Source organism: Pseudomonas sp. BN505 (genome assembly GCF_029873175.1).
In the GTDB taxonomy this organism is placed as follows: domain Bacteria; phylum Pseudomonadota; class Gammaproteobacteria; order Pseudomonadales; family Pseudomonadaceae; genus Aquipseudomonas; species Aquipseudomonas putida.
The window spans coordinates 169,039-226,478 of record NZ_SSOI01000050.1 but is presented as its reverse complement, the minus strand read 5'-3'; the positions used below and the strand labels follow the sequence as shown (position 1 = coordinate 226,478).

Annotated in this window: 50 protein-coding genes and 1 pseudogene (2 of these 51 only partly in view); 28 read left to right on the top strand and 23 right to left on the bottom strand. The window is 63.7% G+C overall.

Going from position 1 to position 57,440, the window contains the following annotated elements; all coding sequences use genetic code 11:
• A protein-coding gene (locus tag E8E78_RS17080; RefSeq protein ID WP_049275468.1) for a NahK/ErcS family hybrid sensor histidine kinase/response regulator crosses the window boundary here: on the top strand, positions 1 to 669 show its 3' end. It extends 1,230 nt beyond the left edge of the window; the window shows 669 of its 1,899 coding nt (coding positions 1,231-1,899); its start codon lies off the left edge, out of view; it ends in the stop codon at positions 667 to 669.
• Positions 670 to 730: 61 nt separating this feature from the next.
• Here E8E78_RS17080 and E8E78_RS17075 read toward each other — a convergent pair whose 3' ends face one another.
• The 6 genes from E8E78_RS17075 to E8E78_RS17050 all read right to left on the bottom strand — a co-directional run bounded on the left by E8E78_RS17075 (position 731) and on the right by E8E78_RS17050 (position 6,005).
• Positions 731 to 1,396 (bottom strand): response regulator transcription factor, encoded by a 666-nt coding sequence (locus E8E78_RS17075; RefSeq protein WP_012272760.1) that lies wholly within the window; start codon positions 1,394 to 1,396, stop codon positions 731 to 733.
• A gap of 52 nt (positions 1,397 to 1,448) precedes the next feature.
• On the bottom strand, positions 1,449 to 1,997 hold the full coding sequence (locus E8E78_RS17070; protein WP_049275469.1) for a PQQ-dependent catabolism-associated CXXCW motif protein: 549 nt from the start codon (positions 1,995 to 1,997) through the stop codon (positions 1,449 to 1,451).
• A gap of 269 nt (positions 1,998 to 2,266) precedes the next feature.
• Positions 2,267 to 3,058 (bottom strand): ABC transporter permease, encoded by a 792-nt coding sequence (locus E8E78_RS17065; protein ID WP_280311683.1) that lies wholly within the window; start codon positions 3,056 to 3,058, stop codon positions 2,267 to 2,269.
• Entirely contained in the window at positions 3,055 to 3,795 is a 741-nt protein-coding gene (locus tag E8E78_RS17060; RefSeq protein WP_016500229.1) for an ABC transporter ATP-binding protein, read from the bottom strand. The genes E8E78_RS17065 and E8E78_RS17060 overlap by 4 nt, the downstream gene beginning before the upstream one ends.
• Positions 3,792 to 4,781, bottom strand: coding sequence for a YVTN family beta-propeller repeat protein (locus E8E78_RS17055; RefSeq protein WP_114942109.1), 990 nt, complete (start codon positions 4,779 to 4,781; stop codon positions 3,792 to 3,794). Before E8E78_RS17055 ends, E8E78_RS17060 begins: the two co-directional genes overlap by 4 nt.
• Before the next feature lie 30 nt (positions 4,782 to 4,811).
• Positions 4,812 to 6,005: an ABC transporter substrate-binding protein gene (locus tag E8E78_RS17050; protein ID WP_061203923.1), complete on the bottom strand. Its 1,194-nt coding sequence runs from the start codon at positions 6,003 to 6,005 to the stop codon at positions 4,812 to 4,814.
• 162 nt (positions 6,006 to 6,167) lie between these two features.
• Between E8E78_RS17050 and E8E78_RS17045 the strand changes: the two genes are divergently transcribed.
• Together E8E78_RS17045 and E8E78_RS17040 are read left to right on the top strand one after the other, a co-directional pair.
• Positions 6,168 to 7,442, top strand: a complete 1,275-nt coding sequence (locus E8E78_RS17045) for a HAMP domain-containing sensor histidine kinase (protein WP_049274380.1) — start codon at positions 6,168 to 6,170, stop codon at positions 7,440 to 7,442.
• Positions 7,442 to 8,080, top strand: coding sequence for a response regulator transcription factor (locus tag E8E78_RS17040; RefSeq protein WP_016500225.1), 639 nt, complete (start codon positions 7,442 to 7,444; stop codon positions 8,078 to 8,080). The genes E8E78_RS17045 and E8E78_RS17040 overlap by 1 nt, the downstream gene beginning before the upstream one ends.
• Before the next feature lie 52 nt (positions 8,081 to 8,132).
• Here the strand turns inward: E8E78_RS17040 and E8E78_RS17035 are convergent, their stop codons facing one another.
• Entirely contained in the window at positions 8,133 to 8,792 is a 660-nt protein-coding gene (locus E8E78_RS17035) for a pentapeptide repeat-containing protein (protein WP_049274381.1), read from the bottom strand.
• Between the two features lie 128 nt (positions 8,793 to 8,920).
• Positions 8,921 to 10,816 carry a quinoprotein ethanol dehydrogenase gene (gene exaA / locus E8E78_RS17030; RefSeq protein ID WP_049274382.1) on the bottom strand — a complete coding sequence of 632 codons (1,896 nt, stop codon included), beginning with the start codon at positions 10,814 to 10,816 and terminating at the stop codon, positions 8,921 to 8,923.
• 254 nt (positions 10,817 to 11,070) lie between these two features.
• Here exaA and pedF point away from each other — a divergent pair, with 254 nt between their 5' ends.
• The 10 genes and pseudogenes from pedF to E8E78_RS16980 form a co-directional block, all read left to right on the top strand.
• Positions 11,071 to 11,532: a cytochrome c-550 PedF gene (gene pedF, locus E8E78_RS17025; protein WP_016500222.1), complete on the top strand. Its 462-nt coding sequence runs from the start codon at positions 11,071 to 11,073 to the stop codon at positions 11,530 to 11,532.
• 5 nt (positions 11,533 to 11,537) lie between these two features.
• On the top strand, positions 11,538 to 12,413 hold the full coding sequence (locus tag E8E78_RS17020; protein ID WP_049274383.1) for a transporter substrate-binding domain-containing protein: 876 nt from the start codon (positions 11,538 to 11,540) through the stop codon (positions 12,411 to 12,413).
• A gap of 178 nt (positions 12,414 to 12,591) precedes the next feature.
• Positions 12,592 to 13,353 (top strand): quinoprotein dehydrogenase-associated SoxYZ-like carrier, encoded by a 762-nt coding sequence (locus tag E8E78_RS17015; protein ID WP_049274384.1) that lies wholly within the window; start codon positions 12,592 to 12,594, stop codon positions 13,351 to 13,353.
• 40 nt (positions 13,354 to 13,393) lie between these two features.
• Complete coding sequence (locus tag E8E78_RS17010; RefSeq protein ID WP_049274385.1) at positions 13,394 to 14,326, top strand: quinoprotein relay system zinc metallohydrolase 1; 933 nt, start codon at positions 13,394 to 13,396, stop codon at positions 14,324 to 14,326.
• A gap of 164 nt (positions 14,327 to 14,490) precedes the next feature.
• On the top strand, positions 14,491 to 16,278 hold the full coding sequence (gene pedH, locus E8E78_RS17005) for a PQQ-dependent alcohol dehydrogenase PedH (RefSeq protein ID WP_016500218.1): 1,788 nt from the start codon (positions 14,491 to 14,493) through the stop codon (positions 16,276 to 16,278).
• Positions 16,279 to 16,418: 140 nt separating this feature from the next.
• Complete coding sequence (locus tag E8E78_RS17000; protein ID WP_049274386.1) at positions 16,419 to 17,939, top strand: aldehyde dehydrogenase family protein; 1,521 nt, start codon at positions 16,419 to 16,421, stop codon at positions 17,937 to 17,939.
• 230 nt (positions 17,940 to 18,169) lie between these two features.
• A complete protein-coding gene (pqqA, locus tag E8E78_RS16995; RefSeq protein ID WP_010455123.1) occupies positions 18,170 to 18,241 on the top strand; it encodes a pyrroloquinoline quinone precursor peptide PqqA in 72 nt (23 codons plus the stop codon).
• Between the two features lie 143 nt (positions 18,242 to 18,384).
• Positions 18,385 to 19,548 carry an alcohol dehydrogenase-like regulatory protein ErcA gene (gene ercA / locus E8E78_RS16990; protein WP_016500216.1) on the top strand — a complete coding sequence of 388 codons (1,164 nt, stop codon included), beginning with the start codon at positions 18,385 to 18,387 and terminating at the stop codon, positions 19,546 to 19,548.
• Positions 19,532 to 21,202 carry a NahK/ErcS family hybrid sensor histidine kinase/response regulator gene (locus E8E78_RS16985; RefSeq protein ID WP_049274387.1) on the top strand — a complete coding sequence of 557 codons (1,671 nt, stop codon included), beginning with the start codon at positions 19,532 to 19,534 and terminating at the stop codon, positions 21,200 to 21,202. The genes ercA and E8E78_RS16985 overlap by 17 nt, the downstream gene beginning before the upstream one ends.
• 172 nt (positions 21,203 to 21,374) lie before the next feature.
• Positions 21,375 to 21,581: pseudogene (locus E8E78_RS16980) on the top strand (hypothetical protein); the annotation flags it as partial.
• A gap of 213 nt (positions 21,582 to 21,794) precedes the next feature.
• Here the strand turns inward: E8E78_RS16980 and dsdC are convergent.
• The 13 genes from dsdC to E8E78_RS16915 form a co-directional block, all read right to left on the bottom strand.
• On the bottom strand, positions 21,795 to 22,709 hold the full coding sequence (gene dsdC, locus E8E78_RS16975; RefSeq protein WP_049274389.1) for a DNA-binding transcriptional regulator DsdC: 915 nt from the start codon (positions 22,707 to 22,709) through the stop codon (positions 21,795 to 21,797).
• Positions 22,706 to 24,055, bottom strand: coding sequence for a D-serine ammonia-lyase (locus tag E8E78_RS16970; RefSeq protein WP_280311682.1), 1,350 nt, complete (start codon positions 24,053 to 24,055; stop codon positions 22,706 to 22,708). Before E8E78_RS16970 ends, dsdC begins: the two co-directional genes overlap by 4 nt.
• 110 nt (positions 24,056 to 24,165) lie before the next feature.
• Complete coding sequence (locus E8E78_RS16965; protein WP_049274391.1) at positions 24,166 to 25,302, bottom strand: MFS transporter; 1,137 nt, start codon at positions 25,300 to 25,302, stop codon at positions 24,166 to 24,168.
• A 247-nt stretch (positions 25,303 to 25,549) separates the two neighbouring features.
• Positions 25,550 to 26,272, bottom strand: coding sequence for a proteasome-type protease (locus E8E78_RS16960; protein WP_049274392.1), 723 nt, complete (start codon positions 26,270 to 26,272; stop codon positions 25,550 to 25,552).
• Between the two features lie 72 nt (positions 26,273 to 26,344).
• A complete protein-coding gene (locus tag E8E78_RS16955) occupies positions 26,345 to 27,124 on the bottom strand; it encodes a transglutaminase family protein (protein WP_049274393.1) in 780 nt (259 codons plus the stop codon).
• Positions 27,121 to 28,071 carry an alpha-E domain-containing protein gene (locus E8E78_RS16950; RefSeq protein ID WP_016500207.1) on the bottom strand — a complete coding sequence of 317 codons (951 nt, stop codon included), beginning with the start codon at positions 28,069 to 28,071 and terminating at the stop codon, positions 27,121 to 27,123. Before E8E78_RS16950 ends, E8E78_RS16955 begins: the two co-directional genes overlap by 4 nt.
• A gap of 3 nt (positions 28,072 to 28,074) precedes the next feature.
• On the bottom strand, positions 28,075 to 29,484 hold the full coding sequence (locus E8E78_RS16945; protein ID WP_016486198.1) for a circularly permuted type 2 ATP-grasp protein: 1,410 nt from the start codon (positions 29,482 to 29,484) through the stop codon (positions 28,075 to 28,077).
• A gap of 435 nt (positions 29,485 to 29,919) precedes the next feature.
• Positions 29,920 to 30,291, bottom strand: a complete 372-nt coding sequence (locus E8E78_RS16940; protein ID WP_028613671.1) for a RidA family protein — start codon at positions 30,289 to 30,291, stop codon at positions 29,920 to 29,922.
• Positions 30,292 to 30,319: 28 nt separating this feature from the next.
• Positions 30,320 to 31,015, bottom strand: coding sequence for a DUF3726 domain-containing protein (locus tag E8E78_RS16935; protein ID WP_280311681.1), 696 nt, complete (start codon positions 31,013 to 31,015; stop codon positions 30,320 to 30,322).
• A 2-nt stretch (positions 31,016 to 31,017) separates the two neighbouring features.
• A complete protein-coding gene (locus E8E78_RS16930; RefSeq protein ID WP_059396062.1) occupies positions 31,018 to 32,712 on the bottom strand; it encodes a hypothetical protein in 1,695 nt (564 codons plus the stop codon).
• A 26-nt stretch (positions 32,713 to 32,738) separates the two neighbouring features.
• Positions 32,739 to 34,289 (bottom strand): BCCT family transporter, encoded by a 1,551-nt coding sequence (locus E8E78_RS16925; RefSeq protein ID WP_049277109.1) that lies wholly within the window; start codon positions 34,287 to 34,289, stop codon positions 32,739 to 32,741.
• Between the two features lie 55 nt (positions 34,290 to 34,344).
• Positions 34,345 to 35,331: a dipeptidase gene (locus E8E78_RS16920; protein WP_016500202.1), complete on the bottom strand. Its 987-nt coding sequence runs from the start codon at positions 35,329 to 35,331 to the stop codon at positions 34,345 to 34,347.
• 13 nt (positions 35,332 to 35,344) lie between these two features.
• A complete protein-coding gene (locus tag E8E78_RS16915; protein ID WP_049277107.1) occupies positions 35,345 to 36,787 on the bottom strand; it encodes an aldehyde dehydrogenase family protein in 1,443 nt (480 codons plus the stop codon).
• 95 nt (positions 36,788 to 36,882) lie between these two features.
• Here E8E78_RS16915 and E8E78_RS16910 point away from each other — a divergent pair, with 95 nt between their 5' ends.
• Entirely contained in the window at positions 36,883 to 37,770 is an 888-nt protein-coding gene (locus E8E78_RS16910; protein ID WP_049277105.1) for a LysR family transcriptional regulator, read from the top strand.
• Between the two features lie 9 nt (positions 37,771 to 37,779).
• Here the strand turns inward: E8E78_RS16910 and E8E78_RS16905 are convergent, their stop codons facing one another.
• Positions 37,780 to 38,694 (bottom strand): LysR family transcriptional regulator, encoded by a 915-nt coding sequence (locus E8E78_RS16905; RefSeq protein WP_049277118.1) that lies wholly within the window; start codon positions 38,692 to 38,694, stop codon positions 37,780 to 37,782.
• Between the two features lie 267 nt (positions 38,695 to 38,961).
• Here E8E78_RS16905 and speB point away from each other — a divergent pair, with 267 nt between their 5' ends.
• The 14 genes from speB to E8E78_RS16835 all read left to right on the top strand — a co-directional run bounded on the left by speB (position 38,962) and on the right by E8E78_RS16835 (position 56,394).
• Positions 38,962 to 39,933, top strand: coding sequence for an agmatinase (speB, locus tag E8E78_RS16900; protein WP_016486208.1), 972 nt, complete (start codon positions 38,962 to 38,964; stop codon positions 39,931 to 39,933).
• A gap of 15 nt (positions 39,934 to 39,948) precedes the next feature.
• Positions 39,949 to 41,457, top strand: coding sequence for an aldehyde dehydrogenase family protein (locus tag E8E78_RS16895; protein WP_049277102.1), 1,509 nt, complete (start codon positions 39,949 to 39,951; stop codon positions 41,455 to 41,457).
• A gap of 96 nt (positions 41,458 to 41,553) precedes the next feature.
• Positions 41,554 to 41,733, top strand: coding sequence for a hypothetical protein (locus E8E78_RS16890; protein ID WP_016500197.1), 180 nt, complete (start codon positions 41,554 to 41,556; stop codon positions 41,731 to 41,733).
• Complete coding sequence (locus tag E8E78_RS16885; RefSeq protein WP_049277100.1) at positions 41,730 to 43,199, top strand: cytosine permease; 1,470 nt, start codon at positions 41,730 to 41,732, stop codon at positions 43,197 to 43,199. Before E8E78_RS16890 ends, E8E78_RS16885 begins: the two co-directional genes overlap by 4 nt.
• Before the next feature lie 4 nt (positions 43,200 to 43,203).
• Complete coding sequence (betA, locus tag E8E78_RS16880) at positions 43,204 to 44,892, top strand: choline dehydrogenase (protein ID WP_016500195.1); 1,689 nt, start codon at positions 43,204 to 43,206, stop codon at positions 44,890 to 44,892.
• Positions 44,893 to 45,270: 378 nt separating this feature from the next.
• Complete coding sequence (cycA, locus tag E8E78_RS16875) at positions 45,271 to 46,695, top strand: D-serine/D-alanine/glycine transporter (RefSeq protein WP_049277098.1); 1,425 nt, start codon at positions 45,271 to 45,273, stop codon at positions 46,693 to 46,695.
• A 93-nt stretch (positions 46,696 to 46,788) separates the two neighbouring features.
• Entirely contained in the window at positions 46,789 to 48,321 is a 1,533-nt protein-coding gene (locus tag E8E78_RS16870; protein WP_016486214.1) for a sigma-54-dependent transcriptional regulator, read from the top strand.
• Between the two features lie 261 nt (positions 48,322 to 48,582).
• Complete coding sequence (gene gcvH / locus E8E78_RS16865) at positions 48,583 to 48,960, top strand: glycine cleavage system protein GcvH (RefSeq protein WP_049277096.1); 378 nt, start codon at positions 48,583 to 48,585, stop codon at positions 48,958 to 48,960.
• Between the two features lie 15 nt (positions 48,961 to 48,975).
• Positions 48,976 to 51,846: an aminomethyl-transferring glycine dehydrogenase gene (gcvP, locus tag E8E78_RS16860; protein ID WP_049277095.1), complete on the top strand. Its 2,871-nt coding sequence runs from the start codon at positions 48,976 to 48,978 to the stop codon at positions 51,844 to 51,846.
• A gap of 63 nt (positions 51,847 to 51,909) precedes the next feature.
• Entirely contained in the window at positions 51,910 to 53,163 is a 1,254-nt protein-coding gene (gene glyA, locus E8E78_RS16855; RefSeq protein WP_049277092.1) for a serine hydroxymethyltransferase, read from the top strand.
• 253 nt (positions 53,164 to 53,416) lie between these two features.
• Positions 53,417 to 54,409 carry a lipoyl synthase gene (gene lipA / locus E8E78_RS16850; protein ID WP_049277090.1) on the top strand — a complete coding sequence of 331 codons (993 nt, stop codon included), beginning with the start codon at positions 53,417 to 53,419 and terminating at the stop codon, positions 54,407 to 54,409.
• A gap of 228 nt (positions 54,410 to 54,637) precedes the next feature.
• Positions 54,638 to 54,778, top strand: a complete 141-nt coding sequence (locus tag E8E78_RS16845) for a hypothetical protein (protein WP_016486219.1) — start codon at positions 54,638 to 54,640, stop codon at positions 54,776 to 54,778.
• Between the two features lie 88 nt (positions 54,779 to 54,866).
• Complete coding sequence (locus E8E78_RS16840; protein WP_061203913.1) at positions 54,867 to 55,373, top strand: peroxiredoxin; 507 nt, start codon at positions 54,867 to 54,869, stop codon at positions 55,371 to 55,373.
• Between the two features lie 82 nt (positions 55,374 to 55,455).
• Complete coding sequence (locus E8E78_RS16835; protein WP_016500186.1) at positions 55,456 to 56,394, top strand: LysR family transcriptional regulator; 939 nt, start codon at positions 55,456 to 55,458, stop codon at positions 56,392 to 56,394.
• Here the strand turns inward: E8E78_RS16835 and E8E78_RS16830 are convergent.
• A protein-coding gene (locus E8E78_RS16830; RefSeq protein ID WP_241800917.1) for a porin crosses the window boundary here: on the bottom strand, positions 56,371 to 57,440 show its 3' portion. Its footprint extends 61 nt past the window's final position; only the last 1,070 of its 1,131 coding nucleotides appear in the window; the start codon falls outside the window, past its right edge; it ends in the stop codon at positions 56,371 to 56,373. The two genes, E8E78_RS16835 and E8E78_RS16830, sit on opposite strands and share 24 nt — an antisense overlap.

The following is a 57,440-nucleotide window of genomic DNA, read 5'->3' as shown; positions in this document are numbered from 1 at the left end:
GGCCTGCGGATCGAAGTGTGGGACAGCGGTATCGGCATTGCCGAAGAGCACCTGGAAGAAATGTTCCAGGAGTTCAAGCGCGGTGATGTCCAGCGCCCGGACCAGGACCGCGGGTTGGGTTTGGGCCTGGCGATCGTGGAAAAGATCGCCGGCATCCTCGGCCACCGGATCCGGGTGCGTTCATGGCTAGGCAAAGGCTCGGTGTTCGCCGTCGAAGTGCCGCTGAGCGCCACCGTGCCCAAGGCCCAGCCAAGCCCGGTGATCTGCGAGCCGATGCTCGAACGCTTGCGTGGGGCGCGGGTGTGGGTGCTGGATAACGATGCGGCGATCTGCGCCGGCATGCGTACCCTGCTGGAGGGCTGGGGCTGCCAGGTGGTCACGGCGCTGTCGGAGGAAGACCTGGCGCGCCAGGTGGACAATTACCACGCCGAGGCCGATCTGCTGATCGCCGACTACCACCTGGACAACGACTGCAACGGTGTCGACGCCGTGGCGCGGATCAATGCCCGCCGCGCTCAGCCGCTACCGGCGCTGATGATCACCGCCAACTACAGTAACGACCTCAAGCAGCAGATCCGCGAGCTGGGCCATACCCTGATGCACAAACCGGTGCGGCCGATGAAGCTCAAGACGGCGATGAGCCACTTGTTGGCCGGCGGCATGACATAGCCGCTGGCCTTTTCGCAGGCTTCTGTGGGAGCGGGCAAGCCCGCGAATAGGCCGTTACAGGTCAACGCCTCAAGTAATCAGCAAAATCGATATCGCCGGCACTCAGGATTGCCTGCACCCGGTTGTGCACATTGAGCTTGCGCAAGATAGCCGAAACATGCGCCTTGACCGTGGTTTCGGCGATATCCAGCGTATAGGCGATCTGCTTGTTCGATTCCCCCTTGGTCATGCGCTCAAGCACCAGCAGCTGCTTGCGGGTCAGCGCCTGGAGCATTTCCGGCGGGAAGCTCGGGGCATCGTTGTGGCGCCGGCTGGTGCTGCTTTTTTGCGCGCGGATGATGTCCGGTGGCAGGTAGACATTGCCATTGAGGATCTGCTCGATCGCTTCGATCATCTGTGAGCGTGGCGAGGACTTGGTGATGAAGCCCACGGCACCGTAGGTGATGGCCTGCAACACGATCTGCTTTTCCTGCTCGGCTGAAACGATCACTACTGGGGTGGTCGGCGCCTCGTTGCGCAGGGTGATCAGGCCATTGAGGCCGTGCATGCCGGGCATGTTCAGGTCAAGCAGGATCAGGTCGAGGTCATCGTGCGCCTGGGTCAATGCCAGGGCGCTGTCCAGGTCGGCCGTCTCCATGACCTCGCTGCCTTGAAAACCATCGCTGATGACGTTGTGGATGGCTTCGCGAAACAGGGGGTGATCGTCGGCAATCAGAATTTTGTACATGGCCTTTTCACCTTGTTTTTATTGGATGGGCACGCGTTCGCAGGCAAGTGTTTCAGGGGAAGGGCACGGGCTGCGCCGGCTGCAGCGGCAGGTTGGCCTGCTGCCAGGCGTCCACGCCGTCGCGGTACCAGTACAGGTTGTCATAGCCCAGGGCTTTTGCGCGTTTTACCGCGTTCCAGCTTAACCAGCAATCGGAGCGGCAGTAGAAGACCAGCGGTTGCTCCGGGTGCCCGGCAGTGGCTTTTTGCAGGTTACGCACGAAGTAGTCCTGCCAGGCCGGGCTCAGTTCGCCGTCGCCGGTGTTGGCCAGCCACACGCTGCCGGGCAGGTTGCTGTGTGGTTCGTCTTCGATGAAGCGGCCTTGCAGCCATTGCCGGCGGTAGACGTCAACCAGCACCGGCCTGGGCGTCTGGGCCAGCAGGCGTTGCAGCGTGGTGGTGTCGATGACCTGGCCACCTTCGACCTGTTGCGGGGTCGGGCTGCGATAGAGGGTGGCGCGGTAGCCTTCGGCGGAGAACAGCGGCGTGGTGTCGGCGTGGGCGACGCTCAGCGACAGGCTCAGCGAAAGGGCAGCCAACAAAGGGCGCAGGGCATGTGGCATGGTTTTATCCTTTTTGTTATAGGCCCATTACATGCCAGTGGCGGTGCGTTGTGAATGCGACGATTAGACAGCAAAGGCAGTACTAAAGTAGTAAATGGCGGACCGACGATATTCCCGATTTGCTAACTTTTTTCATGCTGGAGCAGTCCCTGTGGGAGCGGGTTCACCCGCGAACACCGGCGCAGCCGGTGCCATACACCGAGTCGCCTTCTTCGCGGGTAAACCCGCTCCCACAGGCGCCTCGCTCAGCCAATGGATTGTGCGGCCCGTCAGCGTGGTTTGCGCAGCGCCGCATGCTGGGGGTTGAAGGTGAGTATCGCCAGCAGGGTAAACAAGGCGGTCAACCCCAGGCACACCGCCAGCGCCAGCAGGTTCAGCCGCTCATAAAGCGCAAACCGCACCAGTTCCACGGCATGGGTAAACGGGTTCACAGCACACAGCCAGTACAACCACTGGCTGGCCTCGCGCATCTTCCACAGCGGGTACAACGCCGAAGACAGGAAAAACAGCGGAAAAATCACGAAATTCATCACCCCGGCAAAATTCTCCAGTTGGCGGATCGCGTTCGACAGCAACAGGCCCAGGGCGCTGAGCATGAACGCCACCAGCAGCATTGCCGGCAGCGCCAGCAGCAAGCCCGCAGCCGGTGGCTGCACGCCGTAGAGCCAGGCGATGGCGAGGAAGGCATAGACTTGCAGCAGGGAAATCAACGAAGTCGCCAACAGCTTGCTGCCCAGCAGGAAAGGCCGCGGCAATGGGCTGGTCAAGAGCACGCGCATGCTGCCCATCTCGCGGTCATAGACCATCGACAGCGAGCCCTGCATGCCGTTGAACAGCAGAATCATGCAGGCCAGCCCCGGAATGATATACACCTGGTAAGGGATATAGGTGTCGTAGGGCTCGATGATGGCAATGCCCAGCGCCGCGCGAAACCCGGCGGCGAACACCAGCAACCACAGCAGCGGGCGTACCAGGGCACTGAGCAGGCGCGTGCGCTGCAACACGAAGCGCAGCCATTCGCGCAGCATGATGCCGTTGAAACATTGCCAGTAAGCGTTCATCGGGCGTCGGCTCCTGAGTGGGCGTTGGTCAGCCTGGCAAAGGCGTTGTCGAGGTCGCCGCCGTGCTCCAGGCTCAGCGCATCGGCGGTGCCACTGGCCACCAGGCGGCCCTGATGCAGAATCAGCAAGTCATCGCTGGGCTGCACTTCATCCAGCAGGTGGGTGGTCCACAGCACACTGAGCTGCTGCTCGCGGCACAGCCCGCGCAGGTGCTGGTTGAGCGCCAGTCGGCTGGCAGGGTCAAGGCCGACGCTGGCTTCGTCGAGCAGCAGCAGGCGCGGCTCATGCAGCAGCGCGCGGGCAATTTCCACCCGGCGCCGATGGCCGATGTTCAGCTCGCGAACACGATCGCGCCTGCGTTCGCCAAGGCCCTGGCGGGCCAGTTCGGCTTCGACCCGCCGGTCGCTCTGGCGCCGCGACAGGCCATGCAGCGCGGCGTGGTAGCGCAGGTTCTGTTCAACGCTCAGGTCCAGGTCCAGGGTGCTTTGCTGAAACACCACGCCCAACTGGCGCAACGCCGGGCGTGCAGCGTTGCGCAGTGAGCAGCCGCTCACGCGGATGTCGCCGTGCTGCAGGTCGTAGAGGCGGGTAAGCAGGGCGATCAAGGTCGACTTGCCGGCGCCATTAGGGCCCAGCAGCGCGGCGAAGCGCCCGGGCGCCAGGCTGAAACCCACCTGCTTGAGGGCTTCGCGCTGGCCGTAGGCGAAGCTCACATCACTGACGTCCAGGGCGTTCATGGTGTTACCACCACGCCCCAGGGGTAGCGCCCGACCTTCACCGACTTGAGCACTTTGAGGGAATTCGCGTCGATCACCGAAACGTCGCCGCTGACCCCGTTGGTGGCCAGCAACTGGCGCTGGTCCGGGGTGAATGCCAGCTGCCAGACCCGCCGCCCGACCAGTAGGTAGTCGAGTACCTCGTAAGTCTTGGCATCAATCACCGCCACATGGTTGGCCGGGCCCAGGGCGACGAAGGCGTACTTGCCATCGGCGCTGAGCTTGATGCCCACCGGCTGGACCTTGTCCGGGTGAACGCCCTTGATCTGGAAGTTCAGGGTTTTCAGCACTTGTCGGGTGGCCACGTCGAGGATGGTCACCGTGCCACCGATTTCCGCCGACGCCCACAGCCGCGAACCGTCCTTGTCGAACTCGACGAAACGCGGCCGCTGGTCGACCAGGGTGCTGTCGGCCAGGGTCTGGGTGCTGGTGTCGATCCAGTGCAGCATGTTGGTGGTTTCACTGGTGTTGACGGCCCACTTGCCATCGGGGCTCACCGCCATGCCTTCGGGTTCGATACCGACGTCGATCTGCCCGAGCACCTTGTCGGTGACGGTGTCGATCACCGTCACCAGCGCATCGTCCTCGTTGGACACGTACAGCCAGCGGTCGTTGGGGTGCAGGGCGAACTGCTCGGGGTCTTTACCAGAGGGCAGCTCCTTGATGATCTTGCGGGTGGCCACGTCCATCACCTGCACCCGGTCCGAATCGCTGGCGCAGATGTACAGCAGTTTGTTGTTGTGTGACAGCAGCAGGCCGCGCGGGCGCTGGCCCACCGGCAAGGTTTCGGTGACTTCCAGCGTTTGCATGTCGATCAGGCTGAGGCTGTTGTCCTTCTCGTTGGAGACCCAGGCAGTGGCGGCCATGGCGTGCCCGCAGGCAAGCGCCAAAGCGCCCGACAGCAGGCTGGGGTAAAGCAGGGCCCGGTGGAAGAGGGGGCGGCGCATGGCGAATTCCTTATTGTTGTGGTTATCGGGTCAGGGGTAGCTGCAGGTCACTTCGGGCTTGTCGTAGCCCAGGCTGTCCATTTCGTTGAAAGGGTGCAGGAAGCCCTCCTGCGGCGAAGTGCTGACCAGGGCGCGCGGCTGCACCAGCGGGATTGGCTGGCGCAGTTCGCCATTCCACGGGCGGTAGCTGAGCTTGCGGCCCTTGAAACCATCCAGTGGCAACTGTTCGCTGAGCAGCAGTTGTTGTAGCGCGCGGGGTTCGGCCTGGCGCAGCTTGCTGGCAGCGCTGGCAATGCTGCGCACGGCCATCCAGGCGGCAAAGTCGCGGTCATTCATCCAGCGCCCGGCCTGGGCTTCGAAGCGTTTTTGCAGCTGCGCTGCGCCAAAGGTTTCCACGGTCTTGTGCCAGCCGGTGGGGGTCAGGCCCTGGGTGCCGGCCACGGGGCGGGGGTACCAGGTCTGGTAGGGCAAGTACTCGCCAAAGTCGCCGCGCTCGTCGGCCACCAGCACCACGTCGTATTCGGCGGTTTGGGTGAACAGCGGCATGTCGGCCTGGGCGCTGCGGCGCTGGTCGTTGTCGAAGGTCCAGGTCTTCTCCGCTACCAATTGCACGCCAAAGCGCTTCACCGAACGGCGCAGGGCGGCGGCATAGGCATGGTCGTCTTCGGTCTGGCCCACCACCAGCAGCGCCCGCTGCCACTTGCGCAGCACCAGAAATTGCACCAGCGCATCGGCCAGCATGGCCCGCCCCGGCAGGCTGTGCAGCACATTGCCCAGGCACTGGCTGCTGCGCAGGCTGTCGTCGGGGCTGCCGGCGTTGAACAGCAGGCTGTCGGGCAGCGCGGCAGACAAAGCGCGCAGGCTGGCGGCCGGGGCATTCACCACAAACAGCCGCAGGCCTTGGTCGTGCTGTGCCTTTGCCGCCTGCAGCAGCGCCTCGGGGCTGTCGACCGTGGCGTTGCTCAGCTGGAACTGCTGCTTCAGGAAGCGCCCGGTGCTGTTACTGTCGACAATCGCCAGCTCGGCACCTTGCCGCCCGGCGTCGGCGGGCTCAGAAATGACATTGGACAGCAGCGGGCCGGGGTCGGGCCGATAGCCCAGGTAGCCGATGCGCACTTGCAGTGGTGCTGCGGGTTGGCCCTGAGCGGCGGGCGCCAGTGGCGCAGACAGCGTCGTGGCCAGGGCCAGCAGGCAGGTCAGGGCAAGGTGGGCAGGCTGGCGCATAACACACTCCACGGCAGATGGCGCCAGCATAGGAAGCCCGCCGGGAGGAGGAAATATGCAGAAAGTAGCGCTAGCCCGGTACCAAGGTAGTAATTCGGCGCGGGTGCTGCGGCTTTAGGATGGGGAGCACGATGGGCCACGACGCCCCGAGGAGAATCGCCTGTGCGCCTTGTCAACCTGTCGGCCCTGTGGCGGATCAACCTGTGGGTCACGTTCTGTTTCGCTTTGGTGGCGCTGGCCTGTGCCGGCGTGTTGTTGCACCAGGCGGTGGCTGACGTAGAGCGTGAGTTGCAGTCTGCCGAAGCGGTGGTGGCGTACCTCGGTGACACTGCCGAACACGACCCGGCAAGCCTGCAACCCCGGCTGACCCAGAGCCTGCGCCATGTGCGGGTGCACTGGCTGGCGCCGGGTGAAGCGCCGCGGTTACCGCCGCAAACCGGGCTGGATGCCTGGCTGGGCCACCAGCTGTTTGGCGAGCGCCCCAGCAGCAGTCGGCTGCTGGCGCTGAATGACGGGCGCAGGGTGTTGATTGCGGTCGATCCACGGGATGAGATCGACGAAGTCTGGGACTCTCTGCAGCAACTGCTTGGTCTGTGTGGCCTGGCCTTGCTGTTGAGCTTGCTGACCATTCGCTGGGCGGTACGGCGGGCCATGGGCCTGCTGGATGAGCTGCTGTGCGCCTTGCGCCAGGTTTCGGGCGGGCAGTTGACTGCGCGCTTGCGCGAGGCGGGCCTGCCGGAGGCGCGCCAGTTGGCGGCTTACTTCAACCATATGACCGCGACGCTGGAGCAGGCCCGGGGCGACAATGCGCAGCTGACCCAGGCACTGCTGGCGGCACAGGAGCAAGAGCGTACCCAGCTGGCGCAGGCGCTGCACGACGACCTGGGGCAATACCTGGCAGGTATTCGTGCCCAGCTCTGTCTGTTGCGTATGGTGGCCGAGCAACCTGCGGTGGTGACACAGACGGCGCACGACCTCGAACTTAATTGCGAGCGCCTCCAGCAAGGGTTTCGCGCCCTGGTGCACAACCTGTATCCGGTAGCGCTGCACTACATGCCGCTGGCCGAGGCGTTCGGCCTGCTGGTGAGCCAGTGGCAGGCCAGCCAGGGCATCGAGTGCCGGCTGCGGGTTGGCGAGCACTTGCCGGCGCTGCCCGGGGCGAGCAGAACGCACCTGTACCGCTTGCTGCAAGAGGCACTGACCAACGTCGCCCGGCATGCCGGCGCCAGCCAGGTGCGAGTGCGCCTGCAGCGCAGTGCCAAGGGTTTGCGCCTGTTCATTCGCGACAATGGCCGCGGCGCGCACCCGCCCCAGCGCCCAGGGGTAGGTCTGCATTCGATGGCCGAGCGCGCCCGTAGCCTTGGGGGGGAGCTGCGTATCTTGAGCCGCCCGGGTGGCGGCTGGGCGCTGGCCCTGAACATCCCCAAGGAGGTGTAATGAATATCGTATTGGTCGATGACCATGCCGTGGTTCGCCAGGGCTATGCCAGCCTGCTGCGGACTGTATTACCGACGGTGCAGGTGCGTGAGGCCGCCAGTGGTGAAGAGGCCTTGGCCCGGGTGCAGGAGCAAGTGCCGAACCTGGTGATCATGGACTTTGGCCTGCCGGGTATCAGCGGCCTGGAAACCACCCGCCGCCTGCGCCAGCGCTTGCCGCAGCTGAGGGTGCTGTTTTTCAGCATGCACGACGAGTTGCCGCTGGTGCGTCAGGCACTGGAAGCCGGGGCCTCGGGCTACCTGACCAAGAACTCGGCGCCCGAGGTGTTGATCGAGGCGGTGCAGCGGGTGTTGGCCGGGCATGCCTACATCGAACAACCCTTGGCTACCCAGTTGGCGTGCACGTCACAGCAAAGCACCAGTGACCCGCGCTTGCAGCGCATGACCCAGCGTGAACTGGAGATTTTCACGATGCTGGCCAAAGGTACGCCGATGCGGGTGATTGCCGAGCAGCTGTGCATCAGCGCCAAGACTGTGTCCAATCATTTGACCTTGCTCAAGAGCAAGTTGCAGGTCAGTTCGCATGCCGAGCTGGTGCACCTGGGCATCAACCTGGGGGTGGTGCGGGTGGCGGGGTGAGGTGTGTCAGCTGCGCTTGCTGGGGCCGCAAAGCGGCCCCTGCTAACTGAACTTATTTGTCCCATGTATCCGGGCACCCCTTGCACCCCTCCATGTTCGCCTCCTGGAAATTTCCGTAATGCTGCCGCGCCCCGCGTAAATCGGCACGCGCAAGGTTGCTCTGGCCAAACTTGGCCTCTTGCAGGTTGGCATCGCTCAGGTTGGCCCCTTGCAAATCAGCCTTGCTCAGCCAGGCCATCTCCAGGTCCGCCGCCTGCAAGTTGGCCTGCTGCAGCTTCGCCCCGGACAGCCTGGCGAACTGCAAGTAGGCTGCACTGAGGTCGGCTTTTGCAAACTGTGCCCCTTGGGCGAACAAGCCCCAGCCCTGAATGGCCACCAGCTTGCTGTTGCTCAGGTCAGCCACACGCAGGTTGCTCTGTTGCAGGCTGGCACGGGTCAGGTTGGCGCCCTGCAGGCGGGCTTTTTCCAGGTTGGCCAGGTCCAGCCGGGCATGGCGCAGGTCGGCATCACGCAGGTCGGCGCCGGCCAGGTTCATCTTGCGCAGGTCCTGGTTAGCCAGCTTGGCACCGCGCAGGTTGGCCCCCGGGCACTGGCTGGCTTCGGCAATGACGCAGCCGTTGATGGTCAAGGGGGCATCGTTGCCATCGTCGTCGGCACTCCCGGCCAAGGCAGGGGACAGTATCAACAGCAAGGCAAATGGCAGGTAGTTCATGGTGAAAGGCTCTCAGTTGGAACAGGGCAGTTGTGGGGCGGACCTGAATGCATTCGGGATAAGCGTTATGGGGCCGCGTTGCGGCCCATCGCCGGCAAGCAGCCCCAGTAACGCTTTACCTCAGGCAGTCAGCGCTGCGCAGTCTTGTTGTCCCAGCTCGGGATCTTGAACACCCAGAACGAACCACCCTGAGCCACCGGTTTGGTCAGCTCGGCCATGTCGCCGCCCCACAGCGGCACGGCGCCGCCGTAGCCCACGGTCACGCCGATGTACTGCTCGCCGTCCTGCTCCCAGGTGATAGGCGGCGAGACGATGCCGCTGCCGGTCTGGAACTTCCACAGCTCTTTGCCCGTCTTGGCGTCGAAGGCCTTGAAGAAGCCGTCGCCAGTGCCGGTGAACACCAGGTTGCCCTTGGTTGCCAGTACGCCCGCCCACAGCGGCAGGTGCTCCTTGTGCTCCCACACCAGCTTGCCGGTGGTCGGGTCCATGGCGCGCAACGTGCCGACGTGGTCGTCGTACATGCGCTTGATACGGAAGCCCATGCCCAGATAAGCCGAGCCCTTCTTGTAGTTCACCTCCTCGGTCCAGTATTCCTCTTTCCACTGGTTGCCGGGGATGTAGAACAGCCCGGTGTCCTGGCTGTAGGCCATCGGGTTCCAGTTCTTGCCACCCAGGAACGGTGGCGAGACTTCCACCGGCTTGCCCTTGGTTTCACCCGGCAGCGGCTTGGCCGGGCGTTGGCCTGGGTTTTCTACCGGGCGCCCGGTCTTCAGGTCGATATGGCTGGCCCAGGTGATGTTGTCGACGAAGGGGAAGGCGTTCTGCAGCTTGCCGTTGTTGCGGTCGACCACATAGAAGAAGCCGTTGCGGTCGGCGTGGGCGGTGGCCTTGACCACGTTGCCGTTCTTGTCCTTGTAGTCGAACAGCACCAGCTCGTTGTTGCCGGAGAAGTCCCAGGCATCGTTGGGGGTGTGCTGGTAGAACCACTTGACCTCGCCGGTGCTCGGGTCGACGCCGACCTGGCCGGAGGTGTACAGGCTGTCGAAGTCATGCGGGTTGCCGTCCTTCGACGTGCGCGCCCAGGTATTCCAGGGGCCAGGGTTGCCAGCGCCGACAATGATGGTGTTGGTTTCGGGGTCGAAGCTCGCGCTTTGCCAAGGGGCGCCGCCGCCGTGGCTCCAGGCTTCGACCTTGCCGGTTTCGGTGGTTGGGTCGTCTGGCCAGGATGGCGCCTTGACGTCGCCGGTGGGGGTGCTGTCCTTGCCGTTCAGGCGGCCCATGTGGCCCTCGACGAAGGGCCGCATCCACACTTCTTCACCGGTGTCCGGGTCGCGCGCGAACAACTGGCCGACCACGCCGAATTCATCGCCCGAGCTGCCATGGATCAGCAGCACCTTGCCGCTGGTCTTGTCTTTGATCAGCACCGGGGCGCCGGTCATGGTGTAGCCGGCGCTGTGGTCGCCGAACTTCTTGTTCCACACGACTTTGCCAGTGTGCTTGTCGAGGGCGATGAGCCGCGCGTCCAGGGTGCCGAAGTAGATCTTGTCGCCGAAGATGGCCGCCCCGCGGTTGACCACGTCGCAGCACGGGCGAATGTTGTCGGGCAGGCGGTGGTTGTAGGTCCACAGGCGTTTGCCGGTCTTGGCATCGAGGGCAAACACCCGCGAGTACGAGCCGGTGACGTAGACCACGCCGTCGCTGACGATAGCCTGGGATTCCTGGCCGCGCTGCTTCTCGTCGCCGAAGGAGTACGACCAGGCCGGAGTCAGCTTGAACACGTTCTGGTCATTGACCTGGGCCAGCGGGCTCCAGCGCTGGGCATTGGTGCCCATGCCGTACTGCAGCACGTCCTTGGTGGTCAGGTGGTCGTTGGCGATGTCTTCCCAGGTGACGCTCTTGCCGGCAGGTGCAGCAGGTGCAGTGGCCGCTGTTGCCACATTGCCCAGGGCCAGGCCACCGGCCAGTAGCAGGACGCGCACGCTCAGGGCCAGAGGGGAAAGGGCGGGTAGCGATCTTATTGTCATGGTTGCAGTTCCCAGTGGAGGTTTTGGCCTGCACAGGGTGGGGCGGGGGCGCTGTCGCGGGATACGGAAAAAGTCCCGCCCTTGCCGGGAATAGTTCCCGAACGGCACCTCAATTGGCCCTTCGCCACAAGCCCTACTACCAAGGGAGTAAGGCCCGGCCACCAAAGCAGCATTCGACCATTCGCAAGCTGTTTCTAAGATGGCGGCACGGCCTCTGTGGTTGAGGCTTTGCGTGCAATGGTGAGGGCATAACAATGACAACAAAACGCAATGTGTTGCTTGCTGCAGGGCTGCTGGCTGCGGCGGTGCTGACCAGTACCGCTTTTGCCCATGGCAACGTGGTGCCCCAGGCGGTGGAGACCAAGGGCCTGACCCCGATCAAGGACGCCGGTGTAAGCCTGGACGGCGACGGCTGGGCGGCAGTAAACCCTTACCGCAGCTCGCCCGAGCACGACAAGGCCGTGGAAATCGGCGCCTCGGCCTACAACCAGAATTGCGCTGCCTGCCATGGCCTGGAGGCCAAGTCCGGCGGTATCGCCCCCGACCTGCGCATGCTCGATGCCGGTGACGCCGGGGATGAATGGTTTGTCGAACGGGTACGTCATGGCGCGGTCCGCGATGGCCGTGTGTACATGCCGAAGATGGCCGATTACCTCAGCCAGGAAGCCCTGTGGGCGGTGCGCACCTACCTGGACAGCGTGCACGTCGAGGAGTGACGGCCATGCGTCTGTTTGCGGTGTGGCTTTGTAGCCTGCTGCTGTGGTGCGCGACGGCCCAGGCGCAGGTGCGCAACTACGACGCGATCATCGCCGCTGGCGAACTGAAGGTGGCGGTGTACAAGGATTTCGCGCCCTACAGTTTCGAGGACCACGGCAAGCCCCGGGGTGTCGATGTGGAGCTGGCGCAGGCGTTGGCCACCGCCTTGGGGGTGCGCTTGCAACTGATCTGGGCGCCGGCCGGGGAAAAACTCGACGATGACCTGCGCGATTACATCTGGCGTGGCAGCCCGCTGCGCCACCAGCAGTTGGCCGACCTGATGATGAGGGTGCCCTACGACCACGCCTACGCGCAAAGACGCAACGAACTGGGCGAGCTGGAAAACGCCCAGGTGGTGATGTTCGGCCCTTATCAGCAAGAGCGCTGGCAGGTGGCCTACGACCAGCGTCGTCTGAAGTCGGTGGGCAGTGTGGCGGTGTTCCAGCAGCACCCGATCGGGGTCGAGGTGGACAGCGTGCCATCGTTCTACCTGACTTCGGTGTTCAACGGCATGCTCAGTGCCAAAACCCATCATTACCCCGGTGTACAGCAGGCGTTCAGCGCCATGCAGGCTGGCCAGGTGGACGCGGTGATGGCGATGCGTGGCGAAGTTGACTGGCAGCTGCACCAGGCCGCCGACCCGCAATTGGCCCTGGCGGAAAACGCCTACCCCAACCTGGGCAAGCAGGCCTGGGAAATCGGCATGGCCGTCCATGAAAGCAACCGTCAGCTGGCCTATGCCGTGGAGGAGGCCCTTGAGGCGATGATCCGCGATGGCCGGCTCAAGGCGATGTATGCCGCTTACGGCCTGCGTTACGAGGTACCGGAGATGTATCAGTAACAAATTGCCCAGGCCCGCGGATTCGCGCAGGCAACACAACACCCTGTGGGAGCGGGTTTACCCGCGAACACCGGCGAAGCCGGTGCCATGCACCGCGTCGGATTCTTCGCGGGTGAACCCGCTCCCACAGTGGCCTTGGTACCCCTGAAGATCCTGTGTTGATCCATGGGAGCGGATCATGAACTTGAAAGCGACTTTCCTGCTGGCCTGCTGCATACCCTGGTCAGCCCAGGCTGCCACCCCAGCCCCGCAGACGGACCCGGTGCCCTCGGTGATGTGGGACTTCTACCACAAGCAGTTGCTGGGCCAGGCCGCGTTCGTCTTCGATGACCGGGTCAAGCTGCTGGCGCCGCCCTTTGCCGAGGACGCACGGCAGGTGCCGCTGGAGATCGACGCCCGGGCATTCGCTGGCGAGGTGGTGCGGATAATCGCCTGGGCCGAACTCAACCCATTGCCGCGGATTGTCGACTTTCAGCCCGGCGAGCGCGTGTTGCCCTGGTTGTCGATCCGCATCCGCATCGAACAGGCCACGCCGCTGCGCGCCGCTGTGCTGACACGCGACGGCCTGTGGCACGTCGGCTCAACCCTGATCGATGCCGCCGGCGGCGGCTGTACCGCGCCCAGCGTGGTGCGCACCCAACCCGGCTGGGAAGAACACCTCGGTGAAGTGCTGGGCGGGCGCTACCCGCGTGGCGACAGCAGCCGCTTGCGCCTGCAGGTGGCCCACCCGATGGACAACGGCCTGGTCAGCGGTATTCCCGAGTTCTTCCTCAACCATGCCGAGTTGCAGGACGCGAACGGCCAGCGCCTGGCCAGCCTCGAGCTGTACCCGGCGGTCAGCGAAAACCCCAGCCTGGGCTTCGATATCCAGGGCGCCGGGCCGACCCGGCTGCTGTTGCAGGACAACAGCGGCAACCAGTTCGAAGCGGCAGTGCCCTGAGCCCATTGCCCGATTTCACCCCTGACCAGAGGCGCTCTTCATGCGTTGGATGATGCTGTTGCTGCTGTGCCTGGGGCTGCCGGCCCAGGCAGACCTGGACTATCGGCTTGCGCCCCGGCAGATAGCGGAGGGCACCTGGCTACTGGAGGGCAGCACTGACAACTTCGGCAAGGCCAATGGCGGTAATATCGTCAATACCGCGTTCATTGTCACCGACAGCGGTGTGGTTGTGATCGACAGCGGGCCATCGAAGCGTTACGGCGACGCGTTACGCCAGGCGATTGCCGCCACCACCGACAAGCCGGTGCTGGAGGTGCTGCTGACCCATCATCACCCTGACCATGTACTGGGCAACCAGGCCTTTGCCGATGTGCCTATTGGCGCCTTGGCCGGTACCGGCGACTTGCTGCGCCAGCAGGGCGAGGCCATGGCCGAGAACATGTACCGCCTGGTCGGCGACTGGATGCGCGGCACCGAAGTGGTGCTGCCTACCCAGGTGCTGCAGCCGGGTATCCACGAGGTGGGCGGGCACCGCCTGCGGTTGCTGGAGCTAGGCGGGCATACCGGCGCCGACCTGGCGATTCTGGATGAGAAGACCGGCGTACTGTTCGCTGGCGACCTGGTTTTCTACGAGCGTGCCTTGACCACCCCCAACAGCCCGGGGCTAGAGGTGTGGCAGAAGGACCTGGACACCCTGCAAGCCTTGCCCTGGAAGCTGCTTGTGCCCGGGCACGGGCCGGTGGCCAGCGATGCCCGGCCGTTTGCACAGATGCGTGATTACCTGGGCTGGCTGGATGGCCTGATGCGCGACGGCGCGGCGCGTGGCGACGACATGGCCGAGATGATCCGCAGCCCCATCCCTGAACGCTTTGCCGGGATCACCCTGACCCGTTATGAGCTGATTCGCAGTGTCAGCCATCTGTATCCCCGCTACGAACGCCAACAACTCCAGCGGGTCGACGCCAACCCCTGACGCTATCCCAAAGGGATCGCGCTTGTCTTGGGGACGCAGCCCTGTACCAAGGAACTAGAAAACTCCGCACAGCGGGCAATTGTTGGCGAACTGGCGGCAACCAAGAATTCCCGGCACACCGGGAAATTTTCCCGGGCACAACAAAAAAACCAAAGGTAGCCGTCATGACCCGATCCCCGCGTCGCCCCATGTTCGCCGTGAGCCTGGTGCTCAGCGCCATGCTGCTTGCCGGTGCAGCCCACGCCGCTGTCAGCAATGAAGAAATCCTCCAGGACCCGAAGAACCCGCAGCAGATCGTGACCAATGGCTTGGGTGTGCAGGGCCAGCGCTACAGCCCGCTGGACCTGCTCAATGCCAACAACGTCAAGGAACTGCGGCCGGTCTGGGCGTTCTCCTTCGGTGGTGAAAAACAACGCGGCCAGCAGGCCCAGCCGCTGATCAAGGATGGGGTGATGTACCTGACCGGTTCCTACTCGCGGGTGTTCGCCGTGGATGCGCGCACCGGCAAGAAACTGTGGCAATACGATGCACGCCTGCCGGATGACATCCGCCCCTGCTGCGACGTGATCAACCGCGGCGTGGCGCTGTACGGCGACCTGGTGTTCTTCGGCACCCTGGACGCCAAACTGGTGGCCCTGAACAAGGACACCGGCAAGGTGGTCTGGAGCAAGAAGGTGGCCGACCACAAGGAAGGCTATTCCATCAGCGCCGCGCCCATGATCGTCAACGGCAAGCTGATCACCGGCGTCGCCGGTGGCGAGTTCGGCGTGGTGGGCAAGATCCAGGCCTACAACCCGGAAAACGGCGAGCTGCTGTGGATGCGCCCCACCGTGGAAGGGCACATGGGCTACGTGTACAAGGACGGCAAGGCCATCGAAAACGGTATTTCCGGCGGCGAGGCGGGCAAGACCTGGCCCGGGGACCTTTGGAAGACCGGCGGCGCTGCGCCCTGGCTGGGCGGTTACTACGACCCGGAAACCAACCTGATCCTGTTCGGTACCGGCAACCCGGCACCGTGGAACTCGCACCTGCGCCCCGGAGACAACCTGTATTCCTCGTCGCGCCTGGCGCTGAACCCTGACGACGGCACCATCAAGTGGCACTTCCAGAGCACGCCGCATGACGGCTGGGACTTCGACGGCGTCAACGAACTGATCTCGTTCAACTACAAGGATGGCGGCAAGGAGGTCAAGGCCGCTGCCACGGCCGACCGCAACGGCTTCTTCTACGTGCTGGACCGCACCAACGGCAAGTTCATTCGCGGCTTCCCCTTCGTCGACAAGATCACCTGGGCCACCGGCCTGGACAAGGACGGCCGGCCAATCTACAACGACGCCAGCCGCCCAGGCGCACCCGGCAGCGAAGCCAAGGGCAGTTCGGTGTTCGTCGCCCCGGCGTTCCTCGGCGCCAAGAACTGGATGCCGATGGCCTATAACAAGGACACCGGGCTGTTCTACGTGCCCTCCAACGAGTGGGGCATGGACATCTGGAACGAAGGCATCGCCTACAAGAAAGGCGCGGCGTTCCTCGGCGCCGGCTTCACCATCAAACCGCTCAACGAAGACTACATCGGCGTGCTGCGTGCCATCGACCCGATCAGTGGCAAGGAAGTGTGGCGGCACAAGAACTACGCGCCGCTGTGGGGCGGGGTGCTGACCACCAAGGGCAACCTGGTGTTCACCGGCACGCCGGAAGGCTTCCTGCAGGCCTTCAACGCCAAGACCGGCGACAAGGTCTGGGAATTCCAGACCGGCTCCGGCGTGCTTGGCTCGCCCGTGACCTGGGAAATGGACGGCGAGCAATACGTGTCGGTGGTCTCCGGCTGGGGCGGCGCGGTACCGCTGTGGGGTGGCGAAGTGGCCAAGCGGGTAAAGGACTTCAACCAGGGCGGCATGCTCTGGACCTTCAAGCTACCCAAGCAGCTGCAGCAAACGGCAAGCGCCAAGCCGTAAAGCAGTGGCCTGAGGCAAGCGGCCCTACTACCAAATGACGAGAGCCCCGCTGCCAACGATGGATTCGCCTGGCACGCGGGGCTTCTTACCATCGGTCCATCGCCTGTCGTGGGACAGGCATCGACCCGCAGAGGCTCAGCATGATCTACGCACAACCCGGAACCCCAGGCGCCGTCGTATCCTTCAAGCCACGTTATGGCAACTTCATCAATGGCGAGTTCGTGCAACCGTTGGCTGGCCAGTACTTCACCAACAGCTCGCCGGTCAATGGCCAGCCGATTGCCGAATTCCCGCGTTCCACTGCCCAGGACGTCGACCGCGCCCTGGACGCCGCACACGCAGCCGCCGAAGCCTGGGGCAAGACCTCGGTGCAAGACCGCGCCCTGCTGCTACTGAAGATTGCCGACCGTATCGAACAGAACCTGGAAGTGCTGGCCGTCACCGAAAGCTGGGACAACGGCAAGGCGGTGCGCGAAACGCTCAATGCCGACGTGCCGCTGGCAGCGGACCACTTCCGCTATTTTGCCGGTTGCATCCGTGCCCAGGAGGGCGGCGCGGCCGAAATCAACGAAGGCACCGTGGCTTATCACATCCATGAGCCGCTGGGCGTGGTCGGGCAGATCATCCCCTGGAACTTCCCGTTGCTGATGGCCGCCTGGAAGCTTGCCCCGGCCCTGGCCGCCGGCAACTGTGTAGTGCTCAAGCCGGCCGAGCAGACGCCACTGTCGATCACCATTTTTGCCGAGCTGGTCGCCGACCTGCTGCCGGCGGGCGTGTTGAACATCGTCCAGGGCTTTGGCCGTGAGGCCGGCGAGGCCTTGGCCACCAGCAAGCGCATCGCCAAGATCGCCTTCACCGGCTCCACCCCGGTGGGTTCGCACATCATGAAATGCGCGGCCGAGAACATCATCCCGTCCACCGTCGAACTGGGCGGCAAGTCGCCGAATATCTTCTTCGAAGACATCATGCAGGCCGAGCCCGCGTTCATCGAGAAGGCAGCCGAGGGCCTGGTGCTGGCGTTCTTCAACCAGGGCGAGGTGTGCACCTGTCCGTCACGGGCACTGATCCAGGAATCGATCTACGAGCCATTCATGGCCGAGGTGATGAAGAAGATCGCCAAGATAACGCGGGGCAACCCGCTGGACACCGATACCATGGTTGGCGCCCAGGCTTCGGAGCAGCAATACGACAAGATTCTGTCCTATCTGCAGATTGCCAAGGAGGAGGGCGCGCAGCTGCTCACCGGCGGCGGTGCCGAGCGGCTGCAGGGCGACCTGGGCAGCGGTTACTACATCCAGCCGACCCTGCTCAAAGGCAACAACAAGATGCGTGTGTTCCAGGAAGAAATCTTCGGCCCGGTGGTGGGCGTGACCACCTTCAAGGACGAAGCCGAAGCGCTGGCGATTGCCAACGACACGGAGTTTGGCCTGGGCGCCGGCCTGTGGACCCGCGACATCAACCGCGCCTACCGGATGGGCCGCGGCATCAAGGCCGGCCGCGTGTGGACCAACTGCTACCACCTGTACCCGGCCCATGCAGCGTTTGGCGGCTACAAGAAGTCTGGCGTGGGCCGTGAGACCCACAAGATGATGCTCGACCACTACCAGCAGACCAAGAACCTGTTGGTAAGCTACGACATCAACCCGCTGGGCTTCTTCTAGACCGCAGCGCGGCCTTTTCGCGGGCTCGCCCGCTCCCACAGGGATCGCACAGGGTTTGAATGCTGGGCAATCCCTGTGGGAGCGGGCATGCCCGCGAAGAGGCCGGCACAGGAAACGAAATTCCCTACCAACGCACCCCGCAAGTTCCTTCCAAAGTAGCATTCGGCCCTCGCGCCCCCCGTGCATTAATGCATCTACCGGACTCCCCCGGCACAAGAAGAGGACTGCCCATGTGGAATAAACCTGCCTTTACCGACCTGCGCATCGGCTTTGAAGTGACGATGTATTTCGCCAACCGTTGATGTGCCACCCGGCCATCACTACGGTGGCCGGTTCCTCTGACTGCCCGTGACTGAGCCAGTGCTGCTCATTGGTCTGGTTGCTTTCGCTGCGGGATGCTTTACGCTGGCGGTTACCTTCCAGAACAATAAGAACAGGCTTGCCAATGAGCCAGAGTTTCAGCCCGCTTCGCAAGTTCGTATCGCCTGAAATCATCTTTGGTGCCGGCTGCCGGCATAACGTCGCCAATTACGCGAAAACCTTCGGTGCCCGCAAGGTGCTGGTGGTCAGCGACCCCGGCGTGATCGCCGCCGGCTGGGTGGCGGACGTGGAGGCCAGCTTGCAGGCCCAGGGCATCGATTACTGCCTGTATACGGCCGTGTCGCCCAACCCGCGGGTCGAAGAGGTGATGCTCGGCGCCGAGATCTACCGGCAGAACCACTGCGATGTTATCGTCGCCGTCGGTGGCGGCAGCCCGATGGATTGCGGCAAGGCCATCGGTATCGTGGTGGCCCACGGGCGCAGCATCCTCGAATTCGAAGGCGTGGACATGATCCGCGTGCCCAGCCCCCCGCTGATCCTGATCCCGACCACGGCCGGCACCTCGGCGGACGTTTCGCAGTTCGTGATCATCTCCAACCAGCAGGAGCGCATGAAGTTCTCCATCGTCAGCAAGGCGGTGGTGCCGGACGTGTCGCTGATCGACCCGCAAACTACCCTGAGCATGGACCCGTTCCTGTCGGCCTGCACCGGTATCGATGCGCTGGTGCATGCCATTGAAGCCTTTGTTTCCACCGGCCACGGCCCGCTGACCGACCCCCATGCGCTGGAAGCCATGCGCCTGATCAACGGCAACCTGGTGGAGATGATCGCCAACCCCACCGATATCGCCCTGCGCGAGAAGATCATGCTGGGCAGCATGCAGGCGGGGCTGGCGTTCTCCAACGCGATTCTGGGCGCGGTTCACGCCATGTCCCACAGCCTGGGCGGCTTCCTCGACTTGCCCCATGGCTTGTGCAACGCGGTGCTGGTGGAGCACGTGGTGGCGTTCAACTACAGCTCGGCGCCAGAGCGCTTCAAGGTGATTGCCGAGGTGTTCGGTATTGATTGCCGCGGCCTCAACCACCGGCAGATCTGCGGGCGCCTGGTGGAGCACCTGATTGCCCTGAAGCACGCCATCGGCTTCCATGAAACCCTGGGCCTGCACGGGGTGCGCACCGCAGACATTCCGTTCCTGTCGCAACATGCGATGGATGACCCGTGCATCCTCACCAACCCCCGTGCGTCGAGCCAGCGTGATGTCGAGGTCGTTTATGGCGAGGCCCTCTGACGAGCAGCAGCGGGCACTGGCCGGGCTGTTGGGGCTGGGCGACCACTCGGCACGCAAAAGCCATTACCCGGAGCTTTCCGCCCGCCTGGACGAGCTGGAGGCCGAGCGCAACCGCTACAAGTGGCTGTTCGAAAATGCCGTGCACGGGATTTTCCAGGCTAGCCTGCAGGACGGCATGCGTGCCGCCAATCCGGCGCTGGCGCGCATGCTGGGCTACGGCGACCCGCAAGCGGTGCTGTTTTCCCTGACGGACCTGGCCGCCAACCTGTTCGACGGCGGTGCCGAGGAGTTGCAGGCGATTACCGCGATCCTCGCCCGTGAGCGTAGCCTGCACGGCTATGAAACCCGCTTGCGGCGCAAGGACGGCAGCCACCTCGATGTGCTGATGAACCTGCTGCTCAAGCCCGGGCAGGAGGGGCTGGTGGAGGGTTTTGTCGCCGACATCACCGAACGCAAGCTGGCCCAGCAACGCCTGCAACAGCTCAATGACGAGCTGGAGCAACGGGTTGCTGCGCGTACCGATGAGTTGCTGGAGGCCCGCGATGCTGCAGAAGCTGCCAACCGCAGCAAGGACAAATACCTGGCCGCCGCCAGCCATGACCTGCTGCAACCGCTGAACGCCGCCCGCCTGCTGATCTCCACCTTGCGCGAGCGGCCATTGCCAGAGGCCGAGCACGTGCTGGTGGAGCGTACCCACCAGGCCCTTGAGGGCGCCGAAGACTTGCTGACCGACCTGCTGGACATTTCCCGTCTCGACCAGGCAGCGGTGAAGCCGGACGTGGCCGTGTACCGCCTCGACGAGTTGTTCGCACCACTGGTCTCGGAGTTCCGCTCGGTGGCCGATGCGGAAGGCCTCAAGCTGCATGCGCGCATCCCGGACTGTGCCATCAGCACTGACCTGCGGCTGATGACACGTATCCTGCGCAACTTCCTCAGCAACGCCTGCCGCTACACCGACGACGGCCGGATCTTGCTGGGGGCAAGGCGCCGGGGTGGTCATTTGCGGCTGGAAGTGTGGGATACCGGGCGGGGTATTGCCGAAGACCGGTTACAGGCGATCTTTCTTGAGTTCAACCAACTGGATGTCGGCCGCGCAGCGGATCGCAAGGGCGTGGGGCTGGGGTTGGCCATCGTCGAGCGGATAGCCAAGATTCTCGGCTACCAGATTGAGGTACGTTCGTGGCCGGGGCGTGGCTCGGTGTTCAGCATCGAGGTTCCGCTGGGTAAAGAGGTGCCGCTGGCCGCTCACCAGGCCGTGCCGTTGCCAAGCGTCGGCAACCCGCTACCGGGCCGCCGCCTGTTGGTACTGGACAACGAAGTGAGCATCCTCGAGAGCATGGGCGCGCTGCTTGGGCAGTGGGGCTGCGAAGTGGTGACCGCGACCGACCAGGCAGGTGCCTTGCTGGCCTTGCAGGGGCAGGCCCCGGAACTGATCCTGGCCGACTACCACCTGGACCATGGCGTGGTGGGTTGCGAGGTGGTCAGGTATTTGCGTGAGCATTTTGCGGTTGCCATACCGGCGGTGATCATCACCGCCGACCGCAGCGATCAATGCCGGCGGGGCTTGCAGAAACTGGGGGCGCCGCTACTGAACAAACCGGTCAAGCCTGGGAAATTGCGCGCGGTATTGAGCCAGTTGCTGCAGGAGCATTGATTGTGCGGGGCTCATTGGGGGCGCGGTTACTGCATTTGCTTGAAGCCTGCGCCCGTTGCGAAGTGTGGACCCAGTTATCAGAAAACTTTACCGTTCGGTCAGCCTGCAAGAAGTTAGCAAGCTAACTAATGCTGCTTTAAATGCCGCTGGTCGGTGCTTTTGCTCAGGAAAGACGAACGCCTTGATGTTCTTGTGGCTCACCGGGGCTGCCGTCATCGGTACCGACTACCTTGAAAAAGGCATGAGTTACTTGGCCTATCCCGTCATGATCCTGCTCGGCTTTGCCCTGATGGCCGCACTGACCCAGTGGGCGCGAAAACGCACCATGGCCAAAGCGACGCAAGCACCTGTCTGGCCGCTGGCGGGCATCCCTTGCTGATAGCCTGAGCCACGGCTGTGAACGCGGAACGCTGCGAACCTGTAACGCGGGTTCGCGGCGTTGTTGAGGCTTTGGACATGACACAGGCTGAACTGGCCCCGTTTGTTCCTCATCCAGTCGGTGTGCCACAACCCTACCGGCTCGGATATCTCCCCGCCCGTTTGCCCAGTGTATCCGCGCCTGACCTAGTCCTTGGGCCTGCACTGGCCGCTGCTAAAGGTCAGTGCAGGCTTCTTTCAAGAGCCAGTCGATCAACACCTGCAGGCGTTTGGGCATCGGGTCATGATGCGGGTAGACCAGGTAATAGCCATAGTTGGGGGTGTCGACGAAACCACCGAACGGCAAAACCAGCTCACCTCGTGCAATGCGATCCTTGACCAGCTGTTCGCGGCCAATGGCGATGCCTACGTGATTCAGCGCGGCGAGCGTGCACAGGTCGGAGCGATCGAATGTGAGGAATCGGCGCGGGAGGCTGATACCCGCACCTGTGGTGCTGGCCCAGAGCTGCCATTCTGCATCGAATGCAGCGTTGTCCCAAGCCGCCACGTCATGCAAGGCGGTGCAGTGATCCAGCGGGTGCAGGTCACCGGTCAGTGCATGGGTTTCTGCGTAACGGGGGGAGCACACCGGGGCGATCCGCTCGTCCATCAAGTGGATGCTCTGCAACCCCGGATGATGGCCATCCGAATAACACAGCACCAGGTCGATCTTGCGTGTGCGGTAATCGATGCTCTCGTTGCCCACCCTGATATCCAGCTGGATATCAGGGTAGCGGGCGGTGAACTGCGCCAGCCGCGGCACCAGCCAGCATTGTGCGACTGACGGGCGCACATACAACGTCAACTGGCCGGCGACTTCGGCGTGAGCACGTTCCTGCACGGCCTCGCTTAACTCATCCATGGTCCGTTGCATGACCGCGAACAGGCGCTCGCCGTCTTCGGTGAGGCTGACCTTGCGCGGCATGCGGTGGAACAGCTTGAGCGCCAGCTCATCTTCCAGGCGATTGATGCGATGGCTCACGGCACTGGCGGTCAGGCACAGCTCATCGGCGGCGCGCGAGAAGCTCAAGTGCCGTGCCGCCACCAGAAAGACATGCAGGCTGCCCAGGTGCGAGCCATTGAGTTTCACGGCGTCGCCTGCACGCTACGCCCTTTCGCCAGATAGGCATTGAATTCATCGTTCGGCACCATGCTGCCACCCGTCCCCCAGACGAGGTGGGTAGCCTGCTGCAGCTGGGTTGGGGTGAAGCCCTGGCGAGCCAGGTACTCGCCTGCTTGCAGCACCCGCAGCATACCGGGTACGCCGGCCAGGGCAGAGGGTTCCAGTTTGACCTTGTCTTGCTCATGGGCGATGACCATCAAGCGGTACAGTTCTTCGTCGGTCACGGTGTAGTAACCATCGATCAGGCGCTGCATGGCTTTGCCGACAAACCCTGATGGGCGCCCGACCGCGAGGCCGTCGGCGGCGGTGATGTTGTCGATGCCGAAGTCCTGCACGCTGGTTTCATCGTGCAGGCCGGTATAGACACCCAGCAGCATGCAGGGGGAATGTGTAGGTTCGGCGAAGATGCAGTGCACCGCATCGCCGAATACCAGCTTCAGCCCGAACGCAACACCGCCTGGGCCGCCCCCTACGCCGCACGGCAGGTACACGAACAATGGATGATCTGCGTTTACCTGGATGCCCGCCTGGTCGAATTGCCGCGCCAACCGTTCGGCGGCCACGGCATAGCCGAGAAACAGCTGCGGGGAGTTTTCGTCGTCGACAAAGTAACAGCTGGGGTCTGATGCCGCCTGCTGGCGGCCTTGCTCGACCGCCACGCTGTAGTCGGAGGCGTGTTCGACCACCGTGACGCCGTTGGCCCGCAGCTTGTCCTTCTTCCATTGCCTGGCGTCAGACGACATGTGCACGCTCACCTGGAAGCCCAGCTTGGCGCTCATGATGCCAATCGACAGCCCCAGGTTGCCGGTCGAGCCCACTGCGATCTTGTACTGGCTGAAGAATGCGCGGGCCTGGTCGCTCGCCAGTTTGGTGTAGTCATCCGTGGGCGTGATCAAGCCGGCCGCCAGGGCCAGGTCCTCGGCGTGCTTGAGCACTTCATGGATGCCGCCCCGGGCTTTGATGGAGCCGGAGATAGGCAAGTCGCTGTCCGCCTTGAGCCACAGGCTGCCCACGTTCTGCAGCGATCCCTCCCGGACAAGCAGCTGGCGCAGCTGTGGCAGCGGGGTAATGTGCGACTCGATGACCCCGCCGGCCGCTGCCGTCTCGGGGAACACGGTAGCCAGGTAGGGCGCGAACCGCTGCAGCCGCGCGCTGGTGGCTTGCACGTCGGCCGCCGTCAGGCCCACGTCGCGCAGGGCTTCTGCAGCCTTGGCGATACCAGGGTTGAACCAGCTGGTTGGCTTCAGGGCCACCAGCTCGGCGATGATCGGGTGGCTTTGTTGCCAGGCTTCCAGGGTTTTTCCGTGAATCATGATTTCACCTAATAGCAGTACAGCACCCAATTGAAGTGCAGTAGCCCGTGTGGTTCAAACGATCACTCTTCATCCAACAGGTGAGCCCATGTCATGCATGGCGCCAGCGCTCAATGCCGCGCCGACCAGGCACAGTTCAAGGCTGCCACGGCAACCGCCAGTGCCGCCCCGGCATAGGCCCAGATCGCCGGTACCTGCGGCAGCAATACCCCCGCAAGCATCGGCCCGAGCCCAGCGCCGATGTCGCGCCATATGGCATTGCCGGCCAGGGCCTGGATGCGTTGTTGCGGGTTGCGCAGGGCGACCAGTGTCATCACCAGCGGCAGTTGCAGGGCACGTAGCACCAGCACGAAGAAGGCGCCGATGAACAGCCAGTGGCTGCCAAACAGCAGCAGCGCCATCGACGTGGCCAGTGACAGCACCACCAGCATGCGCAGCGGCCCGAAGCGGTCGGCCAGGCGCCCACCGAAGGGGCTGAAGAGCATTTCGCTGAGGTAGCGCACCGCCATCAGCACACCCGCTGCCAGCACTCCGGACTCACCCAGGTGGGTTTGTGCGTAAAGCGAAAGGCCAAAGATGAACAGGCCGTCCAGGGCCACCCCTTCGATGAAGGACCAGGTGGCAATGCTGTCTGGCAGGCGCAGGCGCCGGCCACCCCGGCTGGCGACCGGGTGGCCGGTGCTGGGCAGGGCACGTGCACGCCACAGCCCGAACAGGGCACTGATGCAGAGCACGAAGAACACACTGCGCGGGCCGTAGGCCTGGGCCATCAGCGCACCCAGGGGCAAGGCCAGCATTGGCCCGATGGAAATGCTCGCCCGCGAACGCCCGGCACGCCGCGCCGCGCCTTGTGCTTCAGCGGTGGCGAGGGTCTGGGTGCTGAGGTTGAAGGTGGCGAAGCACAGGCCCCAGACCAGGCGCAGCACCAGCAGCGCGGCGAAACCGGTCAGCACCGCGTTGCCCAGTGCACACACGGCGGCGGCGAAGGCGGCGAGGCTGCAGGCCGCGCGGTCACCGTGGCGGGCATAGAAACGCACTACCCAGCCGTAGCCGATGATGCGCACCAGGCGGTTGGCCGCCAGCAGAATGCCAGCCTCGGCCAGGGTCACGCCAAAATCGGCTGCGTACATCGGCAGCAGCAGGTAGAGCAGTACGTCACTGGGCAGGCACAGGCTGAGCACCTGGGCGGCATTGCGCGAGTCTTGGTCGGCGCGGTGGGTTTGCACCGGTGTGGCAGCGGACGACATGACAGTCTCGTGACAGGGGTGAGGGGGGCAGGATAACCCGCGTGGCTTTCCCATTGAAACCTGTCTACTGAGCCCGCAGTTTTGCACTCTGGCTTCATTGACATGTCGCCTGTGCTGGCCTCTTCGCGGGTAAATTCGCTCCCCACAGGATCATCACAATCTTGAGGATTTGCACAATACCTGTGGGAGCGGGTTTACCCGCGAAGAGGCCGGTACAGGCAGCAGAGATTCCGGGCTGTTCGCTCATTCAGCCATAAGGCGGCGCTGGCAGTTCGGCCAGCAGGGTTTTCAGACCGTCACTCCACTGCCTGCGAATCTGCTGGTAATAGGCATCGTCGCTGGTGATGCGCTGACGGGTCATGGTTTCCAGGCTGTTATTGCGGTACACCAGCAAGTCCAGCGGCATGCCCACCGACAGGTTGCTGCGGATGGTGGAGTCGAACGAAATCAGGCCGCAGCGCAGCGCTTCATCGAGCGGGGTGCGGTAGTCCAGGTTGCGGTCGAGGATTGGCCGGCCGTACTTGCTTTCGCCCAGTTGCAGGAACGGGGTATCCGGCGTGGCCTGGAAAAAATTGCCTTGTGCATAGACGTTGTAGATGGCCATGGGCCCGCCGGCTATCTGGCCGCCAACAATGAATGAACTGCTCAGGTCGACGTCGGCAGTAAGCTTGCTGCGGTCACGGCTGACCACTTCGCGCAGGGTGTCGGCAACCAGCACCGTAGCGTCGTAGAGCGTGGCAACGTTCAGCAGATGAGGGCCGCTGCCCTGGGTACGCTGGCGCAGCAGGTTCACCACCGACTGCGAGGTTGCCAGGTTGCCGGCGGTCTGCAGCACGATCAGCCGCTCGCCCGGCAGGCTGAAAACGAACAACTTGGCAAAGGTGGAGATCTGGTCGATGCCGGCGTTGGTGCGTGAGTCGCTGATGAAGACAAGCCCGGCCTTCAGGTGCATGGCGACGCAGTAAGTCATGCGGTTTCCCTTGTGTTGCGAGTGGAGTGGTCTTGCCGCACCGTGCGGCAAGACCGGCCTGCAGCAAACCCGTCACTGGCGATGTACGTGGACGCTGGCCTGCATGGCTTCGGCGCCACCACCGCGGCGTACGCCCCTGACCGGGCAGGCGTCCAGGTAGTCCAGGCCGACCGCCAGCTTCAGGTGACGTTCTGGCCGGGTCAGGCGGTTGGTGATGTCGAAGCTGTACCAGGCGTCGTCGACCCAGGCCTCGGCCCAGGCATGGCTGGCCAGGTGCTGTTCGTCCTCGGTGCACAGGTAACCGGACACATAGCGTGCCGGCACCCCCAGGCTGCGGGCGCAGGCCAGGAAGGCGTGGGTGTGGTCCTGGCACACGCCGGCGCCACCCCTGAACGCTTCGATGGCCGTGGTGCCCACCGAGGTGGCGCCGGGGCTGTAGGGCATGTGCTCGGCCAGGCCTTGCATCAGCCCGACCAGCGCTGCCCGGTCGCGGTGGCTGCCACATTGCTGGGCGGCAAACGCGATCAGTGCGTTATCGGCCTGGGTCAGGTGGCTGCCGCGCAGGAACGGCAGGGGGGACTGGCTCTCTACTTCCTGTTCGCAGTCCGGGTCGATCTCGACCTGGCCGCGGGCGGTCAGTGCCAGGTGGCCATGGGGTTTGTCCAGGGTCAGCACATGCAGGATATTGCCATAGGGGTCGATCTGGCCCTTGACCTTGCAGGGCAGGTCCAGTTGCCAATCATTGATGCGCTGGCGTTCGCTGCTGCGCGGCGTCAGGCGCAGGAACTGGATGCTGTTGCTCACGTCGCTGGCGTAGCTGTAGGTGGTGTCGTGGCGGATGGACAGTTTCATACGACCTCCAGGTAGGAGTGGTGGACGGCCTGGCCCAATTGGTTGACGCGGCCAATGAAGTCGCTCAGCCAAGGGTGCAACCCGGCGTCGAGTATTTCGTCGATGGCGGTGTAGCGCAGGCGCGCGTTCAGTTCGGCGGCCATGCGCTGGGCGGCGCGGCCGCTGTTGCCCGGCAGGCCGGCCAGGATCAGGTCCAGTTCCTCGATGCAGGCATGCAGCGAGCGCGGCACGTCCACCCGCAACAGCAGCAGCTCGGACACCGGCCGGGCGCTGGGTGCGCCGCGATAGATTTCGTTGAAGGCTTCATACGAGGTAAGCGCGCGCAGCAGGGCGCTCCACTGGTAATAGCCGCGGGCGGAGCTGTCGCTGACCTCTTCGGAGGCCTCGCCGAACATTTCGTAGCGTGCATCGAGCAGGCGCAGGGTGTTGTCTGCCCGCTCCAGGAAGGTGCCCAGGCGGATGAAACTGTAGGCATCGTTACGCATGATGGTGCCGGATGTAGCGCCGCGGAACAGGTGCGAGCGTTCCTTGACCCAGTCACAGAACTGGCTGATGCCATAGCGGCCAAGGCCATTGCTGGCGATGTTGCGCATTTCGATCCAGGTGGCGTTGATGTTCTCCCACATGTCGGCAGTGATCCGGCCGCGCACTGCATGTGCATTGGTCCTGGCGGCCTGCAGGCAGCAATAGATGCTGCTGGGGTTGGTCGCGTCCAGGGCAAAAAAGTGCAGCATGCGCTCGGTGTCGAGCTCGGTGTGCCGGCGGATGTAGTCGTCCAGCGTGCCCGAGGCCAGCAGCGACATGGCCAGTTCGGCATGGCCGTCGCTGCGCCCGGCCTGGGGCATCAGCGACAGCGAATAGCTGACCTCGAGCATGCGTGCGAGGTTTTCTGCACGTTCCAGGTAGCGGGACATCCAGTACAAGTCGGAAGCGGTTCGCGAAAGCATGGTTCAGTCCTCTACCACCCAGGTGTCCTTAGTACCGCCGCCCTGCGACGAGTTGACCACCAGCGAGCCTTCCTGCAAGGCCACGCGGGTCAGGCCGCCAGGCACCAGGCGCGTTTCACTGCCCGATAGCACGAACGGGCGCAAGTCGATGTGGCGCGGCGCGATGCCGCTGTCGACGAAGGTGGGGCAGGTCGACAGGCACAAGGTGGGTTGCGCGATATAGGCGTGCGGGCGGGCTTTGATACGCGCCCGGAAATCCTCGATCTGGGCGCTGGTCGATGCCGGCCCCACCAACATGCCATAGCCGCCGGAGCCCTGGGTTTCCTTGACCACCAGCTCGGGCAGGTGGGCCAGGACATGGGACAGGTCTGCGGGTTTGCGGCACTGCCAGGTGGGCACGTTGTTGAGGATCGGCTCTTCGCTCAGGTAGAAACGGATCATGTCGTCCACATACGGGTAGATCGACTTGTCGTCGGCCACGCCCGTGCCGACGGCGTTGGCCAGCACCACATTGCCGGCGCGGTAAACCGAGATAAGCCCCGGTACGCCCAGCGTCGAGTCAGGGTTGAAGGACAGCGGGTCGAGGTAGTCGTCGTCCAGCCGGCGGTAGATCACGTCCACCTGCTGGGGGCCGGCCGTGGTGCGCATGTAGACATGCTCGTCACGCACGAACAGGTCTGCGCCTTCGACCAGCTCGATGCCCATTTCCCGGGCCAGGAAGGCGTGCTCGAAGTAGGCGCTGTTGAAACGGCCCGGGGTGAGCAGCACGGCAGTGGGGTTATCCAGCGGGCTGGCGCTCTTGAGCGTGTCCAGCAGCAGGTTGGGATAGTGGTCGATGGGCGCGATACGCTGGGCGGCAAACAGTTCGGGGAACAGGCGCATCATCATCTTGCGGTCTTCGAGCATGTAGCTGACGCCGCTGGGGGTACGCAGGTTGTCTTCCAGCACGAAGTAGCTGCCATCGCCGTCACGCACCAGGTCGACACCGGCGATATGGGCATACAGCCCACGGTGCAGGTCCAGGCCCTGCATGGCGATCTGGTAGCCCTCGTTGGCCAGTACCTGCTCAGGCGGGATGATGCCGGCCTTGAGGATGCGCTGGTCGTGGTAGATGTCCTGCAGGAACAGGTTAAGGGCCTGCACCCGCTGGATACAGCCACGCTCGACCGTGCGCCACTCGCTGGCGCGGATGCTGCGCGGGATGATATCGAAGGGGATCAGGCGCTCGGTGTCCTGGCTATCGCCGTACAAAGTGAAGGTGATGCCTGCACGGTGAAACAGCAGGTCGGCCTCGCGCCGGCGCTGTTCCAGCAGCTCCAGCGGGGTGTTGGCCAGCCAGCGGGCGAACTCCTGGTAATGCGGGCGGCAACTGCCGTTCGCTTCGTACATTTCATTGAAAAAAGCCCGGGACATACCCACTCCTTGCCGCCGTCGCCGGCAGCTTTATTGCGATTCATCTGCGTTTTTCAGGGTGCTGCCTTGCTCGGGTCAGGGGATGCTGTGTCTGGCGTAAGCCTCGGTTGCGATTGATTGGCTGTGCGTTGGGCACAAACAGCCTTTGCAATGAAAGTGCCGAACACGCTTGGCAGTGCCGGGAATGCGGGAAATGCGAGGGGCATGGCCGGCCGGCGCTGTCGGGCGGCTTTGGCCGATGCATCAAATAAGGGCGGTTTTAATCAGGGAGAGGGTTTTGAACCGAGATGGGGCACAGGCCGTGCCTGGCGGGGGAATCAGTGAAGTCTTCCGGGGGCATGTCTTGGGGTTGATGTGGTGCGTATATCGAGCGCCGCCCGCGCGGCGCTCGATCACACAGGCGCTGAAAACCCCCAGGCGAGCGCCTCAAGGCCCTCAAAGGCAGGCGTACACCACTAGCTCCACCAGCATTTCTTCGCGTGCCAACCCCGCCACTACGATTGCCGCGCGGTTAGGGTAGGGGGCCTGGAAGTAGTCGGCATACAGGCTGTTGACGGTGGCCAGGTATTGGCGGTCGGTCACGTAGATCAGCACCTGGGTCACGGCATCCAGCGAACTGCCGGCGGCTTCCAGGGTATGGCGCAGGTTGTCCAGTGTCTGGCGGGCCTGCGCCTCGATGCCGCCAGCAACCACCTGGCCCTGTGCGTCGATGGGGATCTGGGCGGTGTACAGCGTACCGTTGCCGACTACCGCCCATTCCAGGGGGGCCCTGGAGGCGAACAGCTCGGTCTTGATTGCATGTTTCATACGTTGGTTTCCTGAGTGATGAGCGGCTTCAGTCAGCATCGCTGCCGCCGCCTGCGCCGTGGCGGCGCGAGGCATCGGTGCTTTCGACGAGGATGTGTTCGGCCAGCTGCTTGAGCCGTTGCCAGGTGTGTTCGTTGACTGTAAAGCCCTGATGCAAGGTGCTCTGCGTGTTGGCTGGCGCCGTTGCGGTCTGGCCAGGCCGGCTGAACAGCACCGTGACGCTTTGCTCGGCCGCGTCAATGGTGCCGGGCCGGGCTTCACTGCGCAGTGCCGGGCGCTGAATGCCGGCAGTAAAGTCGGCCAGGTGGCACTGACGGGCGTCCTCCCAGCGAGCTTGCACGTGCAGCCCCTGCACAGCCGCCCGGCTCAGGTAACCCAGCAGCAGCAAGCGGTTGTGGCAGTGGTGGATGCGCAGCTCGGCCTGACCACTGCGCATGGCTTTGGCTACCGCCAGTTCCACTACTGTGGCGGCGCAGCGCAACACGCTCTGGCCCTTGACGTCGATCACCAGCAGGGCGTTATCCTCGTGGCTCAGGGTGTACGGCCTGGCAGCTTCGGCTTGCAGGTAGAGCAGGGCCTTTTCCAGCGCACCCACGCCATCCAGCCCTTGCAATTGCAGCCAGCCCACCAGCTCGGCGGCATCCTCGCAGTCGCCGGGGGCGAAGCCCATGCCTTCGAAGGCCTTGCGGCACATCACCTGTATTTCGTTAAGCGACACACGCATGGTCAACGCTCCCCTTGCGGCATGACCGCGAAATTCCAGTCGTCTGCGAACGGTTGGCCGATGTCGCTGACCAGTGGTGCGCCCTGGAACAGCGTGATACGCACCCAGCGGCTGGACTTGGGGTCGAACTTGCCCGCGCCGAAAAACGCCAGTTTGCAGCGCAGCAGGTGAATCGGCAGCATGTCCCGGGCCAGCAGGTTGGCGCGGATTTCACCGTAGGTTGTCTGTGCCATGCCTTGCAGGCGGCGCACCGTGCCTTTGAACGCCGGTTGGGCGATCAGGAAGTGCGCGGTCAACGCCTGGGGCTGTAGCTGCAGGTGTTGCAGCAGTGCGGCGTGGCACTGCTGGATATTGCGGGCAATGCCCAGCTGCATTTCTTTTTCGGCCCCCGGTTCCTCGGCGCGCATGCCCAGGCGCGGCTCCTCTTTTTCGGCCGAGCGGTACCAGAAGAAGTGCTCGGCATCCACGGCACTGAAGTCGTAGCCCAGCGCCCATCCGTACTGCTGCTCGATGAGCTGGCGCAGTTGCCCAAGTGGCATCTGCGCGTCCAGCTGCCAGCTTTCGTTGACACCCATGTGCTCGGCCAGTGGCGTGACCTGCTCGGGGTACAGCTCCAGCAGCAGGCTTGCCAGCAGTTCCTGGCAGCCCACCCCCGCCTGTGCCTCAGCCCAGGCCAGCAGGCGCGACCAAAGGCCCGCGCCGGTGGCTTGTGCGCCAAGCCAGGTGGTCAGTAAAGCAAGCTCGGCCAAGGTTTGCAGGTTCTGCTCGTGCTGGCGCTGGTCTTCGGTCCGGGACTGTTCCAAATGCAGGCGGGCGCGTGCCAGCAGTGCCTGCAGGCGCACCAACCGGTCAGCGTCGGCCGGCTGCGCCAACACCAGGGCCAAGGCGGTTTCCCGGGTGCTGATCCAGCGTTCCACCAGTTGCGGGTGGTTGATCAGGAACGGGGCCATGCCCAACCCGGTCGCGTTGCCGACCCCCAGGTAGCGCTGCAGGGCCGGCGCCAGTTGCACTGCCCGCTGCGGGTCGAGCGCCTGGGCCATGTGGTTGATCTGCTCGATGCTGAAGTGGCGCAGCAAGTAGACCGTGAACATCTGCGCGCTGAACGGCTGGTTGAAGTCCGGGTTGTCCTGCAGGCAGCCAAAGTCGGCGATGCCGAACTTGCCATTGCCGTACACTGCCGTGGTGCGATACAGGTAGCCGACCTCGGCCAACTGGCTTGGGTCGGGCTGTTGCCCCTCCGCCAGCGCCGCCAGGAACCGGTCGAAATTGCGCAAGCTACGGTTGGCCCGTGATAGGACCAGCACGCGGGCATCGAAGCGGCCAGCCTCCTGCAGCGGCACGTTACGCTGCAGGTCGGCCAGTTGCTCGGCATCGACATCACCCTTCACCAGCACGAAGGTGACGTCCCACTGGTCGGCGATGACCCGGTCGCTGCGCTTTTCCGGCGGCAGGTAGGCCGAGAAGATCACGCAGTGGTAATGGCCATTCGGCGTGTCGATGCGGTAGATCGCGGTGCCGAAGCCTTGGCCGTCCAGGTCGAAGCAGCTGCGCTGGATGTGCCAGTGCTGCTGCATCATCCGCCGCATGCTGCTGCGCACGAAGCTCAGCGGGCTCTGGAAGTGGCTGCCCAGCCGGGCCAGGTCCATGACCTGGCTGGCAGGGCGCATCGCGGGTATTGCAGGCACGGTGTTGGGCATTGTTGTTGTACCTGGATGGATCATGTTCAGACGCCTTGTTCGCGGGCCATGTGCCGGGCGATGCGCACTGCATCCCACAAGGCTGGCAGGATCACCAGCGACACCGGCACCGCGGTAATGACAATAAAGGACTGCAGGGCCGTCACGCCGCCAGCGCCGATGGTGATCAGTACCACCGCTGCCAGGCCCATGCCGATGGCCCAGAAACCGCACAGCCATTTTTTCGGTTTATCGTTGCTGGACATCGCCAGCGCCACGGTGAAGGCCATGGCATCGCCATTGGTGGCCACCGAGATAAAGCTCAGGAACAGGAACAGCGCGCTGATCAGGCCACCCAGTGGCAGGTTCTGCGTCACCCCCAGCAGCAGGTCCTCGGGCTGGGTGCCGTGGGCGGTGACGATGCCAGGCGTTTGCAGCTCCAGGCCGATACCGGTGCCGCCTACCACGGTGAACCAGAACATGGTTACCAGCGGCGCGATGATCGACAGTGTCATGATGATCTCGCGAATGGTTCGGCCCCGCGAGATCCGCGCGACGTACAGTGCCACCATCGGCGCGTAGCCAATAAACCAGCCCCAGTAGAACACCGTCCACCAGTCCAGCCACTTGGGGTCGGCGCGGAATATCGCCATCGGGATGAAGTGCTCCACATGCAGGGCAAAAGCCGCCGGGAAGCCGCCGAGGATGAACAGCGTCGGCCCGAACACCACCATGAACAGCGCCAGGCCGATCATCAGCCAGACGTTGATCTCGCTGACAAAACGGATGCCTTTGAGTCCCACCAGGCACGAGACGGTGTACATGGCCGTGACCAGGACGATGGTCAGCGACTGGGTGACGATATCGTTGGGCAAGCCCCACACCGCATGCATGGCGCTGCTGATCTGCAGGCCGAGGAAGCCGATCGGGCCGATGGTGCCGGCGACCACGGCGATGATCGAGGTGGCGTCGGCCAGGGTGCCGATCGGGCCTTTGAGCGCCCGCTCGCCGAACAGCGGGTAAAGCAGGGTGCGCGGCGCCAGTGGCAGGCCTTTGTCGTAGTGCAGGTGCATCAGCACGATTGCCAGCAGGCTGCCCAGCACGGCCCAGGCCAGAAAGCCCCAGTGCACGAACGATTGCGCCAGTGCCGCGGTGGCCGCCGCTTCGCTGTGCGGCTGCAGGCCGGCGAATAGGGGGGGCGGGCTGGCAAAGTGCATCATGGGTTCGGCAGCGGCCCAGAAGGCGCCGCCACCTGCCAGCAGGGCGCACATGATCACCGCGATCCAGTTGAAGGTGCTGATGTCCGGGCGCTGGGTGACGCCGCCCAGGCGTACGCGCCCGCATCTGGAAAAACCGATGAACAGGCTGACGGCGAAGGTTGCCAGCATCAGCACTTGCCAGTAGAGGCCAAAGAACCTGGTCGACCAGGCGAACAGGGTGTTGACCAGCGCCGACACGCTGTCGATGTCGATCAGTGCCGCCAGGAGGAAGGCGCCGAGGAACCCGCCGCTGATCACGAACAGCGGCCAGTCGATGTCGCGTGCCATTGGCAGGCCCATGGCCTGGCCTTCAGCCTGCAGGGTGGTTGGGTTTTTCATGAAGCCTCCGGAACCTGCGATTGTTGTTATTGTGGATGCTGTCCGTGCAAGGGGCTCAGGCCTGCGCCGTGGTGGCAGTCTCCAGCAGGCGCAACCAGTTCAGGCCCATGATGTTGGCCACATCCTGTTCGGCAAAGCCTCGGGCGCGCAGGCCCTGGGCGATGTTGCCGAAGTCACGGCTGTCGCGGAACCACTGCAAGGGCGCTGGCCAGTTGGCGTTATCCTTGGAGCCTTCGCCGTAGTCCTTGTCCTTGCTCCAGCGGCCATTGCGCATCCATTCCAGCACGGCCAGCGGTTGCGCCTGGCACAGGTCGGTGCCGATGCCGATATGCTCCACGCCCATCAGGTCGGCGGTGCGCGCGACCATGTCGCAGAAGCTTTCCAGGCTGCAGCCCGAGGCACCCTTGAGGTGAAACGGGTAGGTGCTGAAGCCCAGCAGCCCGCCTGATGCTGCGATCCCGCGCAGTACCGCATCGGACTTGTTGCGTTTGGCGGCGTGGAAGCTGGCCGGGTTGGCGTGGGAGATGATCACCGGTCGGCTCGACAGCTCGATGGCCTCCAGGGTGCTGCGTTCAGCGCTGTGGGACATGTCGATGAGCATGCCGACGCGGTTCATTTCGGCGATCACCTGGCGGCCAAAGCGGCTGATGCCGTTGTCTTCGCGCTCATAGCAGCCGCTGGCCAGCAGGCTTTGGTTGTTGTAGGTCAGCTGCATGACGAACACCCCGAGCTGGCGGAAGACTTCCACCAGGGCGATGTCGTCCTCGATCGGCGAGCAGTTCTGGAAGCCGAAGAAAATCCCCACCCGGCCTTCCTCGTGCGCCAGACGGATGTCGCTGGCCGTGCGCACCGGGCGGATCAGCTCAGGCCAGGTCTCGAAGCGGCGGTTCCATTCGCCCAGGCGCGACAGGGTTTCGCGGGCGTTCTCGTGGTAGGCGATGGTGGCGTGCACCGCGCTCAGGCCACCGGCCTGCATCTGCTGGAATATTTCCGGGCTCCAGTTGGAGTACTGCAGGCCGTCGATCATCAAGAGGTCGTGCATGGCGTGTACTCCTTCAGGGCCGCAGGTAGGTGGTCTTGACCACGGTGTAGAAGTCACGGGCGTACTGGCCCTGTTCCCGTGGGCCGAAACTTGAGGCTTTGCGGCCACCGAACGGCACGTGGTAGTCGGTGCCGGCGGTGGGCAGGTTGACCATTACGCAGCCGGTCTGGGCGCGGCGCTTGAAGTGGCTGGCGTGGCGCAGCGACTGGGTGATGATGCCGGCAGTGAGGCCGTATTCGGTGTCGTTGAGCGTGGCCAGTGCCTCTTCGAAGTCGCGTACGCGGATCACGCAGGCGATGGGGCCGAACACTTCCTCCCGGTTGATGCGCATGTCGTTGCGGCTGTTGATGAACAGCGCCGGGCGCATGTAGTAGCCGTCGCTCTCCAGTTGCAGGCGTTCGCCACCTTCGATAAGGGTGGCGCCTTCGGCCTGGGCCAACTGCAGGTAGGCCAGGTTCTGCTCCAGCTGGCGCGCGTCGGCCACCGGGCCGATCTGCACGCCGGCCTCCAGGGCATGGCCGACCTTGAGCTGGCGCATGCGCAGGCGCAGGGCTTCGACGAAGCGGTCGTGGATGGCGTCGCAGACAATCAGCCGTGACGAGGCCGTGCACTTCTGCCCGGTGCCGAAGAAGGCACCGTTGAGCGCGCATTCCACGGCCAGTTCAAGGTCGGCGTCATCCATGACCACCAAGGCATTCTTGCTGCCCATTTCCAGCTGGCAGCGCACCAGGTTACCTGCGGTGGCGACCGCCACGCGCCGGCCAGTCTGCAGCGAACCGGTGAACGTCAGGGCATCGATGTCGGCGGACTGCACCAGGGCTTCGCCGACGTCGGCGCCGCTGCCCATCACCAGGTTGAAGGTGCCGTTGGGCAAGCCCTGGCGGCTGATGATCTCGGTGAGTGCCCAGGCACTGGCCGGCACCAGGTTGGCCGGCTTGAACACCACGGCGTTGCCGAAGGCCAGGGCCGGGGCGATTTTCCAGGCGGCGGTGGCCATGGGGAAGTTCCATGGGGTGATGATGCCCACCACTCCCACCGGTTCGCGATGCACTTCGATGTCGACCCCGGCGCGCACCGAGGCGGCGGTCTCGCCCATCTGGCGCAGTACTTCGGCGGCGTAGTAGTGGAAGAACTGGCCGCTGCGGTTGACCTCGCCGATACCTTCGGCCAGGGGCTTGCCTTCTTCTCGCGAGAGCAGTTCGCCGAGCTCTTCCTTGCGGGCAATCAGTTCGTCGCCAATGGCCATCAGGATTTGCTGACGGGCTTCCAGGCCGCTGGCGGCCCACTGCGGTTGTGCGGCGCGGGCGGCCTGGATGGCCTGGCGGGCCTGTTCGGCGCTGGCCTGATGGTACTGGCCGATCATGTCGCCGGTGTCCGAGGGGCTGTAGTTGCCCAGGGTGGTGTGGCCTTCGCACCACTGGCCATCAATGTAGTTGTTGTAGGTCTTGTGTGACATGGATGAACGCCTCTGTTTGCATGGCATTCATCATGCGAGCAATATGCAGCAAATAAAAATTAATAAAAAAAATGCTTTGATAAGGAATGCTAACCATGTTGCCCGAGCTGAAGATCGCCCAATTGCGCTACTTCGTACTGGTCGCCGAACTCAAGAGCTTCCATGCCGCCGCTCGTCAGGCCTTTCGCACCCAGCCGGCGATATCCCTGGCCGTGCGTGAACTGGAGCAGAAGCTGGGCCAGGCATTGGTCGAGAAGGGCGGGGGACGGGTAGAGCTGACGCCCTTCGGCGAGCATTGCCTGCCGTTGTTTCGCGGCTTGATCGAGCACCATGACCGTATCGCCCGTGAAGCCACGCTGCTTGCCCGGCATGAAATCGGCCAGGTCAGCATCGCCACGGTACCTTCGGTGGCCAGCCGCATGCTGCCAGGGCCGCTGGCCCGGTTCGTGGCCGCACACCCGAACGTGCAGGTCAGCATCCAGGATGGCACCGCCGAACGTGTGCAGCAGTTGCTGGCCCAAGGGCAGGTGGATTTCGGTATCAGCAGCCTGTGGATGGATGATGAGCAGGTTGAATTCGCCCCGATCGTGAACGATCAGGTGGGCGTGGTTTGCCGTAGCGACCACCCGTTGGCGCAGGCGGGTGATCCGCTGCACTGGGCGCAGTTGCAGGGCGTGCCGATGATCCGCAATGGTACCTCGCAACTGCTGGCAGGCACCGAGGCCGAGGGTTTGCTGTCGCACAGCCGGCTCTTCATCTCCAACATGATTTCGTTGATCGCCATGCTGGAGGAGGGGGTGGGGATCAGCACCCTGCCGTACCTCGCCTTTCCGCACGAGAACGACAAGCTGGCGTTCGTACCGCTTGTGGAGCCCAAGGTCGAGCGGCATATCGGCATGCTCACCCGCAAGGGGCGCAGCTTGTCACCTGCGGCGGGGGCATTGATGGCGTTTTTGCAGGTGCAGCTGGCCCAGGCCGGCTGAGCCTGCGGCTCATGGCACCCCTGGCTGGCTGGTGCAGGCCGCCAGGTCCTCAAGAAAGGCCTGCAGGATGGGCGGGCGCGACACTCCGCGCCGGGTAACCACTTCGAAGGGTGAGCTGAGGTCCAGGGTGCTGGCCCCCAGGCGGCGCATTTCGCCCGTCTTGACCCACTGCTCGGCAAAGTGCACGGGCAAAAAACCGATGTAGGCGCCGGAAATGATCAGGATCGCCGCTGCCTCGATGTTCTCCACCGTTGCGTCGGCCTTGGTGATGCCCAGTTGCTCCAGGTCGTACTGCTGCATGTAGCCACGCACCACGATACGGCTCTGGCGCACGTCTTCCATCAGCCGGCCGTTGGCTGCATTGCTGGCGAACAACGGGTGGCGCCGTCCACAGTAAAGCCCCAGGGCCTCGTCATACAGCGGCAGGTAGGACAAGCCAGCCACCCGTAACGGGAAATGGCCGATGGCCAGGTGCAGCCTGCCATCCAGCACGCGCTCTTCGAGTTCCGCCGGGGCACCGATGTAGATGTGCAGGTGGGCATCGTGCCCGCGTGAAACAAAGCGCTGGGTGGTGCGCGGTAGCGGCGAGACGGGGTCGGTCAGGGTGGAGTCGATGATGCCCAGGTTGAGCTTGCCGCTGATGTGCTGCTTGAGCACGTCGGCGTCCAGGCAAAAGCTCTCCACGGCACTGAGCAGGCGCAAGGTTGCCTCATGGATCGCCACCCCTTGCTCGGTCAGGCGAAAGCCGCTGCGCCCGCGTTGGCACAGCTTGACCCCCAGACGGGTTTCCAGGTGCGTCATCTGTTCGCTGATGGTCGACTGGCCGGCATTGAGTGCCGCCTGCGCCGCAGAAAAGCCGCCGCACCGGACGATAGTGGTGAATACCCTGAGCAGCTTCAGGTCGACATCGTGGAGCTGGATCACCATAGCCTCCCGGCCGGGCCTCACATCGCCCGTGCTGATATGAGCGCCCGTGCATTGTTCTTGTTGCGCAAGCTAACCATGAGTGCCAGGCCGCTGCAATGCCTGGCGTTGTCCGCCCGCATCGCCTTCGAATACATCGGAAGGGGCGATGTATGTATCTGCACTTGCGCATTTTTCCCTGCCCCGGTGGTTGCCATAGTGGCTGCAACGGTGGTCGAGCAGTCGCCCCGTCTCCTGACATACAACAAGAAGTGGAGAGACCAGAACATGGCAAAACACGGTTATGAGTCCGGCCGCCTGAACCTGCCTTTCGTGGGCCATTGCACGTTCGCCAAGGCGCCGGTGTGCACCGACTGGGAGGCTATCGACGCCGACGTGGCGATTTTGGGCGCGCCCAACGACATGGGCACCCAGTGGCGTTCAGGGGCGCGTTTCGGGCCGCGTGGCATTCGCGAGGCATCCACCCTGTTTTCCTTCGGCCATGCCGGTGCCTACGACTTCGAGGATGACGCCACCTACCTGACTGAAGACCAGGTGCGCATGGTCGATGTGGGCGATGCCGACATCGTGCACACCGACATGGTCAGCAGCAACGCCAACATCGAGGCGGCCGTCCGGCAGATCCTCGCAGCCGGCGCCATGCCGGTGGTACTGGGCGGTGACCATTCGGTGCATGCCCCGGTCATCAAGGCGTTCGAAGGCCATGGGCCGATCCACATCGTGCATTTCGATGCCCACCTGGACTTCGTCGACGAGCGCCATGGCGTGCGCTATGGCCACGGCAGCCCACTGCGCCGCGCCTCGGAGCTGGATCACATCGTCGGCATGACCCAGATGGGTATCCGCAACGTGTCGTCATCCAACCGCGACGACTACGACGCCGCTCGCGAGGCCGGCTCGCAGATTCTTTCGGTACGTGACGTTCGCCGCCTGGGCTGCGAAGGCGTGCTGGCGAAAATCCCGGAAGGGCGCAACTACTACATCACCATCGACATCGACGGCTTCGACCCCTCCATCGCCCCAGGCACCGGCACGCCGAGCCATGGCGGGTTCCTTTACTACGAAGTGCTGGAAATCATCCAGGCGCTGGCCAAGCGCAGCCACGGTCGCATTGTCGGCATGGACCTGGTCGAAGTGGCCCCGGCCTACGACCCCACCGGCATGACCTCGATCCTTGCCGCCCAACTGCTGATGAACAGCATCGGCTTCATTTTCCACGCGCGCGCCAAAGCTCGCTGACCCGGAGACTGTACTGTGGACAACAAGGTAAAAGCCTATTTGCAGGCCTTTGGTGTTAGCGAGGCGACCCAACGCTTTCTCAGCAAGCCGCAGCGCATGTTCATCGGGGGGGCCTGGCTGGAGGCCAGCGACGGTGGCAGCGCCGAGGTGGTCGAGCCCTCTACCGAAGGGGTACTGACGCGCATCCCCATGGGTACCGCAGATGACCTTGACCGTGCCGTGCGCGCCGCGCGTGCGCAGTTCGATGGTGGCGCCTGGAGCCAGCTGAAACCGCTGGAGCGCGAACGCCTGATCCATCGCCTGGCCGACCTGATCGAAACCCACGGCGACGAACTGGCGCAGATCGAAGCCATCGACATGGGCAAGTCGGTGGTGCAGGCGCGTGCTGTCGACATTCAGGGCACGGTCGACACCCTGCGCTATTTCGCTGGTTGGGCCAGCAAGATTCATGGCCGCACCGTCGAGCCTTCGCTACCCGGCAATTACCTGGCATACACCCGCAAGGAAGCGGTAGGGGTGGTCGGCGCCATCGTGCCGTGGAACTTCCCGCTGCAAACCATGGCCTGGAAACTGGGCGCAGCGCTGGCCACCGGCTGCACCGTGGTGGTCAAACCGGCGGAGCTGACCTCGCTGTCGGCACTGCGCTTTGCCGAACTGGTACAGGCGGCAGGCATCCCCGACGGGGTGGTGAACATCGTGACCGGACGCGGCAGCGTGGTCGGCCAGGCGATGACCTGCCACCCGGGCATCGACAAGCTGAGCTTTACCGGCTCTACCCCGGTGGGTTGTACGGTGGGCAAGACGGCGATGGACCAGATGAAGCGCCTCACCCTCGAACTGGGCGGCAAGTCGCCGGTGATCGTGTTTGCCGACGCGGACATCGAGGCGGCGGCGCAAGCCGTGGCCAACGGCGTATTCTTCAATTCCGGGCAAGTGTGCGACGCCGGTACCCGTGCTTACATCGAGCGCAGTGTCTACCCGGCATTTCTCGAAGCGCTGGCGCGCTACACCGCGACGTTGAAGATCGCCCCGGGGCTCGACCCTGAGTGTTTCATCAGCCCCATGGTGTCGCAGCAACAGCAGCAGCGGGTGCTGGACTACATCGCTTTGGGCAAGGCCGAAGGCGCGCAGGTGCACTATGGCGGCGAGCCGCTGGACGGCCCGGGCTTTTACGTGCAGCCGACGATCTTCTCCCACTGCCGCAACGACATGCGCATTGTCAGCGAGGAAATCTTTGGCCCGGTGCTGGTCACCCAGCCGTTCGATACCCAGGAGCAGGCCCTGGCCTTGGCCAACGACTCGCTGTTCGGCCTGGCCGCGGCGATCTACTCCAACGACCTGGGCAGGGTGCACGGGCTGATCCCGCAGTTGCGGGCCGGTACCGTGTACGTCAATGCCCACAGCACCCTCGACCCGGCCATGCCGTTCGGTGGCTACAAGCAGTCGGGCTATGGCAAGGACCTGGGCGCGGAACAACTGGAGTTTCTGCTGGAGACCAAGGCGGTCTGGATCACCTTGCCCTGAGGTTCAGGGCCTGTCTGCGTCGCTGAGGTTTGGCGAGCGACGCAGGTTCAATCAAGCATCGAATTTCAAGAACAAGAACCTGTCGAGGTGATGCCGATGAACAGCCAAGTGGATGTGGAGCGTGCGCAGGACCTGGAAAGGCGCCTGTGCGCCTACGAGGAGTTGGAAAAGCGTGTGCAGTGGCCGGGCGCCTTGACGGCGGCTGACGTGGTTGCACTTACCCTGCTGGTGCTGGTGATGATTGCTGGCGCGTACTACCTGGGAGGCCAGCCATGAGCGCCTCCCGCGAGCAGGAGTTTCGCCTGGGTGCGGAACGTGGCGACACCCCCTTGCTACCCGGTGAGCGGGTCTGGGGCTTCTGGGGCTTTGCCTACGCCAACTCGGCGCTGGCGGTGGCCACCTGGGTGTTCCTGATCGGCGGCGCCACCGCGCTGTTCGTCGGGCCCTTGCAAGGGATTGCGGCGATCATCATCGGCAATATCATCGGCGTGGTGCTTGCTGCCTCGTCCACCTGCCTGCCCTGTGGCAAGTACGGCGTCGAGCAGTTTACCTTCCTGCGCAGCATGTTCGGCCTCAATGGCAGCCGCCTGGTCTACTTCCTCTCGGTGGTGGTGCTGACCATGGGGTGGCTGGCGGTGCTGGGGCTGATGTGCGGGCGGGCGCTGGACAACCTCCAGACCCTGGTGCAACAGCGCCAGCCCGGCGCAGACGGTTGGCTGGTAACCGCCGGGGCCTTGCTGGCCATTGTGCTGGCGGCGCTGGTTGCCATGCGCGGGCCGGAGATGATCCGCCGCCTGAGCGCGGTGATCGCACCCAGCCTGATCCTGATCATGCTGGCACTGATGTACTTCATTTCCCGGCGCTACAGCCTCGACGAACTGCTGGCCATGCCGCCCTTGCAGCCACCATTCGAGAACCCGCACGTCAACTTCATGGTCGCAGTGGAAATCAACATTGCTGCGGGCTTTTCGTGGTGGCCCTACATCGGCAACCTGTCGCGCCTGTGCAGCAACCAGCGTACAGCCTTCTGGCCCAACCTGGTGGGCATCTTCGGCGCCGCTTCGCTGGGTGAGTCGGTCAGCCTGTTCGCGGCCACCACCCTGGGCAGCAGCGACCCCACTGCGTGGATGCGCCTGGCCGGTGGCATGGGCTTCGGTATCATCGCCTTGAGTTTCCTGGCGCTGGCCAACCTGACCGGCATGGTCAACATCCTCTACACCGCAGTGATCGGCTTGCGCCAGCTGGCAGGCGAACGCCTGCGCAGTGTGGGGTGGGGGGTGCTGATCGCGCTATTCTGCATCATCCCGGTGGTTATCGTGGTGTTGCTGCCGGGGATCTACGATGGGTTCTTCATATTCCTGGTGTGGACCTCCGCCCTCAACAGCGCCCTGGCCGGTATCGGCATCGCCGATTACTTCTTCCTGCGCAAGCAGCGCCTGAACCTGCGGCATATCTACGCCGAACAGAGCGTGTCGCCCTTGCGCTACTGCAAAGGCTTCAACCCCATCGCACTGGTGGCGCTGGTGGCGGGCTTTGCGGTCTACGTGGTGGTGTTCAACCCGCAAACCCTGGCCCATACCGACTTCTTCACCTTCGCCACGGCCTCGCTACCGTCCTGCCTGCTGGCCGGGCTGGTGCACTACGGCCTGACCCGACTGCTGGCAGCGCGCCTGGGTTGGGGCGGCTACCCAAAGCGTAATGCACGCAATATCGAGGCCGTAGGCCTTCGCGCACAGGACTAGAACAATGACCAAGCGATACGACTACATCATCATCGGTGCGGGCTCGGCCGGCTGCGTGTTGGCCAACCGCCTCAGCGAAGACGCCGGTACTTCGGTACTGGTACTGGAGTTCGGCGGCAGCGACCGCAGCGTGCTGATCCAGATGCCCAGTGCGTTCTCCTTGCCGATGAACACCAAAAAGTACAACTGGCGCTACGAGACCGTGGCCGAGCCGCACCTCGACAACCGGCGCCTGCACTGCCCACGGGGCAAGGTGCTGGGCGGTTCGTCGTCGATCAACGGCCTTGTTTACATCCGTGGCCATGCCTGTGACTTCGATGAGTGGGAAAGCCTGGGCGCGAAAAACTGGAGCTACCGCAATTGCCTGCCGTATTTCAAACGTGCCGAGCAATACAAATTCGGTGGTGACGACTACCGGGGCGGGGCGGGGCCGCTGTCGACCAACAACGGTAACAACATGCAAAACCCGCTGTACGGCGCCTGGGTCGAAGCTGGTGCCGAGGCCGGCTACATCAAGACCGACGACTGCAACGGCTACATGCAGGAAGGCTTTGGTGCCATGCACATGACGGTGAAGGATGGCGTGCGCTGGTCCACCGCCAATGCCTACCTGCGCCCGGCCATGAGCCGGCCGAACCTGACCGTGATCACCCATGCGATGACCCGGCGCATCTTGCTGGAGGGCAAGCGGGCGGTGGGCGTGGAGTACGACCAGGGCGGGCAGACGCACAAAGTCATGTGCAACCGCGAGGTGCTGGTGGCGTCTGGCCCGATCGGTTCGCCGCACTTGCTGCAGCGCTCCGGCATTGGCCCGGCTGCGGTGCTGAAAAACGCCGGTATCGAGGTGCGCCACGACCTGCCTGGGGTGGGCGAGAACCTGCAGGACCACTCGGAAATCTACATCCAGTATGCGTGCAAGGAGCCGGTAACCCTCAACGGCAAGATGAACCTGCTGGGCAAGGCCCTGATCGGCTTGCGCTGGTTGCTGTTCAAGGACGGCCTGGGTGCCAGCAACCACTTCGAGGCGGGCGGTTTCATCCGTTCGTCCAAGGGCCTTCGCTGGCCGGACATCCAGTTTCACTTCCTGCCGGCGGCCATGCGCTACGACGGCGACAAGCCGTTCAAAGGGCATGGTTTCATGGTGCTGACCGGGCCCAACAAGCCCAAGAGCCGGGGCCATGTGCGGGCGTTGTCGGCCGACCCGTACCAGCACCCGCAAATCCGCTTCAACTACCTGGCGAGCGAAGAGGATCGCGAGGGCTTCCGCCGCTGTGTGCGGCTGACCCGCGAGATCATCGCCCAGCCGGCCATGGACCGCTACCGCGGCGAAGAGCTGGCGCCGGGGCCGCAGGTGCAGACCGACGAAGAAATCGACGCCTTCGTGCGCGCCAACATGGAAAGCACCATGCACCCGTGCGGCTCGTGCCGCATGGGCGAGGATGACATGGCGGTGGTGGACTCTGCGTTGCGTGTACACGGCTTGCAGGGGCTGCGGGTGATTGACTCCTCGGTGTTCCCGAGCGAGCCCAATGGCAACCTCAACGCCCCGACCATCATGCTGGCCGAGCGCGCCGCAGACCTGGTGCGCGGGCGCCAGCCGCTGGCACCGGCTGATGTGCCGGTTGGGCTGGTGGGGGGCTGGGAAGAAGAGCAGCGTAGCCGCAAGCCGGTGCGCGAGATGCCTGTCCGTTAAACTACCGGTTGACGCGGTCAATGTGGGAGCGGCCTTGTGTCGCGAAAGGGCTGCAAGGCCGCTCCCACAGAGGCCAGTCCAGGCCATGAGATTGGACTGAATGCGCTCCATTGGAATGATTTCGATACAGGGCGTGCAAGTACAGCGCTGGCGATGCCTTGGGCAGCACAACGGCCTGATTGACGCAAATAGATGGAGTGACTTCTTTACAGCCGGTACAGCCCTTTTCGCTAGAACCCCTCTAGCCAGCAGTATTTGCGCTTGGCACAGACCTTGCTCCCGACCTTGCACTCGCTCGGCACTGAACGTTGTTCATGCGGTCCCGAGGGTTGAACTTGTGACGTTATAAAAACAATTAAACTAGCAAGGTACATAACAATGAATAACTTGCCGCACGGTCACTGCCCGCCTGAAGGTGACGCACACGAACTCAAACGCAACCTGTCCAACCGCCATATCCAGCTGATCGCCATCGGCGGTGCCATCGGCACCGGCCTGTTCATGGGTTCGGGCAAGACCATCAGCCTGGCCGGCCCTTCCATCATCTTTGTCTACATGATCATCGGCTTCATGCTGTTCTTCGTCATGCGCGCAATGGGCGAGCTGTTGCTGTCCAACTTGCACTACAAATCGTTCATCGACTTTGCTGCCGACCTGCTAGGGCCGTGGGCGGGGTTCTTTACCGGCTGGACCTACTGGTTCTGCTGGATTGTCACCGGCATTGCCGATGTGATTGCCATTTCTGCCTATACACAATTCTGGTTCCCGGACATGCCATTGTGGATACCGGCGCTGACCTGTGTCGGGCTGTTGCTGACGCTGAACCTGATGACGGTCAAGATGTTCGGGGAAATGGAGTTCTGGTTCGCCATGATCAAGATCGTGGCCATTTGCGCGCTGGTCTGCACCGGCTTCTACATGGTGGCGGCGGCCTATCAGTCGCCGGCCGGGCATGCCGCAGCGCTCGCCAACCTGTGGAACGACGGCGGGATGTTCCCGCACGGCGCCATGGGCTTTTTCGCTGGCTTTCAGATTGCGGTGTTTGCCTTCGTCGGCATCGAGCTGGTGGGCACCACTGCGGCCGAAACCAAGAGCCCGGAGCGCAACCTGCCGCGGGCGATCAACTCGATTCCGGTGCGCATCATCGTTTTCTATGTGCTGGCGCTGATCGCCATCATGGCCGTTACCCCGTGGCGTGAAGTGGTGGCCAACAAGAGCCCCTTCGTCGAGTTGTTCGTGCTGGCCGGCCTGCCGGCAGCCGCAGGCATCATCAACTTCGTGGTACTGACCTCGGCCATGTCGTCGGCCAACAGCGGTGTGTTCTCTACCAGCCGCATGCTTTACGGCCTGGCGATGGACGGTGATGCACCTGGCAAGTTCGGCGCACTGTCCCGCCGTGCCGTGCCCTCCAACGGCCTCATCTTCTCGTGTGTGTGCCTGACCGGCGGGGCGCTGGTGATCTACCTGGTGCCGAACATGCTTGATGCTTTCACCCTGATTACCACGGTATCGGCACTGCTGTTCATGTTTGTCTGGTCGATCATCCTGCTGTCGTACCTGGCGTACCGCAAGCAGCGCGACCCTTTGCACCAGGCGTCGAAGTACAAGATGCCGGGCGGCACCGTGATGTGCCGGGTATGCCTGGCGTTCTTCGCCTTCATCCTGGCATTGCTGGCCCTGGAGGCCGACACCCGCATGGCGTTGTACCTGGTACCGGTGTGGTTTGCCGTGCTGGGCCTGGCGTACCGGTCCATCCGCCAGAAGAAACAGGCGACAGCGCAGTTGTCGTTTGACGCTGATTGACCGGCACATTCATGTGTTGCCCAAGGGGATAGCGCGCTGCGCTGTCCCCTTGTTGTCTTTTTGCCAAACAGGGATTTTGGCTGAGGAGCTTAGATGAGAATCCACGTCAACTTTGTCGACCGTGTCGGCATCACCCAGGAAATCCTGTCGCTGCTCGGGGCGCGCAACCTCAACCTGGACGCGGTGGAAATGATTCCGCCCAACGTCTACATCGATGCCCCGACGCTGTCCCCGGTCGTGCTGGATGAACTGTATGCCGCCCTGTTGGGGGTGGACGGTGTGCAGGAGGTGTCGCTGGTCGACTTCCTGCCGGGCCACCGCCGGCGCTTGCAACTGGAGGCTTTGCTGGCCGCCATGAGCGACCCGGTGCTGGCAGTGGACCCCACTGGCCATGTGCTGCTGGCCAACCCGACGCTGGTCAGCCTGGTGGGCCACGAGCCGGCGGGTGAGCCGTTGAGCAAGCTGTTTGCCGAGCCGAACCTGGCGCAGAACCTGATCGACAAGGGTTTTCGCCTGCCCATGTGCGAGGTGAGCTTTCAGGACCAGTCCCTGCTGCTGGAGGCCACGCCCATCAGCGGCGGCGCCGAAGGCCTGGTGGGCGGCTTGCTGACCCTGTACCCACCCAGCCGGATCGGCGAGCGCCTGGCCTCGCTGCTGCATGACAACGGTGAAGGGCTTGGGGCGTTGCTGGGGGAATCGGCCGCGCTGCAGGCGCTCAAGGCGCGCTTGCACAAAGTGGCGAGCCTGGAGGCGCCGTTGCTGATCCAGGGCGAGACCGGTACGGGCAAGGAGCTGGTGGCCCGTGCCTGCCATGCGCTCAGTGCCCGGCGCGATACGTCATTCCTGGCGCTGAACTGCGCAGCGCTGCCCGAAAGCCTGGCCGAAAGCGAGCTGTTCGGCTACGCCGCCGGCGCCTTTACCGGCGCCCAGCGCGGTGGCAAGCCGGGCCTGTTGGAGCTGGCCGATGGCGGGACGGTGTTTCTCGATGAAGTGGGCGAGATGTCGCCCTACCTGCAGGCCAAGCTGCTGCGCTTTCTCAACGACGGCAGTTTTCGCCGGGTGGGGGGTGGCAACGAGGTGCGGGTGAATGTGCGGGTGGTCTGCGCCACCCACCGTAACCTGGAAAACATGGTGATGGAGGGCAGTTTCCGCGAAGACCTGTACTACCGGCTGAACGTGCTCAACCTGAAGGTGCCGCCCCTGCGCGAGCGCGGCAAGGACATTCTGCTGCTGGCCGAACATTTCCTGCGCCAGGCCTGTGCGCAGATACAGCGCTCACCCTGCCGCCTGGCGTTGGCCACCCATCCGCTGCTGCTGGGCAATCGCTGGTCAGGCAATGTGCGCCAGTTGCAGAACGTGATTTTCCGCGCAGCAGCCATCAGCGAAGGCGAGGTGATCGACTGCGACGACCTGGAACTGGCCGGCACCGCATTGAGCAGCCAGCAGGCCGAGGGGGCGGAAATCGTCAGCCTCGAGGCGGCCGTGCAGGCCTTTGAAAAGGCCTTGCTGGAGAACTTGTACCAGAGCTACCCCTCGACCCGGCAACTGGCCGTGCGGCTGCAGACTTCCCACACGGCCATCGGTCAGCGCCTGCGCAAGTACGGCATCGCCAGCCGGGTCTCGTAGCTGACCCGGTTCGAATGCGCTCCACTGGAGTGATTGCGCTCCGTTTTGCCGTGGAGCCCGTATCCAGTGGCGGGCCCCACACCAGGTGATTGCCGGGCGCTGGCGGTGGAGCGAATACGCTCCGGCGCAGGTACTTCTAAAAGTTCGGATTAATGTTCTAAGGTACTGATAAATATAGAAAACATTGAGTTGGCATCGCCCTTGCTCTTGTATCTGGCAGTCCCGCACAGGGACCCACCCGATAACAAGAGAGGAACGTCCATGAGCACTCTGCGTTTTACGCCCGAACACGAATGGCTGCGTCTGGAAGCGACCGGCGAGCTGACCGTCGGCATTACCAGCTATGCCCAGCAGGCCCTGGGTGACGTGGTGTTCGTGCAACTGCCGGAGCCTGGTGAGTACGGGGAAGGCAATGAACTCGCGGTGCTCGAGTCGGTAAAGGCCGCCAGCAACATCACCATGCCGGTAACAGGCACGGTGGTAGCCGTCAACCAGGCACTGGCCGAAGACCCTGAGCTGATCAACGCCTCGCCGATGCAGGACGGCTGGTTCTTCCGTATCCAGGCCAGCAACCCTGCTGACCTCGATAGCCTGATGGACCAGGACGGCTACGAGCGCTTCCTGGCCGACAACGCCTGAACTGGGGTGGCCGCCATGAACAACCCCTGTATCCCGCTGGGCACGCTTGATGAATTTGTCGCCCGTCACATTGGCCCGCGCGAAGACGACATCGAGGCCATGCTGGCGCTGACCGGCCATGAGTCGCTCGATGCGCTGGTCGACAGCGTCATCCCCGCCAGTATAAAAGGCAGCAGTGTGCTCTCGCTGACCCCGGGGCAAGGCGAGGCAGAGGCGCTGGCCGCACTCAAGGCGATTGCCGCGAACAACCAGCTGTATCGCAACCACATCGGCCAGGGCTATTACCCTTGCCATACGCCGGCCTCGATCCTGCGCAACCTGCTGGAGAACCCGGCCTGGTACACCGCGTACACCCCGTACCAGCCGGAAATTTCCCAAGGCCGCCTGGAAGCACTGCTGAACTTCCAGACCCTGGTCAGCGACCTGACCGGTATGGAAATCGCCAACGCCTCGTTGCTCGATGAAGCCACCGCTGCCGCCGAGGCCATGACCTTCTGCAAGCGCCTGGCGAAGAACAAAGCCCCGGCGTTCTTCGCTTCCCGCGATTGCCACCCGCAAACCCTCGATGTGTTGCTTACCCGTGCGCGGCCACTGGGTATCGAGGTGGTCATCGGTGATGAGGCGGCGCTGGAGGGCCAGCCCCTGGACGGCTATTTCGGCCTGCTGTTGCAGTACCCGGCCAGTACCGGTGCAATTGTCGATCACCGGGCCTTGGTGCAACGCGCCCATGCAGCGGGCGCGCTGGTTTCGGTATCCGCAGACCTGCTGGCCCTGACTTTGCTGGCGCCCCCGGGGGAGTGGGGCGCAGACGTGGTCATCGGCAGCGCCCAGCGCTTTGGTGTGCCACTGGGTTTCGGCGGCCCGCACGCGGCATACTTCGCCACCCGCGATGTGTTCAAGCGCGACATGCCCGGCCGCCTGGTCGGCGTGTCCATCGACCGCTTCGGCAAACCGGCCTTGCGCCTGGCCATGCAGACGCGCGAGCAACATATCCGCCGCGAGAAAGCCACCAGCAACATCTGCACCGCCCAAGTGCTGCTGGCCAACATCGCCAGCATGTATGCGGTTTACCACGGCCCGCAAGGCCTGGCACAGATCGCCCGGCGGGTGCATCGCCTGACGGCGATCCTGGTGCAGGGGTTGCGCCAGCTTGGGCATCATGTCGAACAGGCGCACTTCTTCGACACCGTCAGCGTGGTAACCGCCAGGCCGTTGGCCGATGTGCTGGCGGCGGCCAACGCTGCCCGGCTGAACCTGCGCCTGATCGACGACTTACGGGTTGGCGTCGCGCTGGATGAAACCTGCGAGCAGGGGAGCGTCGAGGCCTTGTGGCAGGTGTTCGCGGGCGCCGGGCAGGCGCTTCCGGACTTCGCCGCTTTGGCTGCCGACGGTGCCGATTGCCTGCCGTCGGTGCTGCTGCGTGACACGCATTACCTGCAGCACCCGGTGTTCAACCGTTACCACTCTGAAACCGAGTTGATGCGCTACCTGCGTCGCTTGGGCGACAAGGACCTGGCCCTGGACCGCAGCATGATCGCCCTGGGCTCGTGCACCATGAAGCTCAACGCCGCCAGCGAGATGACCCCGATCACCTGGCCCGAGTTCGGCGCCCTGCACCCGTTCGCCCCGGCCAGCCAGTCGCTGGGCTACCGCCAACTGACCGATGAGCTGGAGGCCATGCTGTGTGCGGCCACCGGGTATGACGCCATGTCGTTGCAGCCCAACGCCGGGTCCCAGGGCGAGTACGCCGGCCTGCTGGCCATACGCGCCTACCACGCCAGCCGTGGCGAGGCCGGGCGTGATGTGTGCCTGATCCCGTCGTCGGCCCATGGCACCAACCCGGCCACGGCGCAGATGGCCGGCATGCAGGTGGTGGTGGTCAACTGCGATGAGCGTGGCAATGTCGATGTGGCCGACCTGCAGCACAAGGCCGAGCAACACAAGGCCAGGCTGGCGGCCCTGATGATTACCTACCCTTCGACCCACGGTGTGTTCGAAGACGGCATCACGCGAATCTGCGACATCATTCATGCGTGTGGCGGCCAGGTGTACCTGGACGGCGCCAACATGAACGCCATGGTCGGGTTGTGTGCGCCCGGCAAGTTCGGTGGCGATGTGTCGCACCTGAACCTGCACAAGACCTTCTGCATTCCCCACGGCGGTGGTGGCCCTGGGGTCGGCCCGATCGGCGTCAAGGCGCACCTGGCGCCGTTTCTGCCGGGGCACGGCCACCTGCCCAAGCAGCAGGGGGCGGTAAGTGCAGCGCCGTATGGCAGTGCCAGTATCTTGCCGATCACCTGGATGTACATCCGCATGATGGGCGGGGCAGGGCTCAAGCGTGCCTCGCAGCTGGCGATCCTCAGTGCCAACTACATTGCCCGGCGCCTGGAAGAGCACTACCCGGTGTTGTACACCGGCGAGAACGGCCTGGTGGCCCACGAGTGCATTCTTGACCTGCGCCCGCTCAAGGACAGCAGCGGCATTGGCGTGGAGGATGTGGCAAAACGGCTGATCGACTTTGGCTTCCATGCCCCGACCATGTCCTTCCCGGTGGCCGGCACGCTGATGGTCGAGCCGACCGAGAGCGAGTCCAAGGAGGAACTGGACCGCTTCTGCGCCGCGATGATCTGCATCCGCGAAGAAATTCGCGCGGTGGAAAACGGCACCCTGGACGCGCTCGACAACCCGTTGAAGAACGCCCCGCACACTGCCAGCGAACTGGTCGGTGAATGGGCCCACAGCTATAGCCGGGAACTGGCGGTGTACCCGCTTGCCGACCTGCGCGAGAGCAAGTACTGGCCGCCGGTGGGGCGCGTGGACAACGTTTACGGCGACCGCAACCTGGCCTGCGCCTGCCCGCCGCTGTCCAGCTATCAAGACGCCTGACCCTGCTGGCCCGGAGCCGCTCCGGGCCATATTTGCCCACCAGACAATCAAGGAATCACACCCATGTTCCATAAAAGCCTGACCCTGTCCGATTTCGACCCTGCGCTGTCCGAGGCCATCCGCCGCGAAGTGCAACGCCAGGAAGACCACATCGAGCTGATCGCTTCGGAAAACTACACCAGCCCGCAGGTGATGCAGGCCCAAGGTACCGAACTGACCAACAAGTACGCCGAAGGCTACCCCGGCAAGCGTTATTACGGCGGCTGCGAGCATGTCGACGTGGTCGAGCAGTTGGCCATCGACCGTGCAAAACAACTGTTCGGGGCGGGTTATGCCAACGTCCAGCCGCATTCCGGCTCCCAGGCCAACGCTGCGGTCTACCTGGCCTTGCTGCAAGCTGGCGACACCCTGTTGGGCATGAGCCTGGCGCATGGCGGCCACCTGACCCACGGTGCCAAGGTGTCGTCCTCGGGCAAGCTGTACAACGCGGTGCAATATGGCATCGACGCCAACGGCCTGATCGACTACGACGAAGTCGAGCGCCTGGCCGTCGAGCACCAGCCGAAGATGATCGTGGCGGGCTTCTCGGCCTATTCGAAAACCCTCGACTTCCCGCGTTTTCGGCAGATCGCCGACAAGGTCGGGGCCTACCTGTTCGTCGACATGGCCCACGTCGCCGGGCTGGTAGCGGCGGGGTTGTACCCCAACCCGCTGCCGTATGCCGATGTGGTCACCACCACCACCCACAAGACCCTGCGCGGGCCACGTGGTGGCCTGATTCTGGCCAAGGCGGACCCGGAGCTTGAGAAAAAGCTCAATTCGGCAGTGTTCCCGGGCGGTCAGGGCGGGCCGCTGATGCACGTGATCGCGGCCAAGGCGGTGTGCTTCAAGGAGGCTTTGGAGCCTGGCTTCAAGGACTACCAGCGCCAGGTCATCAGCAACGCCCAGGCCATGGCACAGGTGTTCATGCAGCGGGGCTTCGACGTGGTTTCAGGCGGCACCGACAACCATCTGTTCCTGGTCAGCCTGATCCGCCAGGGCATTACCGGCAAGGACGCCGATGCTGCCCTGGGGCGTGCGCACATCACGGTGAACAAGAACGCCGTGCCCAACGACCCGCAGTCGCCGTTCGTGACCTCGGGCCTGCGCATTGGCACCCCGGCGGTGACGACCCGTGGCTTCAAGGAAGCGCAGTGCCGTGCCCTGGCGAGCTGGATCTGCGACATTCTCGACCACCTCGGTGATGCTGACGTCGAAGCCCATGTGGCGGGCCAGGTCTCTGAGTTGTGCAAGCTGTTCCCGGTATATCCAGCCTGACACCAGTAACCCTTCGCCAGGCAAATGGGCCGATCTCACAGAACTGCACATCACTCAGGCTGCCGCATCACCTTGTAGGAGCAGCCTTGTGCTGCGAAGAGGCCGGTAAGGCTAAAGACTATCTGCCGCTCCGATGGCCTCTTCGCAGCGCAAGGCTGCTCCTACAGGTCTTGTGTTTGCCTTGAAATCAGTGCAGGTCAGCTGCGAGCGGACCGCTTGCGAACTCAGCCTCATCGCCAGCCAGGAGCCAGCCATGCCAACCGAACAACTGCAACACACACCACCGCGACCGCAGCCTGTGCAGGCCGGGGTAAAACTGCGCGGCGCCGAAAAGGTGGCGCGTATCCCGGTGAAAATCCTGCCCACCGAGGATGTGCCACGCAAGCCCGACTGGATTCGCGTGGCCATCCCTACCACACCCGAGGTAGCGCGGGTAAAGGCCCTGCTGCGCAAGCACAAGCTGCACAGCGTGTGCGAGGAAGCCGCCTGCCCGAACCTGGGGGAGTGCTTCTCTGGCGGTACGGCGACGTTCATGATCATGGGCGACATCTGCACCCGGCGGTGCCCGTTCTGCGACGTCGGCCATGGTCGGCCCAGGCCGCTGGACGTCGACGAGCCGAAGAACCTGGCCATCGCTATCGCCGACCTGGGCCTGAAGTACGTGGTGATCACTTCTGTGGACCGGGACGACCTGCGCGATGGCGGCGCCGGGCATTTTGCCGATTGCCTGCGCGAGATCCGCAGGCTGTCGCCGGGCATTCAGCTGGAAACCCTGGTGCCCGATTACCGCGGGCGCATGGAGGTGGCCCTGGCCATCACCGGGCAGGAACCGCCAGACGTGTTCAACCACAACCTCGAAACCGTGCCGCGCCTGTACAAGGCGGCCCGGCCGGGCTCGGCTTTCGAGTGGTCGCTGGACCTGCTGGAGCGCTTCAAGCAACAGCTACCGAAGGTGCCGACCAAGTCCGGGCTGATGCTCGGCCTGGGCGAAACCGATGAAGAAGTGATCGAAGTGATGCAGCGCATGCGCGAGCATCAGGTCGACATGCTGACGTTGGGGCAGTACTTGCAGCCTTCACGCAGCCACCTGCCGGTGCAGCGCTTCGTGCACCCGGACACCTTTGCCTGGTTTGCCGAGCAGGGCTTGGCAATGGGGTTCAGAAACGTGGCGTCCGGGCCATTGGTGCGTTCTTCCTACCATGCTGACCAGCAGGTGCAGTTAGCGGAACGCGTCGTTGCCGGTTGAGCGTTGTGCCCTGATCGCGCTTTGAAAAAGGGAGGGAGTTCAAAGTTGGCATGAAAATCTCATGTACAGCGCTTGGCATACGATTTTCGTAACCTTGCGTTCACCCTCCATGGACAAAAACAACAGGGGGCTTACATGAGTTGTCTGATTTGCGCAGGGCAGGCGCAATCCGTTGAATGCACCCATGGATGGGAAGAGCGGCATTGCTCCCAGTGTGGATGTTACCGAATGTCACAAGCGCTCATCCTGGTGATGATGGAAGAGGGGCAGATTTTCGATACGGCGCGCATGCGGGAGTGGCTGGCGGCTCGGCGTGTGCTGGTGCCCGTTCCTTCCATCGACCATACCCAGGCGATATTGGCGCGTTGAACGGACGTTGCGGCGGGCATGGTGTACCTGGCCTGGTGGACTGCGGCATCATAGCGTGCCCGGCCTTCAACGCACCCAGGAGACCACGATGATCAACACTGGCGATCTATTGCCCGACGTTACGCTGTACGAGTACAACAATGACGAGGGCGCCTGCGCGATCGGCCCCAATGCCTTTTCCGTTCACGAGCGCTGCAAGCAGAAAAAAGTGGTTGTGTTCGGTTTGCCCGGCGCGTTCACGCCTACCTGCTCCGAACGCCACGTCCCGGGTTATGTCGCTGAGGCACAAGCGTTGTTTGCCGCGGGCGTTGACGAGATTCTCTGTGTGTCCGTGAACGATGCCTTTGTCATGAATGCCTGGGGCAACAGCCTGCAGGTGGGCGAAACGGTGAGGATGATCGGCGATGGTAACGGCGAATTCAGCGACGCACTGGGCCTGATCCAGGACCTGTCGGCGCGTGGGTTGGGGCGCCGTTCGCTGCGTTACGCCATGGTGGTCGACAACCTGGTTGTCAAACACATCGCTGTCGAAGCGCCTGGCAAGTTCGAGGTCAGTGATGCGGCGAGCGTGCTGGCCACGTTGCATCACGTTTAGCCGCCAGGCCTTTCAGTCAGGGCCTGTCAGGGTCGCCAATGCCTATTTCAAACCGACCCGATAACAACAAGGGAAAAGACGGTTGAAACTGCATCAACTCAAGGCGCTGGTCGCCATCCACAACGCAGGCAGCATCCTTGAAGCTTCCAAGCTCATGCACATTACCCAGCCTGCGCTGAGTCGTTCGATCAAGGACCTGGAACGGGAGGTCGGCTTCAGCCTGTTGCAGCGCTCGCACAAAGGCATGGCCCTTACCGAGGAAGGCAAGCGTGTCATTCGCCACGCCAACCTCGTGGTGGAGAGCATTCGTCGCCTGCAGATCGAAGCGGCGAGCATTCAGGATGCCGCGCTGGGCGCTGTGTCGATCGGGGTCACATCGCTGACAGCGATGCTCGATGGTGTCGATGAGAGCATCCTGGCGTTCCGGCGCAAGTACCCGCGAGTGAAGATCACCATCACCGACTTGCGCCCCAGCCAGATCCTGCAACGCCTGCGCGACGGCAGCCTGGACTTTGCCATTACCTCGCAGCAACCGCTGAGCCGGCTGAGCCTGGACTGGGAGGCGCTGGGCAGTATCAAGGGCAGGGTGATTTGCCACGCGTCCAACGCACAAAAGTTTTCCAAGTCGCTTCGCACCTTGCAGTACGGCCACTGGATCAGCCTGGACGAGCTGTCCGACCAGGCTTCGCAGTTTCACCAGCTGTTTGAGGTGAACGGCCTTCAGGTGCCGCAGAACACCATTGAGTGCACCTCGGTGATGATGGCGCTCAAGCTGCTGAAGAACACCGAATCGTTGATGACCATCAGCGAGCTGGCGGTGGACCGGGGGTTCACCTTTGGGGTGGATTGCGAGTACGTGGCCATGGCCGTGCAGGAGCTGATTCCGGACTACCCCATCAACCTGGTCTGTATCGACCGCCACAGCCTTACGGCGCCTGCCCAGGAGCTGTTCCACAGCTTGCGCGGGCAGGTACTCAGGCAAACACGCCCAGTGGCGTCAGAAGTGGTAGTACATGCCTAGCGACACGTTGCCAGGGTTGTCGCCAACCTGATCCACCGGGGTGCCGGCGTAGGTGACGGACGACGCACGCTGGTTGGCAATCAGGCCGAGCCGTCCGTAGACGGCCCAGCGTGGGTTGATGAAATGGTCATAGCCGATCATCACCCCTGCTGCGTCCTTGTCGCGGGCGGTGACCTCGCGTTGCATCACGGCCAGGCGCAGCACATCCCGCTCGCCGACTGGCGCCATCACCCCGAAGGTGTACAGCGTGGTACTGGGCGTGCCGGCCTGGTCTACGTCCTGGCGTTGCCAGGTCAGGCTGGTGGCCAGTGGGCCGAAATCGTAGAACGCCGACAGGCTTTTGTAGTAGTTGGCGGTCTGACGTGAAGTGCCAGCGTCGTCCCAGGGGTCGCTGTAATACAGGTTGTAGGAGGCCAGCAGCATCACCCGGCTGTTGCGGTATTGCAGCCTGGCGCCGCCGCCACGCACGGTGCGCCCCTGGCTGGCGGCATCGTCGAAGCCGAAGCTTAGCGCGGTGCCGATACTGAAGCCGTTCAGGTTCGGGCTGGTGTAGGCCAGGGTGTGCTTGGGGCGCAGGTCCAGGTAAAAAGCGCCCTTGCCGGCGGCCGGCAGGGCCAGGTAGGTGTAGGGTGAGCCGTAGGTCGCCAGGAACGGGTCGGCGTAGGTGGGCGTGCCCATGCTGTAGGTCTTGCCGAACTCAAGCTTGCCCAGGGTGCGCGAGCGCAGGGCGACCGTTGCCAGGCGCAGGGTACCAATGGTGTCCCAGGTGCCCTCCAGGGCTTTGCCATTCACGTTGAAGCCTTCCTCGACGTCGAGTTCCAGCACGGTGTCGGGGTTCAGCCCCTTGCGGGCATACAGCCCGACCTTGTTGGTCCAGGCGCCGCCGCCGGCCAGGCGAAAGCCCGAGTGGTGCTGCGAGTCGTGATAGCTGGCGAACGCATCCACGGTGCCGTAGACCTTGAGCTTGTCATCGAAACCGTAATCCACCCCGTAATAACCAAAACCCGGCGCAATCCGGCCGAGCGTCGGAAAGCCCTCGGCCTGTG

Bases quoted from the DNA above. Each gene is read 5' to 3' on its own strand.
- E8E78_RS17075 (WP_012272760.1), bottom strand. From the start codon at position 1,396: ATGTACAAAATTCTGATTGCCGACGATCACCCCCTGTTTCGCGAAGCC.
- E8E78_RS17070 (WP_049275469.1), bottom strand. From the start codon at position 1,997: ATGCCACATGCCCTGCGCCCTTTGTTGGCTGCCCTTTCGCTGAGCCTG.
- E8E78_RS17065 (WP_280311683.1), bottom strand. From the start codon at position 3,058: ATGAACGCTTACTGGCAATGTTTCAACGGCATCATGCTGCGCGAATGG.
- E8E78_RS17060 (WP_016500229.1), bottom strand. From the start codon at position 3,795: ATGAACGCCCTGGACGTCAGTGATGTGAGCTTCGCCTACGGCCAGCGC.
- E8E78_RS17055 (WP_114942109.1), bottom strand. From the start codon at position 4,781: ATGCGCCGCCCCCTCTTCCACCGGGCCCTGCTTTACCCCAGCCTGCTG.
- E8E78_RS17050 (WP_061203923.1), bottom strand. From the start codon at position 6,005: ATGCGCCAGCCTGCCCACCTTGCCCTGACCTGCCTGCTGGCCCTGGCC.
- E8E78_RS17040 (WP_016500225.1), top strand. From the start codon at position 7,442: ATGAATATCGTATTGGTCGATGACCATGCCGTGGTTCGCCAGGGCTAT.
- E8E78_RS17035 (WP_049274381.1), bottom strand. From the start codon at position 8,792: ATGAACTACCTGCCATTTGCCTTGCTGTTGATACTGTCCCCTGCCTTG.
- exaA (WP_049274382.1), bottom strand. From the start codon at position 10,816: ATGACAATAAGATCGCTACCCGCCCTTTCCCCTCTGGCCCTGAGCGTG.
- pedF (WP_016500222.1), top strand. From the start codon at position 11,071: ATGACAACAAAACGCAATGTGTTGCTTGCTGCAGGGCTGCTGGCTGCG.
- E8E78_RS17020 (WP_049274383.1), top strand. From the start codon at position 11,538: ATGCGTCTGTTTGCGGTGTGGCTTTGTAGCCTGCTGCTGTGGTGCGCG.
- E8E78_RS17015 (WP_049274384.1), top strand. From the start codon at position 12,592: ATGAACTTGAAAGCGACTTTCCTGCTGGCCTGCTGCATACCCTGGTCA.
- E8E78_RS17010 (WP_049274385.1), top strand. From the start codon at position 13,394: ATGCGTTGGATGATGCTGTTGCTGCTGTGCCTGGGGCTGCCGGCCCAG.
- pedH (WP_016500218.1), top strand. From the start codon at position 14,491: ATGACCCGATCCCCGCGTCGCCCCATGTTCGCCGTGAGCCTGGTGCTC.
- E8E78_RS17000 (WP_049274386.1), top strand. From the start codon at position 16,419: ATGATCTACGCACAACCCGGAACCCCAGGCGCCGTCGTATCCTTCAAG.
- ercA (WP_016500216.1), top strand. From the start codon at position 18,385: ATGAGCCAGAGTTTCAGCCCGCTTCGCAAGTTCGTATCGCCTGAAATC.
- E8E78_RS16985 (WP_049274387.1), top strand. From the start codon at position 19,532: ATGGCGAGGCCCTCTGACGAGCAGCAGCGGGCACTGGCCGGGCTGTTG.
- E8E78_RS16970 (WP_280311682.1), bottom strand. From the start codon at position 24,055: ATGATTCACGGAAAAACCCTGGAAGCCTGGCAACAAAGCCACCCGATC.
- E8E78_RS16965 (WP_049274391.1), bottom strand. From the start codon at position 25,302: ATGTCGTCCGCTGCCACACCGGTGCAAACCCACCGCGCCGACCAAGAC.
- E8E78_RS16960 (WP_049274392.1), bottom strand. From the start codon at position 26,272: ATGACTTACTGCGTCGCCATGCACCTGAAGGCCGGGCTTGTCTTCATC.
- E8E78_RS16955 (WP_049274393.1), bottom strand. From the start codon at position 27,124: ATGAAACTGTCCATCCGCCACGACACCACCTACAGCTACGCCAGCGAC.
- E8E78_RS16950 (WP_016500207.1), bottom strand. From the start codon at position 28,071: ATGCTTTCGCGAACCGCTTCCGACTTGTACTGGATGTCCCGCTACCTG.
- E8E78_RS16945 (WP_016486198.1), bottom strand. From the start codon at position 29,484: ATGTCCCGGGCTTTTTTCAATGAAATGTACGAAGCGAACGGCAGTTGC.
- E8E78_RS16940 (WP_028613671.1), bottom strand. From the start codon at position 30,291: ATGAAACATGCAATCAAGACCGAGCTGTTCGCCTCCAGGGCCCCCCTG.
- E8E78_RS16935 (WP_280311681.1), bottom strand. From the start codon at position 31,015: ATGCGTGTGTCGCTTAACGAAATACAGGTGATGTGCCGCAAGGCCTTC.
- E8E78_RS16930 (WP_059396062.1), bottom strand. From the start codon at position 32,712: ATGCCCAACACCGTGCCTGCAATACCCGCGATGCGCCCTGCCAGCCAG.
- E8E78_RS16925 (WP_049277109.1), bottom strand. From the start codon at position 34,289: ATGAAAAACCCAACCACCCTGCAGGCTGAAGGCCAGGCCATGGGCCTG.
- E8E78_RS16920 (WP_016500202.1), bottom strand. From the start codon at position 35,331: ATGCACGACCTCTTGATGATCGACGGCCTGCAGTACTCCAACTGGAGC.
- E8E78_RS16915 (WP_049277107.1), bottom strand. From the start codon at position 36,787: ATGTCACACAAGACCTACAACAACTACATTGATGGCCAGTGGTGCGAA.
- E8E78_RS16910 (WP_049277105.1), top strand. From the start codon at position 36,883: ATGTTGCCCGAGCTGAAGATCGCCCAATTGCGCTACTTCGTACTGGTC.
- speB (WP_016486208.1), top strand. From the start codon at position 38,962: ATGGCAAAACACGGTTATGAGTCCGGCCGCCTGAACCTGCCTTTCGTG.
- E8E78_RS16890 (WP_016500197.1), top strand. From the start codon at position 41,554: ATGAACAGCCAAGTGGATGTGGAGCGTGCGCAGGACCTGGAAAGGCGC.
- E8E78_RS16885 (WP_049277100.1), top strand. From the start codon at position 41,730: ATGAGCGCCTCCCGCGAGCAGGAGTTTCGCCTGGGTGCGGAACGTGGC.
- betA (WP_016500195.1), top strand. From the start codon at position 43,204: ATGACCAAGCGATACGACTACATCATCATCGGTGCGGGCTCGGCCGGC.
- cycA (WP_049277098.1), top strand. From the start codon at position 45,271: ATGAATAACTTGCCGCACGGTCACTGCCCGCCTGAAGGTGACGCACAC.
- E8E78_RS16870 (WP_016486214.1), top strand. From the start codon at position 46,789: ATGAGAATCCACGTCAACTTTGTCGACCGTGTCGGCATCACCCAGGAA.
- gcvH (WP_049277096.1), top strand. From the start codon at position 48,583: ATGAGCACTCTGCGTTTTACGCCCGAACACGAATGGCTGCGTCTGGAA.
- gcvP (WP_049277095.1), top strand. From the start codon at position 48,976: ATGAACAACCCCTGTATCCCGCTGGGCACGCTTGATGAATTTGTCGCC.
- glyA (WP_049277092.1), top strand. From the start codon at position 51,910: ATGTTCCATAAAAGCCTGACCCTGTCCGATTTCGACCCTGCGCTGTCC.
- lipA (WP_049277090.1), top strand. From the start codon at position 53,417: ATGCCAACCGAACAACTGCAACACACACCACCGCGACCGCAGCCTGTG.
- E8E78_RS16845 (WP_016486219.1), top strand. From the start codon at position 54,638: ATGTCACAAGCGCTCATCCTGGTGATGATGGAAGAGGGGCAGATTTTC.
- E8E78_RS16840 (WP_061203913.1), top strand. From the start codon at position 54,867: ATGATCAACACTGGCGATCTATTGCCCGACGTTACGCTGTACGAGTAC.